At 38.9% G+C, this 57671-nt stretch carries 48 protein-coding genes, 3 pseudogenes and 1 riboswitch (1 of these 52 running past the window's edge); of the genes and pseudogenes, 24 read left to right on the top strand and 27 right to left on the bottom strand.

Annotated features, from left to right (window positions below):
- Nucleotides 1-469, bottom strand: a pseudogene (locus tag C9J51_RS11620) (alpha-amylase family glycosyl hydrolase); the annotation flags it as partial.
- A gap of 310 nt (nt 470-779) precedes the next feature.
- Here C9J51_RS11620 and gss point away from each other — a divergent pair.
- Nucleotides 780-2660, top strand: a complete 1881-nt coding sequence (gene gss, locus C9J51_RS11625; protein WP_107275118.1) for a bifunctional glutathionylspermidine amidase/synthase — start codon at nt 780-782, stop codon at nt 2658-2660.
- Between the two features lie 99 nt (nt 2661-2759).
- On the opposite strand, the gene C9J51_RS11630 is transcribed toward gss, so the two are convergent.
- The gene (locus C9J51_RS11630; RefSeq protein ID WP_045036976.1) at nt 2760-4895 is read right to left on the bottom strand and encodes a TonB-dependent hemoglobin/transferrin/lactoferrin family receptor; all 2136 of its coding nucleotides are present in this window, start codon (nt 4893-4895) and stop codon (nt 2760-2762) included.
- Nucleotides 4896-5218: 323 nt separating this feature from the next.
- On the opposite strand from C9J51_RS11630, the gene rplY reads away from it, so the two are divergent.
- Nucleotides 5219-5497: a 50S ribosomal protein L25 gene (rplY, locus tag C9J51_RS11635; RefSeq protein WP_045040311.1), complete on the top strand. Its 279-nt coding sequence runs from the start codon at nt 5219-5221 to the stop codon at nt 5495-5497.
- Between the two features lie 49 nt (nt 5498-5546).
- Here the strand turns inward: rplY and C9J51_RS11640 are convergent, their stop codons facing one another.
- Nucleotides 5547-5822: a DUF1289 domain-containing protein gene (locus C9J51_RS11640; RefSeq protein ID WP_045036977.1), complete on the bottom strand. Its 276-nt coding sequence runs from the start codon at nt 5820-5822 to the stop codon at nt 5547-5549.
- Nucleotides 5823-6088: 266 nt separating this feature from the next.
- On the opposite strand from C9J51_RS11640, the gene C9J51_RS11645 reads away from it, so the two are divergent.
- Complete coding sequence (locus C9J51_RS11645; protein WP_045036978.1) at nt 6089-6406, top strand: hypothetical protein; 318 nt, start codon at nt 6089-6091, stop codon at nt 6404-6406.
- Between the two features lie 61 nt (nt 6407-6467).
- On the opposite strand, the gene C9J51_RS11650 is transcribed toward C9J51_RS11645, so the two are convergent.
- The 3 genes from C9J51_RS11650 to C9J51_RS11660 form a co-directional block, all read right to left on the bottom strand.
- Nucleotides 6468-8357: an acyltransferase family protein gene (locus tag C9J51_RS11650; RefSeq protein WP_107275120.1), complete on the bottom strand. Its 1890-nt coding sequence runs from the start codon at nt 8355-8357 to the stop codon at nt 6468-6470.
- A 141-nt stretch (nt 8358-8498) separates the two neighbouring features.
- Nucleotides 8499-10883, bottom strand: a complete 2385-nt coding sequence (locus tag C9J51_RS11655; RefSeq protein ID WP_107275122.1) for a DNA polymerase II — start codon at nt 10881-10883, stop codon at nt 8499-8501.
- Nucleotides 10884-10921: 38 nt separating this feature from the next.
- Nucleotides 10922-11692 carry a hypothetical protein gene (locus tag C9J51_RS11660; protein ID WP_045036980.1) on the bottom strand — a complete coding sequence of 257 codons (771 nt, stop codon included), beginning with the start codon at nt 11690-11692 and terminating at the stop codon, nt 10922-10924.
- A gap of 214 nt (nt 11693-11906) precedes the next feature.
- Between C9J51_RS11660 and C9J51_RS11665 the strand changes: the two genes are divergently transcribed.
- Complete coding sequence (locus C9J51_RS11665; protein WP_045036981.1) at nt 11907-12233, top strand: HI1450 family dsDNA-mimic protein; 327 nt, start codon at nt 11907-11909, stop codon at nt 12231-12233.
- Between the two features lie 146 nt (nt 12234-12379).
- Here C9J51_RS11665 and emrD read toward each other — a convergent pair whose 3' ends face one another.
- From emrD to C9J51_RS11680, 3 genes and pseudogenes are all read right to left on the bottom strand, one after another.
- Nucleotides 12380-13561, bottom strand: a complete 1182-nt coding sequence (gene emrD, locus C9J51_RS11670) for a multidrug efflux MFS transporter EmrD (RefSeq protein WP_211306502.1) — start codon at nt 13559-13561, stop codon at nt 12380-12382.
- A gap of 368 nt (nt 13562-13929) precedes the next feature.
- Nucleotides 13930-14541, bottom strand: coding sequence for a GTP cyclohydrolase II (locus C9J51_RS11675; protein ID WP_407675585.1), 612 nt, complete (start codon nt 14539-14541; stop codon nt 13930-13932).
- A gap of 231 nt (nt 14542-14772) precedes the next feature.
- A pseudogene (locus C9J51_RS11680) lies at nt 14773-16050 on the bottom strand (alpha/beta fold hydrolase).
- A 330-nt stretch (nt 16051-16380) separates the two neighbouring features.
- A riboswitch (Fluoride riboswitch) is annotated at nt 16381-16455 on the top strand.
- 214 nt (nt 16456-16669) lie between these two features.
- Between C9J51_RS11680 and C9J51_RS11685 the strand changes: the two are divergent.
- The 5 genes from C9J51_RS11685 (at nt 16670) to C9J51_RS11705 (ending at nt 23690) form a co-directional block, all read left to right on the top strand.
- Nucleotides 16670-17362 carry an iron-sulfur cluster assembly scaffold protein gene (locus C9J51_RS11685; protein ID WP_045036985.1) on the top strand — a complete coding sequence of 231 codons (693 nt, stop codon included), beginning with the start codon at nt 16670-16672 and terminating at the stop codon, nt 17360-17362.
- Nucleotides 17363-17464: 102 nt separating this feature from the next.
- Nucleotides 17465-18469 (top strand): GGGtGRT protein, encoded by a 1005-nt coding sequence (locus tag C9J51_RS11690; RefSeq protein ID WP_045036986.1) that lies wholly within the window; start codon nt 17465-17467, stop codon nt 18467-18469.
- Between the two features lie 248 nt (nt 18470-18717).
- Nucleotides 18718-19626, top strand: coding sequence for a manganese-dependent inorganic pyrophosphatase (locus C9J51_RS11695; RefSeq protein ID WP_045036987.1), 909 nt, complete (start codon nt 18718-18720; stop codon nt 19624-19626).
- A 349-nt stretch (nt 19627-19975) separates the two neighbouring features.
- A complete protein-coding gene (locus tag C9J51_RS11700) occupies nt 19976-21205 on the top strand; it encodes an outer membrane protein transport protein (RefSeq protein WP_045040309.1) in 1230 nt (409 codons plus the stop codon).
- A gap of 34 nt (nt 21206-21239) precedes the next feature.
- Nucleotides 21240-23690, top strand: coding sequence for a VolA/Pla-1 family phospholipase (locus C9J51_RS11705; protein WP_045040308.1), 2451 nt, complete (start codon nt 21240-21242; stop codon nt 23688-23690).
- 88 nt (nt 23691-23778) lie between these two features.
- On the opposite strand, the gene C9J51_RS11710 is transcribed toward C9J51_RS11705, so the two are convergent.
- Nucleotides 23779-24993, bottom strand: a complete 1215-nt coding sequence (locus C9J51_RS11710) for a patatin-like phospholipase family protein (RefSeq protein ID WP_045036990.1) — start codon at nt 24991-24993, stop codon at nt 23779-23781.
- A 539-nt stretch (nt 24994-25532) separates the two neighbouring features.
- Here C9J51_RS11710 and C9J51_RS11715 point away from each other — a divergent pair.
- Nucleotides 25533-26525, top strand: a complete 993-nt coding sequence (locus tag C9J51_RS11715) for a DUF2860 family protein (RefSeq protein ID WP_045040307.1) — start codon at nt 25533-25535, stop codon at nt 26523-26525.
- A gap of 151 nt (nt 26526-26676) precedes the next feature.
- Nucleotides 26677-28329, top strand: coding sequence for a pyridoxal-dependent aspartate 1-decarboxylase PanP (gene panP / locus C9J51_RS11720; RefSeq protein ID WP_045036992.1), 1653 nt, complete (start codon nt 26677-26679; stop codon nt 28327-28329).
- Between the two features lie 598 nt (nt 28330-28927).
- Here panP and torR read toward each other — a convergent pair.
- Nucleotides 28928-29641: a two-component system response regulator TorR gene (gene torR, locus C9J51_RS11725; protein WP_045040305.1), complete on the bottom strand. Its 714-nt coding sequence runs from the start codon at nt 29639-29641 to the stop codon at nt 28928-28930.
- Between the two features lie 198 nt (nt 29642-29839).
- Here torR and torC point away from each other — a divergent pair, with 198 nt between their 5' ends.
- From torC to C9J51_RS11765, 8 genes are all read left to right on the top strand, one after another.
- A complete protein-coding gene (torC, locus tag C9J51_RS11730; protein WP_082064193.1) occupies nt 29840-31006 on the top strand; it encodes a pentaheme c-type cytochrome TorC in 1167 nt (388 codons plus the stop codon).
- A 93-nt stretch (nt 31007-31099) separates the two neighbouring features.
- Complete coding sequence (torA, locus tag C9J51_RS11735; protein ID WP_045040304.1) at nt 31100-33628, top strand: trimethylamine-N-oxide reductase TorA; 2529 nt, start codon at nt 31100-31102, stop codon at nt 33626-33628.
- A 152-nt stretch (nt 33629-33780) separates the two neighbouring features.
- Entirely contained in the window at nt 33781-34428 is a 648-nt protein-coding gene (gene torD, locus C9J51_RS11740) for a molecular chaperone TorD (protein WP_045040303.1), read from the top strand.
- 428 nt (nt 34429-34856) lie between these two features.
- Complete coding sequence (locus tag C9J51_RS11745; protein WP_045036997.1) at nt 34857-35993, top strand: hydrogenase small subunit; 1137 nt, start codon at nt 34857-34859, stop codon at nt 35991-35993.
- 3 nt (nt 35994-35996) lie between these two features.
- Entirely contained in the window at nt 35997-37700 is a 1704-nt protein-coding gene (locus C9J51_RS11750; protein ID WP_107275128.1) for a nickel-dependent hydrogenase large subunit, read from the top strand.
- A 13-nt stretch (nt 37701-37713) separates the two neighbouring features.
- The gene (gene cybH, locus C9J51_RS11755) at nt 37714-38460 is read left to right on the top strand and encodes a Ni/Fe-hydrogenase, b-type cytochrome subunit (protein WP_045036999.1); all 747 of its coding nucleotides are present in this window, start codon (nt 37714-37716) and stop codon (nt 38458-38460) included.
- Between the two features lie 5 nt (nt 38461-38465).
- A complete protein-coding gene (locus tag C9J51_RS11760; RefSeq protein WP_045037000.1) occupies nt 38466-39011 on the top strand; it encodes a HyaD/HybD family hydrogenase maturation endopeptidase in 546 nt (181 codons plus the stop codon).
- Entirely contained in the window at nt 39008-40750 is a 1743-nt protein-coding gene (locus C9J51_RS11765) for a Kae1-like domain-containing protein (RefSeq protein WP_045040302.1), read from the top strand. Before C9J51_RS11760 ends, C9J51_RS11765 begins: the two co-directional genes overlap by 4 nt.
- A gap of 139 nt (nt 40751-40889) precedes the next feature.
- On the opposite strand, the gene C9J51_RS11770 is transcribed toward C9J51_RS11765, so the two are convergent.
- The 12 genes and pseudogenes from C9J51_RS11770 to hypB all read right to left on the bottom strand — a co-directional run bounded on the left by C9J51_RS11770 (nt 40890) and on the right by hypB (nt 50669).
- Nucleotides 40890-42098: an IS256 family transposase gene (locus tag C9J51_RS11770; protein WP_045040301.1), complete on the bottom strand. Its 1209-nt coding sequence runs from the start codon at nt 42096-42098 to the stop codon at nt 40890-40892.
- A gap of 136 nt (nt 42099-42234) precedes the next feature.
- Nucleotides 42235-42858, bottom strand: coding sequence for a hypothetical protein (locus C9J51_RS11775; RefSeq protein WP_045040300.1), 624 nt, complete (start codon nt 42856-42858; stop codon nt 42235-42237).
- Nucleotides 42845-43366 (bottom strand): GreA/GreB family elongation factor, encoded by a 522-nt coding sequence (locus C9J51_RS11780; RefSeq protein ID WP_045040299.1) that lies wholly within the window; start codon nt 43364-43366, stop codon nt 42845-42847. Before C9J51_RS11780 ends, C9J51_RS11775 begins: the two co-directional genes overlap by 14 nt.
- A gap of 4 nt (nt 43367-43370) precedes the next feature.
- Nucleotides 43371-44024 (bottom strand): deoxynucleoside kinase, encoded by a 654-nt coding sequence (locus C9J51_RS11785; protein ID WP_107275131.1) that lies wholly within the window; start codon nt 44022-44024, stop codon nt 43371-43373.
- Between the two features lies 1 nt (nt 44025).
- Nucleotides 44026-44958 (bottom strand): radical SAM protein, encoded by a 933-nt coding sequence (locus C9J51_RS11790; protein ID WP_052668113.1) that lies wholly within the window; start codon nt 44956-44958, stop codon nt 44026-44028.
- Between the two features lie 7 nt (nt 44959-44965).
- On the bottom strand, nt 44966-46324 hold the full coding sequence (locus C9J51_RS11795; RefSeq protein WP_045040296.1) for a B12-binding domain-containing radical SAM protein: 1359 nt from the start codon (nt 46322-46324) through the stop codon (nt 44966-44968).
- Nucleotides 46325-46557: 233 nt separating this feature from the next.
- Nucleotides 46558-46797 (bottom strand): annotated as a pseudogene (locus C9J51_RS11800) (IS6 family transposase); the annotation flags it as partial.
- A gap of 393 nt (nt 46798-47190) precedes the next feature.
- Nucleotides 47191-47547 carry a hydrogenase maturation nickel metallochaperone HypA/HybF gene (locus tag C9J51_RS11805; protein WP_045040295.1) on the bottom strand — a complete coding sequence of 119 codons (357 nt, stop codon included), beginning with the start codon at nt 47545-47547 and terminating at the stop codon, nt 47191-47193.
- Nucleotides 47547-48578 (bottom strand): hydrogenase expression/formation protein HypE, encoded by a 1032-nt coding sequence (gene hypE, locus C9J51_RS11810; protein ID WP_045040294.1) that lies wholly within the window; start codon nt 48576-48578, stop codon nt 47547-47549. Before hypE ends, C9J51_RS11805 begins: the two co-directional genes overlap by 1 nt.
- Entirely contained in the window at nt 48575-49696 is a 1122-nt protein-coding gene (hypD, locus tag C9J51_RS11815) for a hydrogenase formation protein HypD (protein WP_045037007.1), read from the bottom strand. Before hypD ends, hypE begins: the two co-directional genes overlap by 4 nt.
- Nucleotides 49693-49932 (bottom strand): HypC/HybG/HupF family hydrogenase formation chaperone, encoded by a 240-nt coding sequence (locus tag C9J51_RS11820; RefSeq protein ID WP_045037008.1) that lies wholly within the window; start codon nt 49930-49932, stop codon nt 49693-49695. Before C9J51_RS11820 ends, hypD begins: the two co-directional genes overlap by 4 nt.
- A gap of 2 nt (nt 49933-49934) precedes the next feature.
- On the bottom strand, nt 49935-50669 hold the full coding sequence (gene hypB, locus C9J51_RS11825) for a hydrogenase nickel incorporation protein HypB (RefSeq protein ID WP_045037009.1): 735 nt from the start codon (nt 50667-50669) through the stop codon (nt 49935-49937).
- A 410-nt stretch (nt 50670-51079) separates the two neighbouring features.
- Between hypB and C9J51_RS11830 the strand changes: the two genes are divergently transcribed.
- The gene (locus C9J51_RS11830) at nt 51080-51655 is read left to right on the top strand and encodes a hypothetical protein (RefSeq protein WP_045037010.1); all 576 of its coding nucleotides are present in this window, start codon (nt 51080-51082) and stop codon (nt 51653-51655) included.
- Nucleotides 51656-51766: 111 nt separating this feature from the next.
- On the opposite strand, the gene C9J51_RS11835 is transcribed toward C9J51_RS11830, so the two are convergent.
- The 4 genes from C9J51_RS11835 to hutW all read right to left on the bottom strand — a co-directional run bounded on the left by C9J51_RS11835 (nt 51767) and on the right by hutW (nt 55039).
- Nucleotides 51767-52162, bottom strand: coding sequence for a hypothetical protein (locus tag C9J51_RS11835; protein WP_045037011.1), 396 nt, complete (start codon nt 52160-52162; stop codon nt 51767-51769).
- A gap of 217 nt (nt 52163-52379) precedes the next feature.
- Nucleotides 52380-52937 (bottom strand): heme utilization protein HutZ, encoded by a 558-nt coding sequence (gene hutZ / locus C9J51_RS11840; RefSeq protein WP_045040292.1) that lies wholly within the window; start codon nt 52935-52937, stop codon nt 52380-52382.
- Nucleotides 52938-53056: 119 nt separating this feature from the next.
- Nucleotides 53057-53584, bottom strand: coding sequence for a heme utilization cystosolic carrier protein HutX (gene hutX, locus C9J51_RS11845; protein ID WP_181314808.1), 528 nt, complete (start codon nt 53582-53584; stop codon nt 53057-53059).
- 42 nt (nt 53585-53626) lie between these two features.
- On the bottom strand, nt 53627-55039 hold the full coding sequence (gene hutW, locus C9J51_RS11850) for a heme anaerobic degradation radical SAM methyltransferase ChuW/HutW (RefSeq protein WP_045040314.1): 1413 nt from the start codon (nt 55037-55039) through the stop codon (nt 53627-53629).
- Nucleotides 55040-55449: 410 nt separating this feature from the next.
- Here hutW and C9J51_RS11855 point away from each other — a divergent pair, with 410 nt between their 5' ends.
- The 4 genes in view from C9J51_RS11855 to C9J51_RS11870 are tightly spaced (at most 3 nt apart) and all read left to right on the top strand, a layout consistent with a single transcriptional unit that may run on beyond the window.
- Nucleotides 55450-56268, top strand: coding sequence for an energy transducer TonB (locus C9J51_RS11855; RefSeq protein ID WP_045040290.1), 819 nt, complete (start codon nt 55450-55452; stop codon nt 56266-56268).
- A gap of 3 nt (nt 56269-56271) precedes the next feature.
- Complete coding sequence (locus C9J51_RS11860; RefSeq protein ID WP_045037015.1) at nt 56272-56973, top strand: MotA/TolQ/ExbB proton channel family protein; 702 nt, start codon at nt 56272-56274, stop codon at nt 56971-56973.
- On the top strand, nt 56970-57389 hold the full coding sequence (locus tag C9J51_RS11865; RefSeq protein WP_045037016.1) for an ExbD/TolR family protein: 420 nt from the start codon (nt 56970-56972) through the stop codon (nt 57387-57389). The genes C9J51_RS11860 and C9J51_RS11865 overlap by 4 nt, the downstream gene beginning before the upstream one ends.
- Nucleotides 57389-57671, top strand: partial view of a heme/hemin ABC transporter substrate-binding protein gene (locus C9J51_RS11870; protein ID WP_107275133.1) — the 5' portion only. It continues 650 nt past the right edge of the window; only the first 283 of its 933 coding nucleotides appear in the window; it begins with the start codon at nt 57389-57391; its stop codon lies off the right edge, out of view. The genes C9J51_RS11865 and C9J51_RS11870 overlap by 1 nt, the downstream gene beginning before the upstream one ends.

The raw sequence follows: 57671 nt of genomic DNA on the forward strand, positions 1-57671 counted from the left end.
ATTGATCTTCTTTATTGGCTTTACGGGCTATTTCTTCATTAAGACAACGCATAAACCAGCTAATACTGCCTAATCGTTGCTGCCATTCAGCCACTAAGTCTGATAATGCTTGTTGTTTATCCGAGCTAATTTGCCCCTCTTTTAAAAAATCGACCGCGATAGGATGACCACTAAATAACTGTAACCAACGTGATATTACTTCTTCTGGGGTTAATTTTTGTTGCTGCTCAATATCTATTTTTAGCACTAAATGATAATGGTTACTCATAACAGCATAAGCACACACGTCAATACAAAACACAGCGGCTAATTGTTTGATTTTATTTACTATCCAACCGCGACGATGTTGATAGTTTTTGCCATTATACGGATCATCCCCACACAGGTACGCACGGCGTACACAGCGATTAATCACATGATAAAAAGGGGTAATTTGAGGCTCTATCAATTTTCGTCTTGAGATTGTCATTCGTTTCACCATAAGCAACTTGAAGCTTAACTATAGTAGCTCATAGTTGATGTGCAATGTTATGGCTGTCCATTGTTTTCTATGCAAGGTTATGGCTGTCCATTGTTTTTTTGCGTTGCGTAAAACGCCCATATCATTGAAATATATTCACAAGCCTATGTTCTGTATTGAAAACGCTCCATAAAAGTTTTAGCTTATAGAAAAGCCTTTATTTTCAACACTCCCCTGATGCGTATGCATTCAATAACGCTCACTATTCTGAGCCACATCATCGGTCGAAAAAGGTTAAACCATCAATTAGGCCAAAAACATGAATATAGATAATCCCAATAATGCTCCTTTCGGTACTTTACTTGGTTATGCCGCAGGGGGTATCGCTATTTATTCTTCTGATTACAGCACCATCGATGAAGATGAATATGCTGATGACTCTGCAATGAGAAGTTATATTCATGGTGAATACATGGGGTATAAATGGCAATGTGTTGAATTTGCGCGTCGTTTTTTATACATCAACTATGGATTAGTCTTTACTGATGTAGGAATGGCGTATGAAATTTTCTCGTTACGGTTCTTACGCCAAGTGGTTAACGATAAAATTTTACCTTTATATGCTTTTGAAAATGGTTCACGCCAAAAACCTGTTGTCGGATCATTATTAATTTGGCAAAAAGGGGGGGAATTTCAAGACACAGGCCACGTTGCAATTATTACTCATATTGAAGATGATAAAGTAATGATTGCCGAACAAAATGTGACTTTTGCCCCCTTACCATTAGGTCAACAATGGACACGTGAACTCACATTACATGTTGAAGATGGTGGTTACACCATTGAAGATACCTTTGATGATACCGAAATTTTAGGTTGGATGGCTTACAATGCAGATGCAACTTATAGCCTACCCCAACCCTCTCCTGCCCCTGAATTACTTAATATTCAAGCAGCTTGGCGATTAAATAGCAGTCAGTTTGAAACCAATTGGTTAGATAGTAATGATGAGCTAGAACAAACGTACTCACGCGTTAATGCCGACAAGTTACTCAATGATGATATCTACCGCTATTTCACTATTTCAGAAAGTGCAGAACAAGAGCTAGCTAAAGCAACCAATGAATTGCATCTGATGTACTTACATGCAACAGATAAAGTACTGCAAGATGATAATTTATTAGCACTGTTTGATATTCCAGAAATCCTATGGCCACGGTTGCGTTTATCATGGCAAAAACACCGCCATAGCATGCTAACAGGTCGTTTAGATTTCTGTATGGATGAAAAAGGCTTAAAGGTTTATGAATACAATGCTGACTCAGCTTCTTGCCATACTGAAGCCTGTTTAATCATTCAAAAGTGGGCAGAACAAGGTGGTGATATTACCGAAAATAGCCCAGCAGAAGATTTACTGAATGAACTTGCCAGTGTATGGAAATACAGCCAGAAATATTCTTTCGTTCATATCATGCAAGACGATGATGATGAAGAAGATTATCACGCTTTATTCATGCAAAAAGCCCTTACTTTAGCAGGCATTGAAAGCAAAATACTTAAAGGATTAGACGGTATTCATTGGAATCCAGCCGGCCAATTAATTGATGATAATGAACGTTTAATTGAATGCGTTTGGAAAACATGGGCATGGGAAACAGCCATAGATCAAGTGCGTGAAGTTAGCTCTACCGAATATGCGGCAGTGCCGATTCATACTGGCTATCCAGATACAAAAGTACGTTTAATTGACGTGTTATTGCGCCCTGAAATCAAAGTATTTGAGCCACTATGGACGGTGATCCCAAGCAATAAAGCGATTCTGCCTGTATTGTGGTCATTATTCCCTCATCATCATTACTTATTGGATACCGATTTTAGTATCACTGATGAACTCAGCCAAACAGGTTATGCGATTAAACCAATTGCAGGACGTTGTGGCAGTAATATCGATTTAGTCAGCCATAATGAATCTGTGTTAGATAAAACCGATGGTCAATTTAACGACCAGAAGGACATTTATCAGCAATTATGGTGTTTACCAAAAGTCGCTAATAAATATATTCAAGTCTGTACTTTTACTGTTGATGGTAATTACGGTGGTGTTTGTTTGCGTTCTGATAATTCATTGGTCATCAAAAAAGACAGTGATATTGAACCATTAATTGTTCTAGAAGATAATGCGTTTCTAAAAAATCTATAACGCTTTAATTATTTAAATCAAAAAAGCCGTGTTAATGATCTTTATATTAAAAAGATCCTAACACGGCTTTATTTTTACTGTTTTTTAGCCGATAAAAGTTTAGAAATCGTAGTTAAGATTGATACCAAAGTTACGTCCAGGTTGACTACGACGATCAATTCCATCTGTCGTTTGGTTCGTACCAGCCAAATCTTGATACTGCCAATATTCTTTATCTAATGCATTAAACAGTCCCGCACGCACTGTCATGTTTTTTACTGGGTGGTAATACGTCGTTAAATCAACCACGGTGTAGCCAGCAACATTCAGATTACTTTTATCTTGCCAATTATCTTTCGCTGCAACCATCTTAACATCTAAGGCCGTTCCCCACGCTTCATTAGGGGCATCATAACCGACACCAACCACTGAGGTTAACGGTGCGATCGTATCAAGTGTTTTACCTGTTTGTTTATCTTCACCATCAATGTATGCAACAGATACTTTTGCGTAAGTCCCCATTGGCGCATTAATAATTTCATCTAACCACACGTTCACCGATAGTTCTGCACCGTAAATACGGGCTTTATCTATATTTTCATTGGTCGTAATATCGATATTATTAGAGTTTGTTGTCACTTTCTGAATAAAATTAGAATAATCATTATAGTAAACAGATGCCGTTACATTACCGATACGATTTTCTGCACGTAATCCTAACTCATAAGAATTACTTTCTTCAGGTTTAAGATTAGGGTTTGATTTAATAATGTACCCATGCGCAATATTATTTTTATCGTAATACATTTCATACAGTGTCGGCGCTCTGAACCCTTGACTGTATTGAGCATAAGTACTGAAATTATCGTTCCAATGGTATACCGCACCTAAACGGGCAGTAAACGCTTCACTTTTATGATCTTCCAAACCAGAATTTGAATCAGGCTTAGCTTCAAATTCATCATAACGTGCGCCAGCTGTTACCACGGCTTTATCATTAAGCATGAAGATCTGATCTTGAATAAACACGCCACGTTTTTCAGATTTCGCCTTAGGCACTTCCGTCGGCCCAGGCTTAGAAGTGCCATTATCTACATTATAATCAATGTAATTTAAATCAAACTCATCATTGACGATCGTCGCACCGTAAGTCAGTTTGTGGCGTGATTGCGTCAACTCAATGGCTTTAGCAAACTGAATATCAAATTGCTTACTGGTATCTTCCCCTTCACGATAACGGTTACGATTACCAAACATATCGGTATGATCATAATTATCATGTTGGCTATGTTGTTGTTGCCAATTGACTTGCCATTTTAATGAGTCAAACACGGCATTATTCGCTAGCCATTCATGCTCAAAACCAAATCGTTTACGATTATCCTCATCGACACCGCGTGTTTTAGTATAAGTAAACCCAGGCATAACGCTATAACCATCACGAGACAAAATATCGCCATTAGCACTACGCGTATAATACTCACCCGTAAACCCAATACGGTTAGCGTTGTTTATCTGATAGAACGCTTTGGCTAACACGTTGTGCGATTCAATATTCAACGGATCAGCTGACTTACGCGTTACCCCTTTGCTGTTATCATGAGTATCATAAGCATCGGTCTCATGGCCATTACGATAGGTGTAGATGATCATTGTCTCTAAATCACCTATTTGCTTAGCCGCTTCAACACCTAGCTTATATTGATCATCAGCACTTGCGTAACCACTCTTTAAACCAACATGTGATGATTCACCGTTTAATAAGTCTTCAGGATTTTTAGTGCGCATGATCACAGTGCCACCCAAAGCATCACTACCATATAAGGTTGATGTAGGTCCTTTATTCACTTCAATTGCTTTGAGCGTATCAATCTCATAGTTATTGCTATTCTTACGCATTGCATCAGCGCCAGGATTATAAGATGCTGGCTGTTCAACCCCATCAACTAACACTTTAACGCGACTACCTTTCATGCCTCGAATGGTAATATCTTCCATACCAAATCGACCATTACCATTAACCGACACTCCGGGTTCATATTTCAATGCTTGCTTTACATCTGTGGCTAAATTTTTATTCATTTGCTCAGAGGTAACTTTAGCCACAGAGGCAGGTATATTTTTTATCGACTCTTCTGTTCGAGTTCCTGAAACAACAATTTCATCAAATTGAGAAACGCTATCTTGCGCAAAAAGTGATGGTGAAGAAAATGCCATAATGAGAGAGCTAGCGATAAGTGTCAGTTGTTTGTTCATAATTCCCTGCTTTAACAATAATCCAACAATATAGTTCGCCGATGATTATACATATACGAATGAGAATTACTATCATTATCGTGTGTATTTACGTGCTTGCGATCTCATTATTATTTTTTATAAATAAGCCGTTGTTTAAGGAGATAAAAAACACGTTAAACGCTGGTATAATAATCAATAATTACCTTAACCAATAAAAAAAAGTCCATTACGTTTAATGTGCTTGCATGTACTTGTTTTGATTGTTAGTATGCGCGCTCGTTTTACGATGCTAAGTAAGGTCGCATTACTTAGTAAATTTATTAAATCAAAGAGTATTGATTATGAAATTTAATGCAATTGTACGTACAGACCTTGGTAAAGGTGCGAGCCGCCGCCTTCGTCTTACTGAGCACTTCCCAGCAATCGTTTACGGTGGCGAAGCTGCACCAGTAGCTATCGCTCTTAAGCACAGTGATGTTATCAACCAAATGGATAAGCCTGAGTTCTACGAAGGTTTTGTTCTTGTAATCGATGGCCAGGAAGTTAAGGTTAAGCCTCAAGACATCCAACGTCACGTGTACAAGCCAAAGGTTGAGCACATGGACTTTAAACGCATCTAATTGCGGGTTCATAAAACTCTTCAAAAAAGCACTCTTCGGAGTGCTTTTTTTATGACTGCGATTTATGAATATCGTCAAAAATGAATTGTTGCTGTGGTGACGGAGCGCTACTCTCTTGATCAGCGGTATACCGCTGACGACGCATAATACGTAAATAGCGCTGTCGACATAACTTTATGACATTAATTTTTTGATCTGCCGTCATCTGCTGCCAATGAAAACGTTCGTCCCGACTTCGATAACATCCTTTACAATAACCTCGATTATTGACCTGACAACAGCCAATACAAGGGCTTGGCACATCAAAAAAATCAAGTTGCTCCATGTTACTTCACTCTTAATGATTTTAGTTTCCTTCTTTGATCATAAACCATTCTCGCCTACCCGTACTTAAATCCTACATAGAGTCAAACAATACAATTAATGTGACAATATTGTATTTAATGTCATTATTAATTGTTATATTTGTGTGTTGATTTTTAGTCACTAATTCTGCTAAGGTTATTAGCATTGTCACGGATAGATAATAATCTATCACTTAAAAATGCTTATTCATTGATTAGAAAATAAAGACATTAACTGGAGGGAACCATGGATTTTTTCGTACCATTGGCTAAAAATGTTGATCAAGCACAATCTGTTTATTCATCAATTGCAGAACATGTATCAGCACCAAAACCAACGAATGATAAACGTATTCAAAAATTAGTCTGGACTCACGAAGGCGTTGAATGTATTGGTGAAATAGGAAAATTACCTCCTGAGGTTTTCCGTGCTAATGACGAAATTTTAGCGATTTTTGAATGTGATCATGTTTATAAGATTTGTACTCAAAATCGTGGTGTTATTAATTTTGATCCTATCTTAGCAAGCAGTGATAATGTAAAACATGTCACTTACTTTGACTAACCGTTTTTGGTCAAAATAAAGCGCGCTAAATATCATTAGCGCGCTCTAAATCATGTTGTAATTACATCGGCTTTACTATTGTATTGGGAAATACATGCATTTTATTTAACTGCATCCCTATATATTTAGTTCCTGCACGAGTTGTATGACGTCGATCAGAATAGAAAATATTATTATCACTATCAATAACATCACACTTATCGTTATGACACATAATCTTAGTCATATTAATAAAATGATAATTATATTTTGCTAAAACCGATTTTGATTCAAATAATTTATTTTGGAATACCCTGTTCTCTTTATTATTACTTGCGATATTTTTCGCAGCATAAGAACCAATATCTATTTTTTTACGATAAGCATTATAAACAAGTGTTGATACCTGAGTATCAAAAGACTTTCCACCAACTACATATATTTCTGCATTAGGATTTTTCTTTCTAATATTTTCAATTGATTTAAATATCCAATCCATATTTACATTTTGCCAATACATAGCAAGAATAATCACATTTGCATCTTTTAACGCATTACCATCATCAACATGCTTTATGAATTTTTTACATTTATTCTGCCACATTGTACTGTTTTTGATTGTTGGCGACTGTAAATATGCGCTTTCTTGTTCATTTGGTGTTAAATAGAAGAATCCACAATCTGCTTCTACCACACGAGTAACTATTTCAACATTTTTAGTTAACTTCGCATCATAAAAAGCATTTAAGAAGTCACCCGCTTGCGAATCACCAATCACTAACACTTTATTTTTAATATGCGTAATAAAGTCTATTTTCTTATTCAGTTTTCGAATCCTACTCCACGTATAAGCACCATTATGATCAGTTTTCGTATTAGTCACAACAGCTTTAAATATTGATTTAGGGATATTATAAAAGATATTTACATGTGATAAAACAATATATGATAGAAGCAACACAAACAAATAAGGAATAAAAATAGCTTTTAATTCAAACCGTTTCTTTTCAATCAAGGTATAACTTAAAAAGCCCAATAAAACAGAACTTGGAATACCAATTACAGCCCAATATTGAATATCTAAATAACGACCAAGAACAACAATAGGCCAATGCCATAAGTAAATAGAATAAGACCATAAGCCAATTTTTTGTATATATTTATTACTCGTAATTATACTATCTTGATTTGCAGCTAATATAACTAATGCAGCGCCAAAAACAGGTATAAAGGCTAAATATCCCGGCCACATGTCTGTTTTTGAAATAAAGAAATAACTGACAATGATAAAAAATAGCCCGCTATATTCAACATATTTCTTTTTAGATGCCTGTATATTAATAGGATATATAAAGACTAACCCACCCATCATCATTTCCCAAGCTCTCGTCGGAAATAGATAATATGCAGGTGAAGGCCAATAATATGATGCATAAATACTAAATATAAAACCAAGCATGGTCATAATAACTAATATTTTTTTAATCACATTTAGCGAGAAGATTTTTTTTAGTAGAACTAATAAAATAGGATATAGTAAATAAAATTGCCATTCTACTGATAACGACCAAGTATGTAATAACCACTTAGTTTGAGATGATGTATCAAAATAACCAGATTCTTTCCAATATGTTATATTTGACATGAAATTAAGGCTACCCATAACATGTCGACCAAGTTGTTCAAACTTTAATGGTATTAATATAAAATAACACAGTAATAAGACCGTTACACTCATAACGAGTAATGCAGGTACAATCCTAATAGCTCTAGCTTTATAAAAAGAAAGAATTGAGAAGTTATTATTATTTATTCCTCTAATGATAATACTTGTCATTAGAAAGCCAGATATTGCAAAAAAAACATCTACTCCAGCAAAGCCACCAGAGAGTAATGGAGTATTAAAATGAAAAAGAACAACTGCTATAACAGCAATTGCTCTTAAACCATTTATATCATGTCTAAATTTCATAGTTATCACCAATTAAAAATCAAGGTGATTATATATGAACGTAATACCATATAGTTTAAAAAAAAATAAATTATTATAAATAAACAATCAAAAATAGATTTAATGAATATATATCGCTCGATACATAATTATTATTATTTATTAAAATAAACCTAGCTGTGACGCGGTTATATTATCAAACGATTTTCCTATGAAAATAAGAATGCCGTCAGCTACAGGTTTTAATTGCTTTTCTAAATAATGATTATAATCAATAGCGTTTTGACGATATTCAACGGGTTCTGCGCCTGAGGTTGTAAACACATATTCTATTGCCCCTTTTTGTTGATATTGCAAAGGACGTCCTAGTTTAGCATTCATTTCATCTGCCAACCTTGCCGCACGCACTTGAGGCGGAATATTTTTCTGATAATCCTCTAAATTACGGCGTAAACGCTTACGATAAACTAATTGATCGTCAAACTCCCCCGCTAAAGTTCGATTGGTATAATCACGTATGTAATCATCAACAGCCTGATCATGAAAGACCATTGAATATAATGTTTGCTGAAAATGTTGCGCTAATGGTGTCCAGTCTGTGCGTACGGTTTCTAAACCTTTAAATACCATTTGTTCATTATCACCACGCCAGACTAATCCTGCATAACGTTTTTTACTGCCGGTTTCTTGACCACGAATAGTTGGCATTAAAAATTTATGATAATGCGTTTCATATTCAATTTCTAATGCTGACACTAAACCATAGTGTTGTTGTAAGTGTTGTTGCCACCATTGGTTGATATGCTCAACCAGTGCATTACCAATATGATTGGCATCTTGCTGAGAGTGCGCACTTTTAAGTGATACAAAAGTTGAATCTGTATCACCATAAATGACTTCATAACCTTTTGCTTCAATCAGATCTCGGGTTAATTTCATAATTTCATGACCGCGCATAGTAATTGACGATGCTAAACGGTGATCAAAAAAACGACACCCTGATGAACCTAAAACACCATAGAACGAATTCATAATGATCTTAATCGCTTGCGAAAAGGCTTTATCTCCCTCACGTTTAGCCCGATCACGTGCAGCCCATAATGATTCAATCATTTCAGGTAAAAAGTGACGCGTTCGATGAAACTGACCACCACGAAAACCAGCAATAGCTTGGTGTTCAGCTTTTCCCTCTTCTAACAATAAACCTTCCACCAGCCCCATTGGATCAATCCTAAATGATCGAATAATAGAGGGATACAGTGACTTAAAATCGAGAACTAACACTGAATCGTATAATCCAGGTTTAGAGTCCATCACATAACCACCAGGGCTGGCGATCCAATTTTCACTTTCAAGGTTAGGGGCTATATAACCTGCGCGGTGTAATTGCGGCATATAAAGATTGGTAAATGCCGCAACTGAACCACCAATACGATCAAGCTCCACCCCCGTAAGACGACTTCGCTCTATCGCAAACTCTAACAAATGTGTTTGTTTAAAGATGCGTGTCACTAACTTACAGTCTTGTAGGTTATATGTTGCCAGAGATAATTTATCGTGCTTAAACATATGGTTAATTTCCGCCATACGATCATGCACATTATGAATCGCTTTACCTTCACCTAATAATTCTTGCGAAACGGCTTCTAACGACCACGAGCGAAAATTATAAGAAGCCGTTTTTAAGGTATCAATGCCATCCATGATCACTCGACCAGGAATACTGATAAAACCTTGATTGGCATTTTGGGTAGAATGTCGATAATGCGGGGTTTGTTTACCTCGACCGATACGAAGACTAATTTTGTTCCACTCTGCGCGATGCAACAATAATCGAAAATCAAAATCAATCACGTTCCACCCAATAATAATGTCCGGATCATGCTCAATAAACCATGCTTCTAACGCCAACAATAATGCTTTTTCGTCAGCCACCCATTTAATATTAAGTTCAGCATTGGCATGATAATCAAAGGGGCGCTCTCCAACCATAATGACGCGACTGTCCATCTGGCTATGAAAACCAATCGAGTATAAAACCCCTTTTTCTGAACACTCAATATCTAGAGAGACCAAGGTCAGATTTGGAATATAATCAGCGGCTTTGGCTTTGGTAAACAATACATCTTGATAACCATTACGCTGGTTTACATCCCCAGAAAAAACTAGCCCGCCACGAATAAAACGTTCCATCAAAAAGCGATCAGCTAATCGAATATCCGCTTCAAATGCTTGAATACCTTCAGCCTGTAAACTTTTACTAATGGCGTAATTATCACGAATAGTATCGCTATAGCAACCAACGATATTCTGATGCTGAAATGTTTTGAGCGTTAACGGTTTCCACTGTACTTGAATATTAATCGCGCGAATAATATCCATGGCTTGTTGCTGCTGATCTGCACAAATAAAGAACACAGGTTTATCGCCAACAATCGATAATCGACAAGGACCCGTGGCGGTTTTTACCCACAGAACAATTTCCGTTTGTCCTTTTATATCTCGACTTTGACGAGTTAATACAAACCCGGTTGAATTTGACTGCAAAGAAACCTCAATCTGATCTTAATAGGATAAAATAAGTGTTAGCCGATTTTTCGTTCAATATTATTAAACTCATTCACGATCCATGAGCCAAATTGCGACAACATAAAAAGAGACGCTTTCTTGGGTACTTGTGGGCCATTAATTAATACAAATAATCGTTCAATTTCTGTCGCTTTATCTGGATAACGCGTCAGGAAAAAATTCGCGCATTGTTGATCAGTATATGCCCAATCATCAACATAGATAGCCACCAACATAAAGCAACTTCTTAGCATTTTCTTACCCGCGCACCGACAATAATATTGATATTCGCTAATACTTTTAGTGCGCCTAATCTGTTGTTCTATTGTTACTAAAGCTGCTGCAATATCGTGGTTAAAGGCTTTAGCTATTTCCCAACAAGGTTCAAAATCACCAAATTGTTCACTGAGGTTAGTACCATATAAACACACACTACAATGTTTTAACCAAAAGCCCCATTTGAAGATAGCAGTAATAGACAGCACCTCATCAAGCAATACCCATGTAATATCAATTGTTGAAATCACAGGATAATCACGGCGTAACGTCTGTGACACACTGGCTATTCGATGTTGCTCTTCCATCGTCAACGGAGCCGTGAGCACCACCGTCAAATTCAAATCAGAAATACCGCTCGTTGCCTGCCGATAAGCAATACTGCCATTAAGATAAATACTGTGTAATGCCGTCACGTGAGATTGTAAATCGGTAACGGTAGCCATCAACAATGGCATAAAATCTAATTGAAAAGCGGTTTGATCATTCAAGCGAGGTAAAAACTTAGCCACAAAACATACTCATTACATCAACCAACACATATTAATGACGTTTTATTATCGATCTGGGTCATTAACTTACCGAATAAATACTAATTCCCCCTAACTATGTCGAGATTCAACAGAACAATCATCCACATAACTAACGATTATCGCTAAATATCGCATATTCCAAGGGTTTCGGTATAATAACACTACTAAACACAGATAGAGATCAATCAGTATCATGGAAACAGAAAACCTTATTTCATACGATGATGTTATTGACGTTGCATACGATATTTTTCTAGAAATGGCAGCAGATAACTTAGAGCCTGCTGACGTATTGCTTTTTACCCTACAATTTGATGAGCGTGGCGCAGCAGAAGTTGTTGAAACCCGTGATGATTGGGAAGAGCATTTAGCGTGTGAAATCGATAAAGATCTTTACGCAGAAGTCTGTGTAGGTCTAGTTAACGAAGAAAATGACGAACTTGATGACGTTTTCGCTCGTTTATTGATCAGTCGCGATCCTGAAAACAAAGGCTGTCATATTTTATGGAAGCGTGACTAAGTCAATACGCTCCCCATAAAAAAGGCGCGAAATATACTTTCAACTAGAATTCACTCGTTAGAAAGTCGTATTCCGCGCCTTTTATTTTACTCATCGCTATTATTAATTCGCGATTCGCTAACCAATATTCTTACAACCAAATATTATTAACGTGCAAGAATTGTCGTATCTTGTTTACTGTAACGGATCCACCATAAACTCATGATAACGATAATCGCCATTACGCTCATAACCGCACCTAAGCTAAATTGGCTTTGCGCACTCATAAATGATGCCGCTAATGTTGCCGCTCCTGCGCCCACATTTTGTAAACCACCCAGTACAGCCCCTGCTGTTCCTGCATGATTAGGAAATGGTTGTACGGCTGCTGTTGTTGCAACAGGACATAGCATACCGGTTCCTACAAAATACAAAAATGCACCGCCAATCAAACTTTTAATGGTAACTAAACCCGCAAAACCTGGAATAATAATCGTCACCGCACCCAGCACAAGTGCAATCATGCCAACAACTAATACGCGATCAATACCTAAACGTCGAACTAACCGTCCTGATAACCAAGCGCCACCTAAATAACCGGGTAAAGGTAAAATAAATAACCAACTCACAGTGATCGGATCTAATTTCAACACACTACCCAGTAAAACACCGGCTGATGCTTCAAATACAGCAATACCCGCAAAGGTAGCAATAAGACAAATCACATAACCTTGGAAACGACGATTACTTAATACATAACGATAACTTACCAATACTCGTTCAGCATGACGTTTTTCTGGTGGCAATGTTTCACTAAAGTATTTCATCATAGCGATAGTGACAACAGCACCAAATACTAATAGAAACGCATACACCGATTCCCAACCAAAATGCTTAGAAAGATAACCGCCTAAAACAGGTGCAATTAATGGCGATAAAATAACCCCCATACTAATTAGACTATTAGCTTGGTGTAAATCATCTCCATCATAACTATCTCGAGGTACTGTACGACACATCGCGCCACTACAACCCGTACCACAACCTTGAATAAAGGTCGCAAACAAGAACCAATGGAAATTGGATGATAATAATGTACCGAAAGTACCAATAAGGAAAATCACCATTCCAGAGATAATCACCGGACGACGACCAATACGATCAGATAATGGACCATAAATAAACTGTGATAATCCATACGGAATAAGATATACAGCCATTACCGCTTGTAAATATGCTGACTTAATAGTAAAAAATGTTGCCATTTCAGGAATAGCTGGCACATACATTGTTTGTGTCATTTGTCCTACAGCAACTAAAATAATGAGTAATAATAACAACTTACTCATATTACTAGCCGAAGATTGCTTAATCACAACCATCACCCTCAAAAAAATTAATATTGTTAGTTAATTATTAATAATCAACATATCAAATAAGAAGAAAAATATAGAATCGAGTATCTCTGCTATTGAAGACGAAGCATGTTCGTTTAAATAGTATCTATGCCTGTAAAATCAGCGCAAATAGTAGTCTTCTGATTAATAACTAACAAGTGAATCTTGTTGATAACGCACGATAGTTTATTATGAAATACATTAGAAAAACTAATAGCTAGTAAATTTGGGTATTTAGGCTTATTTTTTAGTCAAAGAAAAGCCTCATAATACTTTCAACTAAAGAAAAAATATTATGAGGCTATTTTGTTTTATAAATGCTAGTCAAATTTTAAGCGATGTTTACCGTGTGAGGCTTTCACTTTCAAATAATTTTCATTGCCATCTTTGACGTGTGCTTTTGTACCAACCACTTCAATGATATTGATACCATGCTCTTCTAGATCACAAATCTTTTTCGGATTGTTAGTCACTAAGCGTACTTCATTGATGCCTAACGCTCTCAACATTTGTGCAGCTTCAGAGAATTCACGCAAGTCATCATCAAAACCAAGATGATTATTCGCCTCATAGGTATTCATACCTTGAGTCTGTAATTCATAGGCATCAATTTTATTATATAAACCAATGCCACGCCCTTCTTGGCGTAAGTAAAGAATAATACCGCCAACTTTACCCATTTTTTCGATGGTTTCATCAAGTTGCTCGCCACAATCACAACGTGAAGAATGAAACACATCACCGGTTAAGCATTCTGAATGCATACGAACCAATGGGGCTAGCGTTTTATCTGCACCTTGAAAAATAATAGCAACATGTTCTTTGCCTGATTCAAGGCCATTAAACGAAAGCAATTCAGCTGGGAGATTGCTGTTAAGACCTACTTTAAAAGGCACTCTTGCCCTAACATTTACCATATTCTTCCTAAGCATTTCTTCATATCCCTGCCGTAGAGGGACATTTAATTATGATTAAATAATACCGACATTAGGGTACTAACAACAATTATATCCTAAATCAATCAGGATCGTTGATCCCCATCAATTTTGAATGCGATACATTACCACTTAGTACCGCAAATATAAATGTTATATTATAACATTTACTACTGATAATCCGTTTTATCGAAAAAGTAACAAAATAAATACACGTTAAGCCCATATTTAGAGACTATCGGCTAATACTATAAGTTGCTCTAAAATATGTTCACCATCAACACGTAAGCCATTATGTTCATATTGATTTGTTTGCCATGATTTAGCATTCGCTAATAAAGCTAACGTCTCACAACTATAACGATACTCAACATACATATCTTCAACATACACCGCAGCAGCAATAGGTACGGTATTTTTAGCCAATTGGTCGGCACAATACAATAGAGGCCAATCATCTTTAGCTGCTAATAAATGTGCCGCTTCACATAATGGTTGCAGACATGTCATTTGATCAAACATCCACGGATAAACCATTTCTCCCGTAAAGCTTACATCACCACCGCGTTGATATTGGTATTGAGGATATTGTTGGCGTACTCGTTCAGCCGACCATTGAGATGCTTGCTGCTGACAATAAATAGCTTCATGTAAAATCGCGTAAATGGGATTTGTTTGATAACTCTGCTGGTTAAGCATGATATTAAGAAAGTCATAACTCAACGCTTGTTGCCCTTCTATCTCAACAAATGCATTTTCTAGCGCATAATACATCGCTAAATCACCCCCTGTTCCCCCTAACGTTATGCCCCATGTTTGAAATTGCTCAACCGTAAATAGTTGTCCATTAGGTAAATAGACCTTATTGTTTACAATGTACTCAGCAATAGCATTGCACTGTTGTTGTACGCCAGCAAAACGCTTAAAGAATGCTTTGTTCTTATCAGCAACTCTTTTATACGTTGCCTGATACACCTCATCAGCTGTTGCCGTGAGCGATGGTATTCCGCCCGTCATAAAAACACGCGACAAACTGTGCGGATAAAAAGACAAATAATGTAAAGCACAGAAACCACCAAAACTTTGCCCTAGCAATGCCCATTGATCAATACCTAAATGTTGACGTAACTGCTCAGCATCGCGAACAATATTATCCGCTCGAAAATGGGTTAAATATTCAGCTTGTTGTTGCGGTGATTTTGAAGCGAGCGTTTGATGAGTAATGGCACTACTTGCACCAGTACCTCGCTAATCAAGTAAAAGCACGCGATAATGTTTTAATGCCGCTTTTAACCAACCACTGTTTGCTTCAGGTCGTGGTGCTGCAAACCCAGGTCCTCCTTGTAAATAAACCAACCATGGTAAATCTGCATTCATGTTTGATTTATGTACAACTTCTCGAGCAAAAAGAGTCAATACACCGTCGGTTATTTGTTCATAATTAACAGGTACATTAATATTTATATTTCGAAAACAAAGTTCATTACTCTTAATAAAGTCTTGCAATGGTCTTTCCCCTTCCAATAATAAAAACAATTATCATTTAACATTGTCTAAATAATAATACATTTAAATATAATATTATTTCGTGTTTTTACCTATTTAAAATAAAAAACAAAAATCAATATTTATCAATATGTTATGTATTTTTACTTTTCCCACCCCAATACATAAATATTAATAAGAATAATTATCAGTTAATGATTTCATATTTGAAATCTTTTTTCCAAAATTTAAATAACATTATTTATAAAAAAAGGCGTATATTTATTCCATTAACAAAATGGGCAATAAAATCTATTTTGTTGCTATAAATGATAAATTATTATAATAATCTTTATAGCGGGAGATGATGTTCCTCCTTTAACCGCCTTAATGACTTTCTTTAAGGATAATGACGTCTGACAACATTCGGCTTTTAATAGTTGAGGTCCGTGTTATTTTCTATTGAATATCTAACGATAGATGTTCATTTTCAAACACGTCGCGTTGTTTACGTATTCGTCCTCTTCTTATTATCTGCACGATAACGAATTATCAATTCTACACTGCTCACTGTAATAGATTAATACTTACAATATGTATTCTTTTATTACTTATAAAGCGGTGTCTATGAGGCAGAGCAATGCAATACTCAAGTGAAGTTCAAAACATGTGTCCTATCTCTCGTGGTCCACAACACGAGTCAGCACCAATTCCAGTAGAAGGTCGCTGGGTTAGTCCTAAAGATGTTATTGCTATTTCTGGTTTAAGCCACGGTGTTGGTACTTGTGCTCCTCAACAAGGTGCTGCAAAACTAACGCTTAACGTTAAAAACGGCATCATTGAAGAAGCACTAATCGAAACTATCGGTTGTTCTGGTATGACTCACTCTGCTGCTATGGCTTCAGAAATTCTTACTGGTAAAACTATTCTTGAAGCATTAAACACTGACCTTGTTTGTGATGCTATCAACGTTGCAATGCGTGAAATCTTCCTTCAATTTGTTTACGGTCGTACTCAAACTGCATTCTCTTTAGACGGTTTACCAATCGGTGCTGGTCTTGAAGATCTAGGTAAAGGTTTACGTAGCCAAGTAGGTACACACTACGGTACTCTTGCTAAAGGCCCTCGTTACATGGAGATGGCTGAAGGTTACGTAACTAAAATTGCATTAGATGACAACGAAGAAATCATTGGCTACCGTTTTGTAAACGTAGGTAAGATGATGGAATCTATCGGTAAAGGCGTTCCTGCTACAGAAGCAATGGAACAAGCTACGGGTCAATACGGTCGCTTTGATGAAGCAGCTCGTACTATCGATCCTCGTCACGAGTAATCATAGACCTATATCACACAAGTAAATGACGCATTTATTTTAACTTTTCAAGAGTTACAGCGTCACTGAAATTGTTTTTACCGAATTAGAGGAAACTCCATCATGGCTGCATTATTTGAAAGTTTTGATCGTCGTATTGCAAAAATCACTCCAGTACTAGAACAATATGGTTTTGCTTCACTAGAAGAAGCACGTGATTACTGTAACGAACATGGTGTTGATGCATACAACATCGTTAAAGAAACACAACCTATCGCGTTTGAAAACGCATCTTGGGCTTACGTTTTAGGTGCTGCTATTGCACTTAAAGAAGGCGCAAAAACAGCAGCTGAAGCAGCTGAATTCTTAGGTCTTGGTCTACAAACTTTCTGTATTCCTGGTTCTGTTGCAGACCAACGTCAAGTAGGTCTTGGTCACGGTCGTCTAGGTGCTCGTCTACTAAGCAACGAAACACAATGTTTCGCATTCCTTGCAGGTCACGAATCATTTGCAGCAGCTGAAGGCGCAATCAAAATTGCCCTAAACGCTAACAAAGTACGTACTAACCCACTACGCGTTATTCTTAACGGTCTTGGTAAAGATGCTGCTTACCTAATCGCACGTATCAATGGCTTCAACTATGTTGAAACTAAATATGATTACGTAACTGGCGATCTAAACGTTGTTTCTGAGCGTCGTTTCTCTAAAACACAACGTGGTGACATCAACTGTTACGGTTCTGATGATGTACGTGAAGGTGTTGCAATTATGCACCGCGAAAACGTTGATATCTCAATCACTGGTAACTCAACTAACCCAACACGTTTCCAACACCCAGTTGCTGGTACGTACAAAAAAGAACGTCTAGAAGCAGGTCAAGCTTACTTCTCAGTAGCATCAGGCGGCGGTACTGGTCGTACTCTTCACCCTGATAACGTTGCTGCGGGTCCAGCTTCTTACGGTCTTACTGATACTATGGGTCGTATGCACTCTGATGCTCAGTTTGCAGGTTCTTCATCTGTACCAGCTCACGTTGAAATGATGGGTCTTATTGGTATGGGTAATAACCCAATGGTTGGCGCAACTGTTGCTGTTGCCGTTGCTATTGAGCAAGCTCAAAAAGCATAAGCTATAGTTAAAAAAGAATTTATCTTCAAATAACGAACAAGGCGCAAGATTAGACACTTGCGCCTTTATTTTTTGTCTGTAATTGTTATTTCTGCAAAATACTCTACAATCTTCCCCCATTCCAAGTTCTTGATCTCGCTTATCCCTATAAAACAATTAATCTTCAAGGTATAATCAGCAAAGAACCAAGTCAGTCTTATATATGTTACACAGCACCATGCTGTTACAGATAAAGTAAAGGAAATATCATGATCCAAGTTGTAGGGCACAAAAACCCAGATAGTGACAGCATTTGTTCTGCACTAGTTTGTACAGCATTTCTTAAAGCTCGTGGTCTTGAAGCGACAGCAATTCGTCAAGGCGAAATGAACCGCGAAACACTACATATTCTTGAGCTAGCTGGCGTTACAGCTCCTGAGCTACGTACAAGCGTTGCTGGCGAAAAAGTATGGTTAGTTGACTACTCAGATCTTGCTCAAGCACCTGATGACCTAGCTGAAGCTGAAGTTGTTGGTATTGTCGACCACCACCGCCTAGGTGATGTAATGACAATCAATCCAATGGAAGCATGGATCTGGCCTGTAGGTTGTACTTGTACTGTTCTATTTAACCTATTTAAAATCGAAGATCACAAAATCACACGTGAACTAGCGGTTCTAATGATGTCAGCTATTCTGTCTGATACTGTCGGTTTCGCTTCTCCAACGTGTACTCAAAAAGATAAAGACGCAGTACATGAGCTTGCTCAAATTGCTGACGTACAAGATCTAGAAGCATTCATCAAAGCACTATTGATTGCTAAAACTGATATCGAAGGCTTAACAGCTGCACAATTAGTTGAAAAAGACCTTAAAGGTTACCCTTTCAACAACCGTGATGTTGTTGTTGGTCAAATCGAACTTGCGACTCTTGAGCAAGTAGATAGCATGATTGAAGAGCTTCAAGCTGATCTTCAGCGTCGTTGCGACGAAGACGGTTTAGGTATGGCGGCATTGATGCTAACAGATATCACAACAAGTACTACTCGCCTACTTTACACTGGTGATTGGAATCACATTCTTGATACACACGCAACAGACGGTGTATTAATGATGGAAAATACGCTAAGCCGTAAAAAGCAAGGCTGGCCTTGGCTACAAACAGTACTTGCAAAATAATTATTTCAACTAATTATTGATAATAAAAAAGGCTCTTTTTAGAGCCTTTTTTTTGCTTTAATCACTAAAAAATCCCTCCAGCAACGGTGAAATACTCCCCTATTAATGAAATATTCACTACAAAACTTCTGACATTAGAGCAAATACTTTAAATTTATTATCAATCTAAACATATCTATAAAGCAGCAATATGAACAAAGTATAAGCAAACAAACCCTTTTATTGTGATATTTATCTATCTTTGCTTATTATTCTCTTGAGGTATAACTATAATTCTCTCTCTTTAATATCCAGCCTTCGTTGAGGGTGAAATACAAGAAGCAACTATAAATTATAGAGAGACAGTATAATGTCCATAAATAAAAAACATATCGCCTTCATTATTACATCCATACTTTCAAGCCAAGCACATGCCGCTGGCTACCAAGTATCAGAGCACGCTGCCGCTGGCCTTGGTCGAGCATATGCTGGTGAGGCTGCTGTCGCTGATACTGCTGCTGTACTATCCCGTAACCCTGCCGCGATGACACGCTTTAAACATGCTGAAGTTTCAGGTGTAATGAGTGTCATTAATCCATCAATTAATATTATTGATCATACTCATGGTGAAACGGCAAAAGATGTTTCACCAATCAGTGTTGTACCTGCGGCTTATTACATTCAACCAATCAACGATAAAACAGCCGTTGGTTTAGCCATTTTTAGTAATTATGGCGTGACAACAGATTACCCTACAGCAATGCAAGCAGGTAGCCTTGCAGGTAAAACCGCATTAGAAACGGTTAACTTCAATCCAAATATTGCTTACCGTATATCACCGCAATTAAGTATTGGCGCAGGTGTTAGCCTTGTTTACGGTACAGCCACATTTAACCGTCGTTTAGGCTCTTTATCTTACGCTGCCCCTAGTCATAATCTTATTAATATGGAAGGTACAGATTGGAGCTGGGGATGGAATGTTGGTGCGTTATACGAACTCGATAACAATAACCGTTTTGGACTAAGCTATCGCTCACAAGTAGATCTCAATTTTCATGGCCATTTTACTGACTACTTGGGTCAAGCAACATCAAGACCAAATGAAACCGTTCTCGCACAACTCGCTCTTCCTCTTCCAGCCATTGCTGAATTTTCAGGTTTCCACCAGCTAAATTCACAATGGGCAATTAGCTATAGTGTGCAATGGACGCAGTACAATAAATTTAAAGAAATTAGAGCAACAAGTTCTCAGTGTGCAACAGGTACGTGTTTTGTTAAAAAAGAGAACTTCAAAGATACTTATCGTTGGGCTGTAGGTACCACTTATACGCTAAACCCAACATGGACATTACGTTACGGTTTTGCCATTGATCAACACGCAGGACAAGCAACATTAAGTATTCCTGATACTAATCGTTATTGGTATTCAGCCGGTGCAACTTATCATTACAACCCTGCTTTATCTGTCGATCTAGGCGTCGCTTATATTCACAGTAAAAAAGCTGATTTTATCGAGCAAACACCAACAGGCGAGAATGATAATTTTACTTCATCAGGTAAAGCTTACCTTGCAGCCGCTCAGGTTAATTACCGCTTCTAGTGCGTACTAAACTATAAAATCATTAGGAATAACAATGAAAATACGTTCAATAGCATTATTAGTAACATCAGCATTAAGTATAATTGGCTGTAAAAGTAACGGTACCTTAGAAAATCAATCACCGATTGATCCTAATATAGCGACCAGTTTAAATGCTGAAACAAAAATAAACTTTGACCTTTTGTCAGCCAATAAGACGCTAATATTACCAACCTATTTAGCGATGGATGTACAAGACGGTACCCTTGCAACAGAAGCAATGGCGCAAGATCAAACCAATACTTCAGATCCCTTGGTTGCCATGGGACAAACCGACGGTTGGAGCACAACTCAGCCGATCACAATTAATTTTACAGGTAAGAATTTAGACCCATCAACCGCTGCGCGTGGGTTCTATTTACTTAAATCAGGCGATCCAACTAACCCAGCAGATACCACAAAACCCACCCGCTTAACCCAACAAGCAGGTGATTTTATGGTAACGGTTTCAGGTGATAACTTAATTGTTATATTACTAAAACCGTTAGATCCTGCAAGTAACTACATGTATGCCGTTACTGACGATCTAAAAGATGTAAACGGCCAAGCTGTAGGCATGAGTAACTCATACGCATTATTAAAGTCGAATAATCTGCCACCAGCACCTGCATTGTTACCTGCACAAAAGATCACCCATGCCACTGAAGAAGCTTTCCATGGTATTGTGCAAAAACGCGATATTATCTTCTCATCATGGTTTACGACATTATCATCTGGTGATGTGTTATTTGCAGCGAAGATGGCAACTGAAGAAGCCATAAATGCTGGCGCTCACAACGTATGGCAAGGTTCTGCTATTGCCAAAACTGTGACTCCAGAGCAACTTTCAACATTATTTACGTTTTCTCAACCCGTACAAGTTGACGACCTAAATAAAGTCAGTAAAAAAAGTAATGTCACAATCTATAAAGGCACTGTTTCATTACCGTACTACCTCGATATTCGCGCTAACAAATTTATGAATACCCCTTGGCAAAGTGGCATGCCAAGCCTTGCTAAAATTAAATATGTATTAAGCAATGGTAGTGATGCGGATAAAGCGACTATTTTAGCTCAATTGGCGGATGCAAAAGTTACATTAGCAGACATGGCGCAAGTGGCGACAAACCCACAAGTACAAATTAAAGTGCTCACTCGCTTAATGGGTAAAACACTCTATTTGGCCAATGGTAATCAACTCGATCCTAAGCGTCTAATTACCCGCTACAGTGCCGTGCCTGAACTTAAATCAGTACAGACGATTGATTACACTTTAGTCTTACCAAACAGTAAAAAATGTCAGACTCTTGGTGCAAATGATGTCACTATTTTCCAACATGGTATTACCGCAGATAAGAGTGTATTAACAGCGCACAGTGATGGTCTACCCTCTTTAGCTGAAACATTAATTGGCGATCAATGTCGTGCAATCTTTGCTATAAACCAACCACTACATGGTGAAGATCGTGGTATTCATACCATCGACAGCCAAGGTAATAGCCAATATAAAAATGCCGCAATAGATCCATCAATGTATTTAAATCTTGAAAACTTAACCGTTGCACGCGATAACTTGCGTCAAAGTACGATTGATGTGATCAACCTACGTGCTGCTATTGGTAAATTATTTACTCATATTCAGCAACAACAAAAAGAAGGTCAAGCTTCCAGCACTGTTTCACCGTTAGACATGTTAAATCCTAATAATGGGGTGAGTTTTTCAGGTCATTCACTAGGTGCGATTGTCGGTACTAATGTCGGCAATATTGCCAACCGCCCAACACTTGATCCAACGTTTGATAAACAATACTTTGCGATTAATAAACTGGCGTTAGCGAACCCAGGTGCCGAGATCCCTTACCTATTATTAAACTCAGGCAGTTTTGGTGGTCTTCTAAAAGCTGGGGTTCTACAAAGTTCCGTATCTAATCCAACACAAATAACGCCAGATGTCATTGAAACAGGTAAATTTCTACAATCGTTGAATGCTTGTTATATCGCCCAAGATGATAAGCACAAAGATTTGAACAAGTGTTATGTTGATAACATTACAGCGATTAAAAATAACAACCCTAGCCTATTCGCCACATGGACGCAGACTTACGTTAAGTTTGCCTATGCAGCACAAACGGTAATGGATCCCGTTGATCCGATTAACCTTGCTGATGGTATTCCATCTTCTGTCCCTGTCTATGTGCAAATGGTTAAAGGTGATAGTACGATTCCAAATATTACTACGCCAAACAACCTGCCTTACTCACCGTTCACAGGTACTGAACCACTGATTAAGCAATTAGATTTAACATTAAACAATGCAACTAAAGGTTGGAAAGAATATACACCAGGCAGCCATACATCATTACTCGGTGTCACGATGCCAACAGCAAATGACAGCTTTACCATTGATGCGTCTAAAGCAACAACAAAGAGTATGCAAAAAGATATGGCTGATTTTTTAAATAAATAACCTAGCCTAACAAAAAGCCTTGATAATCTTGTGTATTCCACGCAAGTTATCAAGGCTTTATTTTATGTGCTTTTTTTATATACTAGGCCTAACGTAAATGCTGCATTAAGCTGGTTTTTTGATTCAATAACTGTGAAAAAGACGTCACAAACTGCTCACCAATTTGTTTACCTTGTTGATAATCTAGCTCTAAATCTTCATAGTTACTTAATAACGCACTACTATTCAATGATTTCTCAGGGGCAATTTGAATAACTTGTAACCCTTGCGGTGGATTCACTAAGAAATCATTCACATCCCGATAAGTATGATGATAGCGTGCCAGCATTTCTAATATTTCTGAATTTGTTCCTTGCCCGGTGATCTCTAATAATCGTTCAACATTTAACGGTGAGAACCAACTTTTCTTTGGTATCGTCTTCGTTTTACTGGCTGTATTTTGAGCATTGTCTTCTTTATCTTCCCAATGCTGTTGTCGCCATTGTTCAAACCGTTGACTTAGCTCTTGATGAATATTCTTAATTTTATCAACCGACTCATTTAAGCTTAATTTATCAATATAATACGGTAATTGGGTTTCAATATTTTCTCGCCAATCATCTAAAATCCCCCGATCTTCACCACGGTTCATTTCAGTGACACTGTCTTCTAATGGCTCAGTGCGAATAACAACCACAAGATCAGCACCACGTCGCCATGCTTCTTTAACAGGGATTGCCGCACTCACCCCACCATCAACCCATTGTAGCTCATCCATATTGACAGGTTGATTGTAGAGCAACGGAATTGCACACGATGCTAACAGCACCTCTTGCCAATCTTGTTGGTACATCGGTAAATAATAATCTTGCAGAGTATCTTTACGGGTAGCACATGCAAGAGCCGTTCTGTGCGCTAATGTTTTATGGGCGGTGGCAATATCAAGCGGATATAAACCAGAAGCTGACACTTGCTGTAATGCCCACTCCAAGTTCATCGGTTGTTGTTTACTAAGATATTTATATAAATTAAAAAATTGATCATCCATCGATACATTACGAATAAAATGATAACCAAATCGCGGTTGGCGGCTAATAAAAGAAGACAAATTAAGCGCACCAGCCGAAGTACCAATATACAGCTCAAACGGATCAAATTGATGTTCAAGGAAGCTATCAAGCACGCCAGCAGAAAATATACCGCGCTGGCCGCCACCTTGAACAATTAATGCTATTTTTTTATTGGATGCAGTGTGAATAACCGAAGAAAAATCAGCAATAGATTTCTCATTAACGTCACGTAAACTAAACGGAAGATAATTCATTTCTTCTCCCTGCTAAATATGCACATGGGCATACATTAATATATCTAAGAGAGTCGAATATACAATTTGTTCATACCAATAGGAAATAATGTTAGAAAATACTATTCTATTTATCTAACATTACTCTTTATAATAACTATGCATGTAAAGCAATAAGCCCGTAGCTTACTAATGTAAAGAGTATGACCGTTACGGTTATTAACGTCATTTTGAATTCGATATTCATCATAAACACACCTATTAAGTAACATGATATTAACTTCAGTGTAGGGTCAACTTATGCATAAAATCAACATCAATCATCATAATTACAACCATTATCACACTCTTCCTATCTTGATTTCATAACCCATATCATCACCACTTCACAGTATGCTTTATATGCGATTAATCACATTATTATTGTAATTTCATACGATTCATTATCATCAATAAAAGACTTATTTTATAGTGCTACACTATGTATATTAACGTCTTAATTATCTTCTATTAGTCCTTATAATCTATACGATTAAACGGATTATTTTATAGGAAAAATAATGAAACCATTACTCACTGTCGGCTTAATTGCTACTGCAATAATCTCCACCACGGCACACGCTAGACCCGTCGATTGGACCCCTGGCATTGGCGGTGATATTTCATTGGTGGTTGGTTACAACAGATCAAACTCACAGTTTAATAGTGACAATCACACTACCGCGAACTTAAACCATCATGGTGATGAACAAGATAAAATGTTCGTTGCCCCTATTGGTAGCCTCAGTTACACCTTTAATGATGGTGATAAGCAACTCTATTTTGGTACGAACCGTTCTGATATTGCTCTGGGTCGATTTCATGTTGATATAGGTTATCGACAAAAATTTGCTGATAATTCCATGCTAATCCTGAGCTATATACCCGGAGTACTGACTCAAAAAACATGGCAAGATCCTTACCTACAAAATGTAGAACGCAGCAAAACAAAAACCAGTATTAATGCATTTAGCGTCAAGCTTAACGATATTCGTGGTTCTCGTTTTTCAGGCCAACTCGCTTATGGCAAGTTTAGTGTTGATCAAGAACTCAGTGGCAACGATCCATTACTGGCACTAACGCCCAATGAAAAATCGTCACTCAATCGTAATGCCAACGTTCTTTATACTGAAGGCGCTTATTCACAACCTTTTAGTCGTAGCTTAATTTTACGTACCGCAATTAACTTCACCAATATAAATGCTGATGGTAATGCCATGAGTAATAATATTTATGGTGTAGCGGCAACGATTATTCAGGTATTACCTCAATCTAGTTTTGCCTTTACCGTAAATTATAAGCGTGCACTATTTGACTTAGCTAACCCTGTATTTAATCAAAAACAACAAGATAATAAATACAGTGCTTTCTTCGCCTATGAATATAACCAGCCCTTTAATTGGAAAAAATGGGGCTTAGTTTCACTGATTGGCTATAGCTCAACCCAATCAAATATTGATTTCTATGACAGCAACGATCTCTTTGTTAGTGCAGGTTTAAACTACAAATTCTAATAACAATGCAATAAATACCCATACACGCCAAACCCTCGATTTTATTTCGGGTAGTTATATTTTAACTACACCGAAATAATTCGAGACATCGCTCAAAATATCGATTAGATTAATTGTACTTTGCCAACGTTATGGAAACGTTAAATAAATTATGTCGGCTAATAATCGTACCGCAGATGCCTCATTAGAATCCTTGCATCGCATTTTTACAATACCAGAAGCACCTGATTCAACTTTAGGCTTAATCGAAAAAGAACTGTCAGAAAACCTTAATGAGTTTTTACGAACCCATATCGCCGTAATCGAAAAACCACTCGCTGAAATTGAAAAAGATTTCTCTAATGCGGATATTCCTGAAGTTCCTTCATTTGTCTCTGAACACACTCAATTTTTATTAAATAAACTTGTTGCTCAATCGGTTCATACCGCAGCACCAACGTTTATCGGCCACATGACCTCAGCGTTGCCTTATTTCATGATGCCTTTATCTAAAATCATGATTGCGCTAAACCAAAACCTCGTAAAAATAGAAACATCAAAAGCCTTTACGCCACTTGAGCGCCAAGTATTAGGCATGCTGCATAAATTAATATTTAATCAAAAAGAAAGTTTCTACCAACAATGGATGCACAGTGCTGACCATTCTTTAGGGGCTTTTTGTTCGGGTGGCACCATCGCCAATATCACCGCATTATGGGTTGCTCGTAATGCCGCTTTACGACCAGACGGTGATTTCACAGGTGTAGGCCAACAAGGTTTACTGCGCGCAATGAAGCACTATGGTTATGATGATCTCGCGATTCTCGTATCAGAACGTGGTCACTATTCTTTAAAGAAAGCCGCAGATGTTTTAGGTATTGGCCGCGATAGCCTGATTGCGATTAAAACCGATGATAATAACCGTATCGACCTCAATGAACTTCAAATCACGCTAGCAAATTTAGAACATAAAAACATCAAACCCTTTGCTATTATTGGCATCGCAGGTACCACAGAAACAGGTAATATTGACCCTCTCGATCAATTGGCAGACATTGCCGCAGAACACCAATGCCACTTCCATGTTGATGCAGCTTGGGGCGGTGCAACCTTAATGTCGAATAAATATCGCCATTTATTGAAAGGGATTGAACGCGCAGACTCAATTACTATCGATGCCCATAAGCAGCTCTATATTCCAATGGGTGCTGGCATGGTGATATTTAAAAACCCAGAATTAATGAGTGCAATTGAGCATCATGCTGAATATATTCTTCGAGAAGGTTCAAAAGATTTAGGCAGCCATACACTTGAAGGATCACGCAGTGGTATGGCGATGTTACTGTTTGCGAGTATGAATATTATTAGTCGCCCTGGCTATGAATTATTGATCAATAATAGCATTGAAAAAGCCGCTTACTTTGCACAATGTATTAAACAGCACCCTAATTTTGAGTTAGTTACTGAACCTGAATTGTGCCTACTGACTTACCGCTTTGTTCCCGCAAAGACACAACAAGCATTACAACAAGCCACCCCCGCACAGCGTGAAATATTGCTAGAGCTGTTAAATGATCTCACCCAATTTATTCAAAAACGCCAACGAGAATCAGGTAAATCATTTGTATCACGAACACGTATTACCCCTGAAAAGTGGCAACGAAAAGCAACAACAGTATTTCGAGTTGTACTTGCAAACCCACTTACCACCACTGACATTCTAGAAAATGTACTCATAGAACAACAACAACTGGCACAACAAAGCACAATTAGCTTACCCGAAATCATTAAATTAACGGCAGAAATAACAGAAAAAAAGAACTAAAACCGACACATAACGCGCATATGTCTATACGGTATTTTCTGTAATTTGGGCGCATACCGCATTTTGTTGTTCATTTTGTATGTTTCATAACAATAAAAATAACATTCAATATATGGCTATTTTATGAATAACTCGCGACTTAACTATGAACAGTGGATGATTGCAGTATGAATAGCATCATAAAATAGCCCGTTTTACTGTCAAAAAGACCTCATCGTCGATACCTTAAAACCACTATTTCAGCTAAAATTTGGCTAAAATTAATTTTACAAGAAAATATAGCGCAAAATGCATATTCATAAGATTTCATTTTTCAACAGTAGTGTTACCGGTAAGTTAAAAATGATAACAAGAATGAGAGATAAATATTGCAAAATCATTAAAAAATAGAGCTGTTATTAATAATGATTCTCAATACTGCTATTTGTTCCTTTTTGACTCAAAAAAATATTAACTTAATTCATGATTTAAATCAAAAAACGCCCCAAATGAAGCTCAAAAAAAATGCCCTATTCTTTTCAAATAGGGCATTTTTATGTCAATTTATGTCATAACTATTTTATTGAAACAATCTTTATTAACCTAAATCAGACCAATATTAGTCACCAGCAAACATATATCCTTCGCCATGAACGGTAACAAAAATCTGTGGATTCTTTGGATCAAGTTCCATCTTAGAGCGCATTCTACGAATTAAAACATCAATCGTACGGTCATTCGGCGCTTCAACGCGGTGGCTTAACATATTCAAAATACGTTCACGGCTAAGGACAACATTTGGGTGTGATGAGAAGGCAACTAACAGCTCATATTCAGCTTTAGTTAACTTCACAGGAAGACCATTGTGAGTCAGTGCGCGTTTATTAATATCAAACTGCCATTCACCAAAACGAATGATGTTATCTTCTTGCATTTCAACCATCGTCTCATCACGCGCTTTTTCGACTAACGTCATGCGCCATAACAAGTTTTTCACTCGAACTAATAGTTCTCGCAACTCAAAAGGTTTCGTTACATAGTCGTCAGCACCCATCTCTAAACCAACGATTCTGTCGATACTATCAGTGCGTCCAGTCACTAAAATAATACCCACTTCAGAACGGCTACGAAGCTCACGGGTTAACATTAAACCATCTTCACCAGGCAGGTTAATATCAAGCATTACAAGGTCGATTTTTTCCATTGCCATGACTTCACGCATCTGTGCGCCACTGTCTGCTTGGCTTACCTTGTATCCTTCATTCTCAAAATACCCAACCAATTTTGTGCGGGTAACAATTTCATCTTCTACAACAAGTACGTGATGGGTCATGTCGTTCTCTTTTTAGTTTTTGGCTTTCTAGCTGAACGGTAGCACAAACTAAGACCATTCACAATTTGTCATAACTCTGCCTTTGCTATTCATTCGAAGCGTTAACCTTATTCATATCGTAACAATAAGATTACCCCATAAAATTTTAACCGTCACCGTACCTACGGTGGGCATTCTTTTTAAATGGAATCTTTCAAAATGAAGAAAATTTGGCAGATGTTGACGAAGCCAAGCAGCAAGTACTCAATTCTTGCTCTGGTGCTTGTTGGTATTGGTATCGCCGTGAGTGGCATTTTTGCTGTGCACAAAGGTTTTGAACATGCATCAACCAATGAATTCTGTGTTGGTTGTCATACCATGCAGCAAAACTATGAAGAGTATACCCAATCTGTACACTTCAAAAATGCTTCAGGTGTTCGTGCTGACTGTGTTGACTGTCACCAACCGAAAGATTTAGTCGGTATGATAGAAACCAAGTTAATGGCATCAAAAGATGTGTATAACCAGTTTATTACCAAGAAAATCGATACGCCTGAAAAATTTGAAGAGCACCGTTTAGAATTAGCTCAGATGGTTTGGAAACGCATGGAAAAACAAAACTCAAGCACATGTAAGAGTTGCCATAACTATTCTGCTATGGACCATGCTAAGCAATCACCTGCCGCTGCTGCTGCAATGACAGAAGCCGCGTCAAAAGACATGAACTGTATTGAATGTCACAAGGGTATTGCACACGAATTACCTAACATGGCTGGCGGTTTCCAAAAAGATTTCCAAGGTCTACAAGCTGAAGCAACCTCTCAAGGTGCAACCGCTGAAAAGCTTTACTCTCTAGGTGAGAAAGACATTTTTGCCACTGACGATGCTAAAGGTAAGTCAGAAGGTAAATTACTACCAGCTTCTGAAGTAACGGTACTTGAACGTAAAGGCGACATGCTAAAAGTTGAAGTAAACGGCTGGCTAGAGAAAGCAGGTAAAGGTCGCGTAATGACTGAGTACATGGGCAAGCGTGTCTTTAAGGCAACTATCCGTGGCGAAGTAAAAGCGAACGAAAAAATCATTAAAGAAGAAACTGATCCTGCAACTAACATTGTGTGGCAGAACATCAGCGTTCAAGGTTGGATTACTAAATCAGACATGATTGATAGTATTAAACCAATCTGGAACTATGCAGAAGATATGTACGCGTCTACATGTAATGCTTGTCACGCGGCGCCAGATCCTGGCCATTTTACTGCAAATGGCTGGATCGCAAGTCTGAAAGCCATGAGCTCTTACTACCGTCTGACTAAGACTGAAGAACGCACACTACTTAAATATCTTCAGAACCATGGCAGTGATACAGGTGGTGCTGGCGCGCATTAATCCTGCGCTCCAATAAACGATTAAATGATAGGCGGGAGATAATTGTTATCCCCGCCCCATCGATAAAAATTAAAGTTTAAGGATTCTCCAACTATGGCGACTCAAAACAATCATAAAGGCATTACACGCCGCCGCTTCTTATCTGGTCTTGCGATTGCAAGTGCTGCATCAGTCGTCGGTACTAGCCTGCTTGCTCCTCGTAAAGCGATGGCAGCAACAGATGCTGTAACTGGTTTTAACGGTGAAGTGCTTTGTGGCTCTCACTGGGGCGCTTTCCGTGCCAAAGTTGTTAACGGCGTATGGACTGAAACAACACCGTTTGAGAAAGACCCACACCCAACAGTAATGCTCGATGCTGTACGTGAAGTGGTATACAACCCTGCACGTGTTAAATACCCAATGATTCGTATCGACTGGCTAAAACAAGGCTACAAGTCTGATACAAGCCAACGTGGTAACAACCGTTTCGTACGTGTGCCTTGGTCACAAGCGTTAGATTTCTTCCAGCACGAATTAAACCGTGTTCAAGAAACTTACGGTCCAAGTGCGTTATACGCAGGTCATACTGGCTGGCAGTCTGTAGGTAAACTACACAACGCCGGTACGATGATGAAACGTGGTATCAGCCTACACGGTACAACCCTTGGTAAAATGGGTGACTACTCAACAGGTGCTGCACAAGTTATTCTTCCTTACGTTGCGGGTGCAATGGAAGTTTACGAGCAACAAACCTCTTGGGATATCGTGCTTAAAAACACAGATACCATCGTAATGTGGGGTACGGACCCGGTTAAAAACCTTCAAGTAGGTTGGTTGGTTCCTGATCACAGCGTATACGGCTCATACCAGCAACTTGCTGAAAAAGTGAAAAACAAAGAAATTAAAGTTATTCACATTGATCCTGTCCGTAACCAAACCATGAAGTTTGTTGGTGGTGAGCAGTTACCTGTCCACCCACAATCAGATATTCCGTTGATGCTGGCGATTGCGCACACGCTATACACTGAAAATCTATACGACAAAGAATTCATCGCTAACTACACCACAGGCTTTAAGCAGTTCATGCCTTACGTGATGGGCGAAACTGACGGTATCGTTAAGACTCCTGAATGGGCAGAGAAAATCTGTGGCATCAAGGCAAGTCAGATCCGTGAACTAGCACGCACAATGGCGGGTGGTCGTACTCAGCTTGTGGGCGGTTGGTGTCTACAGCGTATGCAACACGGCGAGCAATGGGCGTGGATGCTGGTTGTTCTAGCAGCAATGCTTGGTCAGATTGGTCAACCTGGTGGTGGTTTCGGTTTCGGCTGGCACTACAACGATGCTGGTACTATCACTTCTGCTGGCCCACTAATGTCAGGCTTTAGCGGTGTAACAGGCGTAGAGCCAATCTACAACGGTTCATTTAAAGGTTACGCAAAAACGATCCCTGTGGCACGTTTTGTAGATTGTATCTCTAACCCAGGTACGAAAATTCAATGGAACGGTAGTGAAATCACCTTCCCATACATGAAGATGGCGATCTTCAGTGGTAACAACCCATTTGCTCACCACCAAGATCGTAACCGTATGATCAAAGCGTGGACGAAACTAGAAACGGTTGTTTCTATCGAGCACCAATGGACAGCAACATGTCGTTTTGCAGATATCGTCTTACCTGCAACAACCACTTACGAGCGTGATGATATCGAGCAGTTTGGTAACCACTCCAACAAAGGTATCCTTGCATTACGTAAGATTGTTGAGCCAATGTTTGAATCTAAAGATGATTTCGATATTTTCCGTGAGCTATGTTCGCGCTTCAACCGTGAAGAAGCATTTACTGGCGGCAAAACGAAGATGGAAATCATCGAAGAGATCTACAACGGCGCACGTTTACAAGGCCGTGGTATTGGCGTTCGTATGCCAAACTTCGCTAAGTTCTGGGAAGGTGATGGTTACATTGAATTCCCAGCGGGCAAAGAATGGGTACGTCACGAGTCATTCCGTAACGAACCGGATCTTGAGCCACTAGGTACAGCGTCAGGTCTGATTGAGATCTACTGTAAGACAATCGCAGATATGGGCTATAACGACTGTCAAGGTCACCCAATGTGGTTTGAAAAAGAAGAACGTAGTCACGGCGGCCCTCGCTCTGATGTCTACCCGCTTCACTTACAAAGCTGTCACCCCAATAACCGTTTGCACTCACAGTTATGTTCATCAACTGACTTCCGTGCAACTTACGCTGTTGCAGATCGTGAGCCGATTTACATCAACACTCAAGATGCTGCTGCTCGTAATATTAAATCGGGTGATTTGGTACGTGTCTTTAACGGTCGTGGTCAAGTATTAGCGGGTGCGGTTGTTACAGAAGACTACTCACCAGGTGTTTGTCGTATTCATGAAGGTGCTTGGTATAGCCCATTAGAAGGCGGCAAAGCAGGTACAATCTGTACTTACGGCGATCCAAACGTATTAACGTTAGATATCGGTACTTCTCAACTAGCACAAGCAACATCAGCGCACACCGCTGTGGTTGATATTGAGAAATACACAGGCCCAGTACCTGAAGTAACTGGTTTTAACGGCCCTACGTATGAAACTGGCATTGATCCACTATTCCCTGCAATGGATAAATAATTAATCCATTGTTAGCCGAATAAATCAATCCATAAAGGCGATGAATCTTATTTTCATCGCCTTTATTTCATTTTTTAGAACCTATTCTAATAACCGTTAGGTATACTCTACTTAACTGCTTTATTTGAATATGTTTTATGTCTGGAGTGACCATGCAAGAATTTATCGCATTCAATGAACAACGAGCTGAAATCTATTGGTGGATGTCTTCACTTTTCGCCCGTGAATTAAGTGATGCAGATCTACATGAATACCATGGCGGTGAGATGTATACATTCCTGTCAGGTCTTGGTATGACTGAGGAATTAAAAGCACCCGTTGATAACTTTCGAGCAGCCATTACAAAGTCTAATGCTCGCAGTGACGAGCAACTAGAACTTGCAGCTGATTTTTGTGGTTTATTTTTAAGCACACCAAAATCAGGAGCGTTGCCTTACGCTTCAATGTATGTCGGTAAAACAGGATTACTAAACGATAAGCCCGCACAAGAAATGCATGAGCTTATGGCATCATTTGATATTGCACAGCGCAAAGAGTTCAATGAACCAGCCGATCACCTTGCGATTGAACTAGATTTTATGGGTAATTTAATCATTTTAGGTAATCAGCAACAAACCGAAGAACAACGTGAAGCACTTATGCAATCACAATTGTCATTCATCAACACCATGCTGTTAAATTGGTTGCCGTTATTCACCAAAGAATGTCAATTACGTGACCAATTTGGCTTCTATGCTGCGGCTGCTAACCTATTACTTGCGTTCTGTGAACTGGATAAGAAATTTCTTATTGGCGAGTAAGTATTTTTAGCGATTACAGCTGTTTTTAAACGCTCTTATTTAATCCAATAAGAGCGTTTTTCATACTGCTTTACTAAAAAATTCTAATTTTAGAACTAAACAAATAACCCTTTCAAAATATTTATATTTTAATCTGCTTTTATATTGCATAACCACGCATCAGGTTGATATACCAACCCAATAATCGCGATAAATAAAACCATTAATTATCATAAGCTTAACATGCCAAAAAATATCATAACATATTGAAATAATAGCAATTATCATTACCGATCGTTATTTTATGCATAGCCTCATTTTTGATTTTTTATTTTGTCACACAAATTTTCAAAATCTGATTCAGATCAATTAATTGTATTGATTTAAGTCATAGAATTAGCGAGTAATACTTTTAAAGTATATTTAATCATAGCTAACAAGGTTGATAGATGGATTCGCATGCAGCCCTTTTTGAACTCGGCCAGAAACGTCTTGCTGAGCTTCGAAAAATGAAACCTCTTCGTGAGGGTTCTTTTCAGAAAAAACTTGAACAAAATGGCATTACCCGTCGTGACTTCATGATTTGGAGTGCAACCATCACTTCATTACTGGCACTACCCTTACCTTTTAGTACCATGGTTGCTGAAGCTGCTGAGCTTTCTGATCGTGTCCCACTTATATGGTTGAGCCTTGCCGAATGTACTGGTTGTTCTGAATCATTAGTCCGTAGTACTACACCAGATATTAGTACATTATTGTTTGAACATGTGTCGCTTGAATACCAAGAAGTACTCATGGCCGCCGCTGGCGATCAAGCAGAAGAAAACCTTGATAACGCAATGAAAGCTTATAAAGGCCAATACCTACTTGCCGCTGAAGGTGCAGTACCAACAGCGAATAACGGTACTTTCCTTACTATAGGTAGCAAAGCTGAAACAGGTGTCTCACTGATTAAACGCGTTGCCGCAGATGCAGCCGCAGTAATTTGTGTCGGTACATGTTCATCTTTCGGTGGTGTACAAGCCGCGCGCCCTAACCCAACTGGCGCGAAAAGTGTCGGTACAATCATTGATCGCCCGGTGGTTAACGTTGCAGGTTGTCCACCTAACCCAGCCAACATTACCGGTACATTAATGTACTTCATCATGTTTGGTCGCTTACCTGCATTAGATATTTTCAACCGTCCTAAATGGGCTTATGGCGCACGTGTTCATGATAACTGTGAACGTCGTGGTCACTTTGATGCGGGTGAGTTCGTAACACAGTTTGGCGATGATAATGCTAAGCAAGGTTACTGCTTATTCAAAATGGGTTGTAAAGGTCCTTACACCTACAACAACTGTCCAACAGAGCGTTTTAATGCTCACACTAGCTGGCCAGTACTTGCAGGTCATGGTTGTATCGGCTGTTCAGAACCTGATTTCTGGGATGACATGGCAGATTTCGAAAAACCATTAAGTCGTCAACCTGTTCATGGTTTAGATGCCACCGCCGATACTATTGGTGCGGTTATTTTAGGTGTCACTGCCGTTGGTATTGGTGCACACGCAGTCAGCAGTATTTTTGCTAAAAAAATCGAGGAATAATTCATGAGCAAGCGCGTCGTTATCGATCCCATTACTCGTATCGAAGGCCACTTACGCATCGAAGTTGAACTTGATGCGAATAACGTGATCAACAAGGCATGGGCATCATCTACCCTGTTCCGTGGTCTTGAAATTATAATGAAAGGCCGTACACCGTATGATGTTGGCCTATTAATGCAACGTATTTGTGGTGTATGTACATCATCACATTACTTATGTGGTACGTTGGCTGTTGAAGATGCAATCAATGCCCAAGTGCCTCTCAATGCGAAATACATTCGTAGCTTGATCTTAACGACTCTACAATTGCATGACCATATTGTGCATTTCTACATTCTGCATGGTCTAGATTGGATAGATGTTGTTTCAGCATTGAGTGCCGATCCTGCTAAAGCTGCCGCTGAAGCAATGAAGTATTCAGCAACGCCAATTGCTGCTGGTGAAGGTGATTTACGTGCTGCACAAGAAAAAGTACAGGGCTTAGTCAACACTGGTAAGTTAGGTCCATTTGCTAATGCTTATTGGGGTAATAAAACCTACAAGTTCACACCAGAGCAGAACTTGATCGGTTTAAGCCACTACCTTAAAGCACTTGAAGTTCAGCGTATTGCCGCAGAATGTATGGCAGTTTGGGGCGGTAAAAACCCACATCCACAATCGATTGTTGTTGGTGGCGTAACGTGTGTACGTGACATGTTAGACCCTGCTCGCTTACAAGAATTTAAGCAAAAATACCAACATGTTGCTAACTTTGTTGAGCGTGCATATCAAGCTGATATCTTAATGGCCGCAGCGGCTTATGGTACAGCGCCAAGTGTTCTTGGTGGTTGTAACGTTGATACCTTCATGTGTAGTGAATCTATTTTACTTAACCCAGATGAGCACTTGTTCGTAAGTGGCATTATCCGTAATAAAGATTTATCTAAAGCAGAAAAAATTGATATTAATCTAATTGCAGAAGATGTAACTCACTCATGGTATGACGCGAATAAGCCTCAACATCCATACGATGGTACGACTATTCCAGAACATACTCCGTTTATTGAGCGCGATACCATTGTTGGTAAGCGTCCAACTATCAATGAAGCGGGTAAATATTCTTGGGTTAAATCACCACGTTATAATGGCGATCCTGTAGAAGTAGGTCCACTGGCAACAATGGTCGTTAACTACGCGAAAGGCAACCCTCGCGTAACACCGATTGTTAATGAATTCCTAAAACAAACAGGACTCCCTGCGGGCGCTTTATTTACCACGCTCGGTCGTACTGCGGGTCGTATGTTACATACCTTAACGATTTCTCGTTATGGCTTAGAAACATTTGAATCTATGGTGCATAACCTAAATTCAGACCACACCACTTACATTGAACCAACCATTGATCCTGAGAAAGAATACAAAGGTGTAGGTATCATTGAAGCACCTCGTGGTTTATTAAGTCACTGGTTACGCATTAAAGACGCGAAAGTTGAAAACTATCAAGCAGTGGTTCCAACAACATGGAACGCAGGCCCTATTGATGGTAACGGTAAGGTTGGTCCTTACGAAGCATCGTTAGTGGGTTTGCACCTTGAAGATCCTAAAAAACCATTAGAAGTGTTACGTGTTATTCACTCATTTGACCCTTGTATGGCGTGTTCAGTACACGTAATGGATTATAAAGGTCAATCTCTTAGTGAATTCCGTATTCCAGCTCAGGCAATGTAACTAAGGATTTATCATGTCAACAGATACTGTGTTGTATAAACGATCCTATGTATTTTCATTCGTTATCCGTTTATGCCACTGGTTACGTGCCTTTGCAGTTTTTGGACTAGTTGTTACTGGTTTTTATATTGCTTGGCCGTTTTTAGTCGCACCCAATAGCACCAATGTGCTTGAACAAGGCTGGATCCGTTTAGCACATGAAGTATTAGGCTTTATTTTAATCGCCGTAACACTGATTCGTGTCTATCTGTTCTTTTTCAGTCGTAGCAATGTTGAACGGCGCTCGATTCAAGATATCATCAGTCCCAAAAGCTGGGTAAAACAGATCAAAGCCTATTTTTGGATGGGTAATGCACCCCACCACGGCGCTTATGGTCCATTGCAACTCATGGTTTATGCAGGGATTTCTATCGCTGCCATCTTCATGTGTGTGACTGGCTTAACGCTATATGCTAATGTGTACCACTTAGGTATTGGTGGCATGATGTGGGAACCTGCTCAATGGGTCGCATACGCGATGGGCGGGTTAGATGAAGTGCGTAAATGGCACCATTATATTACTTGGGCATTCATTATTTTTGTATTGATCCACGTGTATATGGTGATTTGGACAGGGATCCGTTTCCGTAACGGTTCAGCTGATGCCATTATGTCTGGTTACGATTACCACGCGGTAAACGTAAAAAAAGCAGATAAAGGCAATCATCCAGTCCAGCATCATGCTCACCACAATAGTCATTCAAAAAATAAAGGCCACTAGCGCAAATGAAGATATTGCTGCTTGGTATTGGCAATGTCTTGTACGCCGACGAAGGAGTCGGCGTACATTTCGTCAATTATCTCACAGAAAATTACCGCTTTACGCACCCCGAGCATCAGATAGATCTTATTGATGGCGGTACGTTAGCACATTGTCTTATTCCGACATTAACCCAATACGACCACCTTATTGTGGTTGATACAGTGAATGCCGCTGATGTAGATGCTGGTGAAGTGTATTTCTTTGACTTTGATAAAGCCCCTGCTGAAATCGATTGGCAAGGCAGTGCTCACGAAGTTGAAATGCTACAAACATTGATCATGATGGAACTGGTTGGCGATCGTCCCAAAACCTATGTTTTAGGCGTAACACCCACCGTATTAGAACCTATGTATATGGGTTTAACATCTAAAATTAATGCCGCGATACCAATTATGGAATCTGCATTAATTAACCACCTTTCCGCTCTCGATATAACGTGCGAAAAAGTAAATAACATTGATATTAATAGCCTGATTCCAACGGCTTACAAACGAGGTATTGAACAATGAAATTAATTCAGTTTTCTTTTACTTGTTCACGCCCAGTGCCATTTTACGCGCAATTATGTAACGATTATTTAGCAAACCAACCGGTAGAAATTACCATTGGTTATGAAAAAAATCGTTATATCATTGAAGCGGTTGGCACCCAAGCACAACTGGAAGCATTAGCTGATCAAATAGCCAAAGATTTCTTATTATCTATTTGGTTGATTGACTCTTCAATTAAAGAAATTCGTCACCGTGAAGGTCGTATTGTTCCCTTAATAACAACTGCGCATAATCTGCCTTTCTGTAGTTATTGCGAGCCAGCTCTTGGTGATAACCAATCTGAATTATTTGGTGAAATTGGTATTACCTGCTCACATTGCCATGGTGAAAAACTGGTTGATTCTTCAATTACTTGCCAGCAAATTCAGCAGTGGGCCGAAACGGTAATGAATACCGGTCATGTTAGTTTTAGCCTACCGCTTGCTGATAACCAACAACACGAATTTCATTTAAGCCGTGGACCAATTGCAGCCGCACAACACCAGCGTCAGCAAGTTATTATCTGTAACCCTAACAATGTACCAATGCATTTTATCGTGCCATCGCTGCATGTATTAGCGTTATCGAGCTTAGAAAAACCGCGCGTAACCGTTCGCGCTAAACGCCACCATGCTCAGCTTGATCAACCCTTGTATGATCTCTGCTTTAGCTATAATCGCGTATTAACCGTGTTAACTGAAATACTACGTGTGCGTGGCATTGATTATTTACACATTGAAACCAATCATCAGCAACCGTTAATTGCTCGTATTAACAAAGGTTGGAGTCAAATTTGTAGCGATCCGATGATTAACCCTTTAGCACCATTCAAAGCGGTTGAACCATTACATGATCAAGCTTGTATCAATGGTTTAAATGCCTATTGGAGCAAACGCCGCATTCGATTTGATTACCAGCCACATCACTCTAATGATGCGCCAGCGCAGACTCTTCCTATCTGTGCGCTACATGGTGGAATGTTAGAATCAGGTGTCGGTCGTCATAGTGCTGCTATTTATTTTGGTCGTTATGCCGCAGGTGAAATTGTCAGCCAAGATAAATTCACCCGTACAGATACCTTCTTAACCATGCCTACCCTGCCGCATTCAGGCTCTGAAATGATTGCCGTATTAGCCGCAGGTGAACAAGCTGAAGTATTAGCTAAATTTAAGCATCAAATACCGGTTAGTTATAACGCACTCAATAAGTTAATTTTAAATGAATGTAACAACCAACTGTCAGGTTTATTTGCATTAGCGGCTACCATACTTGGTTTATCAAAATCAGGTCATGACAGTGTTCAATATCTTAATGATGCGTTGATCGCCAAATCACTCCACAATGAGAGTAATCAAGGCCACCGTGTCGATTTTTCATTAGATATGGTTGATGGCAAACGCACGATTGATTGGGCACAAATGGTCGGCAGTTTAATGAGTTTCTGCTTAGTGGTTGATGAAGTCGATTATGACAAACTCGCCTTTGGTGTAATGGACTCACTAGCAGACTATATTGCTAACTGGATCGAACGTATGGACGAAACCACAGGTATTAAAGCCGTTACCCTTGCAGGTAGTGACTTTGCTAATGAAGTGCTAGCAGATCGCGTTTGCTTACGTGTAGGTAAGAACTTCCCTATCGTAACAAACCGCAAGTTAGAACTTGATGGCAGCAACCTAAGTGCTGGTGCCTTGTTCTTAAAAATGCGCCGCCGTTAAGGTTTATTCTATTGAATTAAATAGCCCCATTGCTGTTAGTGATGGGGCTTTTTTGTGGGGGTTATTTTTGTTATTGATCAACGTAATTAGCCAAAGTGCATTTCACGAGACCCTGTAAATAATTCTGTGTAATTACCTTTTACAGGTGATCTTTTAAACGGTCTTCAAATTCAATAATAAAACGGTTCATCGCTGCTTTCCAATTATGAATTGGCATCGACCATTTTTTTGATGCGGAACGAATTGCCAAATAGATGACTTTTTTAGCCGAGTCATCACTTGGAAATACTTTTCGGTTTTTAATCGCTTTACGGATAACACTATTCAGTGACTCAATAGCGTTCGTTGTATAAATCGCTTTTCTGATATCCTTTGGATATCTGAAAAACGTGTTTAAATTTTCCCAATTATTTATCCATGACCTTGATATTTGAGGATATTTTTCATCCCAACGTTCTGAAAAAGTATCTCGCTCCATAAGTGCTATTTCTTCAGTATCTGCCTGATAGATTCGTTTTAAATCTGCGGTCACTGCTTTGTAATCCTTCCAGGATACAAATCGTAGTGAGTTCCTTATCATATGGACGATACAGAGTTGGATATGTGTTTCTGGATAAACAGTATTAATTGCATCAGGAAAGCCTTTAAGGCCATCTACACAAGCAATTAAGATGTCTTCAACGCCTCGGTTCTTTAACTCAGTTAAGACATTAAGCCAAAACTTAGCGCCTTCATTTTCGGCGAACCACAAACCTAATAATTCTTTTTCTCCATCAAGATTAATTGCTAAAGCGAGAAAAACCGCTTTATTAATTACACGGTTATCTTGACGGATTTTAACCACAATACAGTCTAAATAAACAATGGGATAAAGACTGTCTAATGGTCTATTTTGCCATTCATTGACTTCGTCAATGACGGCGTTAGTAACTTTGGATATTAGTGTTGGTGAAATGTCTGCATTATACATTTCTTTAAACGAATCAACGATATCACGTATTGTCATGCCTCTAGCGTAGAGACTTAGAATTTTGTCATCCATCGATGTAAAACGTGTTTGATTTTTCTTAACCAATTGTGGTTCAAAACTACCTTCACGATCTCTTGGTGTATCGAGTTCAAATTGCCCATCTTCTGTTTTTAAAGTCTTAGTTGATGAACCATTTCGATAGTTTATTGAGGCGTCTTTCTGATTTTTTTCATAACCTAAATGCTCATCAAGTTCTGCATTAAGAGCAGCTTCAACTGTGATTTTAGTGAGCATTTGGCTGAAATCGAGGAGATCTTGATGAGATTTCAAACCTTTTGCAGCTTCCTTCGCAAAGGCTTCAAGTTCTTGCTTGGTCATAATTACCTATCCTTAATATGATTAAGTTAATGATAGGCAATTACACAGATTTTGGGACAGGGTCTTATAAATCATTAAATATACTACAAGTGGTTATTTTAAGTTTGAAATAACCACTTAGGGATAAAGAATCACCTCATACTATGGTATGTGAATCTGTATATTCATAATTGTGATTAGATAGCTTGGCTGCCTTTATCGTATCGAGAACACTTTTATATACTGTATCAGCATCATCATCAGCCGATATCTTTATTATAGAGTTTTTTAAGCCCATCATATTTACGGCATCATTAATCGAATTTTGTATAGCACAATAAAACTCTACCGCCCAATCCTTATCACCGATAAATGTTTTTGTTCGCTGATTTATGGTTTCTGCTGGGTTGGATAGAACCAGCCAAATACCAATCGCATTCTTTTTAAAAGGAGATGATTTATAATATTCTAATAAATCACCACAGCCATCCTTATTCCTTAAAAGAGCGTAAGCAATATTGCCCGGGTGCCAAGTTTCCACTACAACTATCCCCTGAAAATCATCAAAAGACTTATCGCGATCTAATTCAAGTCCTGCCACTCTATGCTCAAAATGAACATCCTGGCTAGAGGTCAGAAATTTTTCTTTATAATACAAATCTTTGCCGATCTCAGATCCTGAGAATTCAATATGCCCTTCGCTTTTTAAGCGATTAATTATTGATGTTTTACCGCAGCAATGAGTACCTATGATGTAAAAAAACAAATTATCTTTTATCATTGCATTCGTTCCATGAATTGTATAAATCAACAATTTCAAAAATGTAGTTTTTTCCAGCAATTTCTGTTTGCTCTGTCTCTGTATCAGGCTTGCACCCCATAAGAGCGCTTCCAACAGGCGTTTCGTAACTCAATACATTTTTCTTTGGGTCAGACTCTCCAAAACCACCAATTTCCCAGATTTCAGTTGCTTCGGTCGACAAAGGATCATCAATACTTATTCTTACACACTTAACTATTGAACCAACGTCAACAAATGTAGTATTTCTTTTAGTTATATCTATTTTATGCGATGTAGTTAATAAATCTTTTAACTCAACGATTTCCTTTGCTTTTCGATGCTCAGCCTGCTCTAGTGAGTTGAAGCCCGGGTTATCGTGCCAAGTATCTCCGCTTGCTGTATAGGCGATGGCTTTCTCCTCTCTTATAGCTGTAATTTCAGAGTCTAGTTTTTTGATTCTATCTATAATTAGGCTTTCACCATTACTTGTAATTTTCTTTATACTCATGGACCTATTCCTTTAAAGATAATTGCAGAACATTTTCTTCTAGTATTTTCCACGTTCTGTCTAAAACGTCGACTGGCTCATCCTCATCATATATAGGAACAGTGACCCAGAGAGCTTTACCAAGTCTACTTATCAACGCCGAATCCCTAATTTCCTTATATGCAGCCCTCATCTCCATAGATCTCTTCGGCGTTTCATCAATATCAATATCCTGATTTCTTGCCTTCAGACGTCTTATAAGTAATTCAGGTGATGCATCAAGCATTATGACAAAGTCAGGAGCCGGAATTTTTGATTCCATAATATCAACGAATAATGAGGATAATTTTGCGCTTCCTCTATATTTTCGCCACCTTGTAACATAACTTGTAACAATACTTCTATCGCCCAATACAAAATCAGAATTCCAATTGGTGTTTTTAGCAACAAAATTTGATCGCCGTGAGTAAATTAATGCTCTAAATAGGCTTGAATTTTTTAGTCTGGAATTACGGTTATACAATTTTTCTAAAAGACTATCTGGATTTGAATTATGTGTAGGACAGGCAATTTCAGCAGTTAACCCGTGCAATTTGCAGTGTTCGTCAAATTTTATCTTTAAGCCATTAAATAGTGTAGTCTTACCAGAACCATCCAAACCCTCTAGACATACATACATATCATCTCTCCATGACGCCTTTAACTAACTTAAGTAAACTTTTAGAATCCCTTGATTTAATGACTGTTCTTGCAGAAACTCTTGCAACGCCACCAGCTAAGCAAGGTATGAATTCACCTACTGAGGTCATTCTCAAAGGAAAAATCCCTTCTCGACACTCAGATTTCTCACTACAAGTTATGCAGTCTTTATATGGCAACTTAGCAGATAGTTCATCATCACGTAGGAGAACCGTCGCACCTGACTTCATCGTAATGAAACGTTTTGATATACCTTCTTTGTCCTGACATACAATTTCCTTCTCTATGCCCCATATAGATAAGATCGCCCTAAGTTCTTGAAGGGAGGTACTCTCATCACCCACTCTAATTGAAATAGGTATTAACGGCAGAATGACTAGTATCAGGTTTTTATCGCTAGCGTACGACAACATACGCTCTAGTTCATCGATATCACGACTACCGTGAAAAACATAATTCAACTTGGTGTCATGAAAACCATTTTCCAAAACATTATCTATACCTGCTTTTATTGACTCAAGCTGTCTAGAACTGCCGCCATTATCTCTACTAAACTTATCCTTATTGAGGCTGTACAGACTTATGTTTAGGCGCTTTAAGCCTGCATCCATAAGCTTCGGAAGTGATTTCTTTAGTAGCGTGCCATTAGTAATAATTGACACATCATCAATACCCTGTTTTTTAATGCCCCTAATTATTTCAGGCAAATCCTTACGTAACGTTGGCTCACCACCAGTAATTTTGAATTTTTCGAATCCAATGGATTTCATGTGGCCACATACCCAAATAAAGTCCTCAGCAGTAAGCTTTTCCGCGCTGGCGGATTGACATTGCCCTTCATTATGGCAAAAATAGCATGACAGCGTGCACTGATCGGTAATCGACATTCGGAAATACTTGGTTAACTTTTGCATAATTACCTCAAATATTAAACGTTTTATCTTGTATCGGTGAGGTAAATACAAATTCACTAGAATCTGTTGCTTCGTCTGTTGCCACGTATCCAAGACTTCTAAGTTCAGTATTAAATGTTTGTAGTACTTCAGTCATGTCACTTGGTGAAATGTAATCAAGCTTAATATCACCAGGAAGACCGTAGTAAAATAACTTTTCCAGTTGATCCATACTTGGTAAATGAATACCAAATTCGCTCGCTCTATCCCAATACTCAGTGCCAGGAAGAGGAACAAAGGTGTGTATAGCCACCTCGTTAGGCATACTATGTGTAATGGCATCAAGCGCTGCGTATTCTTCTTCTAAAGAGCTACCAGGAAGCCCCGTAATCCACCATGTTTTTATTCTCAGACCAACAGTCCTACAAATTTTGATGGCTTTTTTGATATCCTCAATCTTGGTCTTTTTACCAATGTCATTTAATACGCGATCAGAACCGGACTCGGCACCTATACATATCTTAACGCAGCCAGCTTCTACTAAAGCCTGTGCCAACTCTACGTCAATACTGTCAGCTCTAAGCTGAGCAATCCACTTTATAGGTAGATTCTTCTCCGAAAGCATTCTACAAAATTTGAGACGATCCCTGCGATTAAAGAAAAACATATCATCAGCCCAATACAAACTGATTTCCCCGTACTTCTCTGCGAGCATTTCTACTTCACAAAGAATTTTTTCAGGGCTAGCCATGCGGCCTTTCTTGCCACCCGGTCCCCAAGAGCAACAAAATTTGCACTTATAAGGACAACCACGGCTCGTGATTATTGTGTGGTGAGGATATAGATCCAAATTAAAGATATCACGATTGATTGCTGGCGTATTATTCAAATCTACAGATAACTTTGATGCTGGCGTACTTACTACTACTCCTAAAGAGTTCATGTACGAAATGCTTGGAATTTCTGCTAATTCAGCGTATAAATCTTTATTTAACCCATTTTTAGTTATGTAATTAACTAGTGGTATAAAGCTTAGTTCACCTTCACCAGATAAAGAAAAATCGACACCTCTTAATACCATATCTTGTGGGAATATTGATGTATGAATTCCACCAGAGACGATAGTTCCACAATCAACCATGTTTAGCTGCTTGATGAGATTAAAAGCGGTAGTAGCAGAAGTTGAAAGAAAGCTAATGGCAGTAACATCAGGCTTAAACTCACCGATAACGTTCACTGCATCGACATTCTCAACGGCGAGATCGAGAATTCTAACATCATGGCCGGCTTCTAGTGCGATGGTTCCTAATATACCCACACCAATCGGGTACTCAGCATAAACTCTGCCGTTCCAGTTTTTAGATACATTTATAAACAGAATTTTCAACTTTAGATCCCTAAGCAAAATGGGGTTATTATTCACTAAGGTTAATATCTTATATAAGCAACATACTGCATTCTAGTATTTTATGTTAATAAGTAGGATATCATCACACATATACAATATAATGAATACACATCAGAAGTAAGCGTATAAAGAATAGACAATTCCATCCATATATCGCAGGGCTTGTTGCAAATAAGCTGAATAGGTAAATGAGTCTTACAATTGACTAATTATTAATGGTAAACCACCTCAACATTGAAGAGACGATTCATGAAGGCGGATCTCTCCCGTACAAGGGTTTTTCGTTCATCATTACGTAACCAAAAATCAAACTGTCCTTTGTTCAACATCCGTAATGATTTGAAGTGGCATCGTTAATCAGGCACGTTTTCGTATTTTAAACCACCGGTGGCGACAATGAGTTTTTTGATAGGAGCGTAATTGGATTTGATACTATTATTAAGATAGTCTATATCGGTGAGCAAATCGCAGGTAGTATCCCATCAAACAGGTGCTGTAAGCATCATAGTCAGTAATAACAATTATGATAACTGACTATCATACGCAACAATAAACTACCCTCGTTGTTTTGTTGCACAACCAACTTCACCAATATCCACGCAATTACCCATGACATCTGTTATATCTAAACACCAACGAATACAGCAACTCTACAACGCATGGTTAGTAGATTCCCTATCTCGTTCGTAACCTCACTGTAGGGAATGACGGGGTTAAGTTGGCATTCGTTGTAGGGAATGACGGAGAGGTAAAGTAACCCGATAACTCGAACCTGATTTTCCTCCAATAAAAAAGGCCATACCAGCATTAACTGATATGGCCTTTTTTTTAGCGATAATCGCTACTTATGCGTCTTTGCTTTGCTCGACTTCTAGCTGCATGAGCATTAAGTCTTCGCCATCAAGTACCTGAGTATGATTACTACCGCAATGCTGACAAATAATGCTGCGCTCGGTGTGAATGGTTTCTTGTCCACATTCGAGGCAGGATAACACCAGCGGCTGAATATTCATTTCAAACTCAGCGTCATGGCAAATGCCTTCCAGCTTAAAAGTCTGAAAAGCCGTTTCAAGTAAGGCTGGTTCTACCCCACTTAAAATGCCGACTTTAATAGCAACGCGGGTAACTTTGTCTGCATTGTTATCACGAGCATGTTGTTCGCATTGTTCGATTAAAGCGCCAACAATGGAATACTCGTGCATTAACAGATCCTCGGTAATAATTCACCTTGAGGAAGGTCAAGATAACGACGACTACCCCAACCACTGGTTAGAATAACACGACCCGTATGTTCATTATTAACTGAACCAATCACACAGGCGTTGTCACAGGCAGCAAAAGCTTCAAGCACCTCTAATGCTTTTTGCGCTTGTGCTTGAGGCAATGCAATAATAAACGTGCCTTCGTTGGCTAAATCAAACGGTTCAAACCCGTATAATTCACATAATCCGCGCACTTCTTCACTGACAGGTACATCATCTTCAACAAGGCTGATACCCACATCAGATGCTTGCGCCCATTCGTTTAATACCGCAGATAAACCACCACGGGTTGCATCACGCATTGCATGAATATCAAGCCCTGCCGCAATTAATGCTTCAACCGCAGGCCATAGCGTATTGCAGTCACTGATAAGCTCAGATTCAAGGGTTAGGCCTTCACGCGCCATTAAAATAGCGGCACCATGACGACCCACATCACGCGAAACAATAATTGCATCACCATCAGCAAGATTACGCACTGAAATGCCTGTTTGCATGATTTTGCCAACACCCGTGGTATTGATGAAAATACCGTCAGCACAACCTTTTGGCACCACTTTAGTATCACCACAAACGATTTTAGCACCTGAAATGCTTAACTCTTTTGCCATGCTACTCACGATAGTTTTAAGCTTATCGATTTCAAAACCTTCTTCGATAATCACGCTGCAACTTAAATATTGCGGTTGTGCGCCCATCATCGCTAAATCATTCACGGTGCCTGCAATGGCTAATTTACCAATGTTACCACCAGCAAAAAACAACGGTGACACTGTAAATGAATCAGTGGTAAAGGCGGTTTTACCTTCAAGGGTTAATACCGCAGCATCTTCTTCGCTACGTAAAATAGCATTATCAAACGCTTTAAAGAATAAGCCTTTAATCAGCTTATTCATTTCCTGACCGCCACCGCCATGACTTAATTGAATGGATTTTGTAGTCGATAAAGCGGAGAAATCTTGTTCACTCATTTAACACCTCGGTAACGGAAATACGCATTACACGCACCTTCTGAACTCACCATGCAACTGCCAAGTGGCGTTTGTGGCGTACAACCACGGCCAAAGACTTTACAATCTTTTGGTTTTGCTAAACCACGCAGAATATCACCGCACTGACACGCTTTGTGGTCATCAATCGGTGTCATTGGCAAGCAAGCAGCAAATTTAATTTCAGCATCACGATGACGATATTTTGCATTAAGTTGTAATGCTGAGTTAGCAATCGGCCCTAAACCACGCCAGCGGAAACTATCACGAATATCAAAACAACGTTTAACCGCCGCTTGAGCAACCGTGTTACCTTCTTCTGTTACAGCGCGTGTGTATTGCACATCGAGTTCAGCAATGCCTGCGACTCTTTGCTTGGTTAAGCGCAGAATAGATTCCATCACATCAACGGGTTCAAACCCTGCCACAACAACGGGTGTTTGGTATTTTTCAACCACTGAGCGGTAAATTTTAGCGCCCTCAATAACACTCACGTGTGACGGACCAATAAACGCATTCACTTTCACCGCAGGATCAGCCATCACTACATCAATCGCAGGTGGCACTAATACATGGTTAATGTGGAAATAAAGGTTATTGACCTGACGTTGCTCGGCTAATTCAATCAAAATCGCCGTCATTGGGGTTGATGTTTCAAAACCAATCGCAAAGAAAACCACGTCTTTATCTGGGTTATCAAGCGCAATGGCTAAACAATCCAACGGATCATAAATTGGTCGAATATCACACCCTTTAGCGCGATATTGTGCCAAGCTGCCTTTAGATCCTGGAACACGGATCATGTCGCCCAATGTTACTAAAATCACATTTGGCTGACAGGCTAATGCCGCAGCATGGTCAATACGCTCTTTAGGCATGACACACACAGGACAACCGGGGCCGTGAATAAAATCAATATTATCGGGCAATAACTGCTTTAAACCATACTTCATAATGGTATGTGTATGACCACCACACACTTCCATTACTTGCATTGGTTCAGGTAAATCAACCGCAAGTTGCTTAATCTGTTCAGCTAAGCTCAATACTGTATCGGCATCACGAAAGCCTTCATACAGTTTTTTTAGATCGAAACTCATATTGGAAGTGGCCCTGATTCATCCATAATAAACTGATACATTTCAAGACTTTCTTGTGCATCTTTGTCATCGATTTTGCTCATTACAAAACCAATATGAACTAATACATATTCACCAAGAACAAGCGGATCCATTAATAAATGGCAACTTACTCGACGCTTCATGCCCATGGTATCAACAGTGACTGTATTATCTTCGTGAATTTCTACAACCTGCGATGGAATCGATAAACACATAATTACGCTTCCTGTTGACGTAGATTAGCCGTTAGCCATGTAACTAAAGGGGCAAACGTTGCTTCATCTTTGGTTGATAGCGTAATCACTTCAATATTAGGATTCAGTTTTTTAAGCTGCGCTTTCGCTTCTTCAATGCTGAAATCAAAATACGGTAACAAATCACACTTGGTAATTAATACCACATCAGCACGACGGAACATTACTGGATATTTTTCAATTTTGTCGTCGCCTTCTGGAACAGAAACCAACACAATATTTTTGTGTGTACCCACATCATAGCTTGCAGGACAAACCAAATTACCTACGTTCTCAACAAAGCAAATATCAAGATTTTTAAGATCAACATGGTGTAATGCACCGTGAACCATAAAGGCATCAAGGTGACAAGCAGAACCCGTTTGAATTTGGTAAGCATCAATACCGTGTGCTTTTAGACGATCAGCATCACGTGAGGTTTCTAAATCACCCTCAATCACGGCATATTTTAAATCAGTATGTTGATGTAAATGCTCCAGTAATGTGGTTTTACCGCTACCTGGGCTACTCATCAAATTAAATGCTGTCACATTCTGTGCTTCAAAATGAGCACGATTATGTGCTGCTTCCACATCATTCTTATCTAGAATTTTATGAATAACTGATAGTGTTTTTTTATCATTTAATTGTGGGTTTGCTTGTAGTTGGTGATGATGGTGATCACCTCTCGGTAATGAACAACCGCAATCTTGGCACATATGAACTCCAGCATAGAGGGACTTTTAGCTATCGTTTTAATCAAAAAATAGATAAACGGTAGGAAAATTAAACAGGACTCAGTTCAGGTTATTGAACACTCAAATTCTGATAATTATAAGTATTGATTATCTATTCTTTAAGAGGATAAAGCAATTTGTGTGATGATTTATTTAGCGGATCATTAGATTGATTATATATATATATCGTCCTTACTGACTAACTGATAAAATATGTATTCTTGATTCAGTTTAGCTTCAGACTTAATGACAATAATCTGACATAACCCTAAATTTGTGCGCGTATGTTATATCGTAAGCGCTTCAAGATTAATCACGTTGAGACTTGCTTTTACGCTCTCTCACGCCTTCTTGAATAATAATGTTATTCATCGAACAAAAGAGAAACCATAATGCAAACAAAAACATCTAGCTTAAAAACCAAGTTTCTTAAATTAGCTGTACCAGTAGCGTTAGCTTGTGCATTTGCAGCAGCGCCAACAGTAGCAATGGCTAAAGATGCTCCGAATGCCTCTATGGTGGCATCTCAAAAGATTACCGCAGAGCAACAACAAGTTGCAGGTAAAATTGGTAAAATTCAACAAGAACTTGCCGCTATTCGTGTGAAAACATTAAAAGCAAATCCTCAACTAATCACTGAGATGAAAGCTTACGAAACTGCATTTAACAATAAAGTTAAAGCAATGGGCTACCAACCAGAAAAACTAATTAAACGTGCTCAAGAAATCCAAATTGAAGCAACGAAGAAAGACATTTCAAATGATAAGCGTACCGCGCTAATTAAAGAATTTACAACTATTCGTACTACGCTTGAGAAGCAACAACGTTCAATCTTGAATGATCCTGCAATCAGCAAACAAGACAAGCAAGTACAAGATGACGTTATCAATGCAATGAAAAAGCAAGATTCAAAAACAACGGATCTACTAAAACAGCTTGATCAACTTGTAATGCAATTTAAAAAATAATAACGTCACAAAAACTGAATAATCTTTTATTCAAAAAAAAAGGATAATCAAACGATTATCCTTTTTTTATATCTGAACTTTTGTATCTAATACATAGAAAACAAATATAACTTACAACTTAACGGCTTTATTTTGGCTTAACAATTTCATGCCATTAATGATTTTTGCAAACCACACTGCTATTGCAACAATCGCAATTGCACCACCAATAAACGGTAGTACATTTAATGCTTTAGCCAGAATGTCACTGTGGACCCAATATTCAGCTCCCGCAATCATACCTGTTGTTGTTGCCGCCGATACACCCAATACCACAAAAAAAGTGAGAAACAAAAAGAAGCTACGAATAATGGTGTAATAATGGCTATAGGTTATATCATCAGCGCCTTTATCCAGTTTATAACCCGCATAAATAATAGCGATAATTCCTGATAATAGTAAAGTAAATGGGGTTAGAAAGCTGGCTATATACGCAAACCAGATACCCTTTTTATGTTCTTCTGTCATCTTATTAATCCGAATAAATAAGCAATGTATACGCTAATTATCACTGATATTTGCCTGAGTTCAAGTTTCGCTCTAAATTACGATGATCGGGATCAACTTATCCATTATTGCTGTCGCTAGAGTCTGCTATAACGCCCTAAACGAACACATGCCTGTAATAAATAGACAGGCATGGCAATACGATGATTAACGGTTAATGATTACACGTTAGACATTATTATAGTGTATCTTCAGGGGATTCAATTTCAGAACCATCTTTAATACGACGATGGCCTTGCTCTAAATGAACGAAATCCACTAAATCATCCCCACTGACTTGAAACGCTTTACCAAACCCTTTTACAAATAGCCCTTGTGTTGGTGCTAAACGGAATAAGACAAAATCTTCTAAGCCACTTAAACCATCAATAATCTCACCAAAGCGATCCCGTAACGCTACCACTGCCGATGTCCAACGATCACTATTACGCTCAACCACACTCACATCCGCTTCAAACGTTAATCGTTTACGGGCATACAATGTTTTTGCTATCGTTTCATCTTCAATCATCATTAGAGAGACTTGAGGATTTTCCAGTAAATTACGCGCATGTTTAGCAATTTGGCTAATTAACACATAATACCCATCATCAAGTAACGCAAACGGAGCATAACTGACATTGGGTTTACCATTGATATCAACGGTGGCGAGTTGCAGTGTTAAACATCCTTCACGAAATTCTTTAATCTCTGGCCCTAAGCGGCTTTGCAATCGTTGTTGTTTTACTTCACTCATGAATAATTCCCTTATTTCCTTTTAATTCCGGCTGACTAACATTCTATTTTTTATGTGTTGTTATATTTTAGCTGCCGACTAGTTTTAGGCTAATAGCAGCGTCTTACAAACTAATGGCTTTAATTGGCTAATAGTTTGAGCTGTTGAAACTTTTCAATTTGATCTGAGAATAAGTTACGCTGTTTATCTCGACCTAAATAGACTTTAAAGACACATTCGCCTTGCTCGGCAAAGAAGCCAATAAAATAGCTTTCTTGTCCCATAAATGGCTTACTAACTAATGCTATATGCTTAACGAGATCTAACCGTAAATGACCATGCAATTCGCCATCTTTACCCATTAAATTATAGTAGCCACGGGCCAATTTTCCTTTGGGAAACGGCGCTTTTACTTCAAAGATAGACCCCATTGAATGCACGATAGTGGTAACAGGCCCCCAGCTAGGTAATGCCTCGACAATAGTTTGTGCCACATTGCCAGCCAGTGGAAAAACTAACTCAGATGGCAGCGATAACGCCACTTCACCTTCTGTAACCTGTAATTGTTCAGCAATAGCGCCAGCATGAAGTTTTTCATCCTGCTGCAATATTTGAGCAACCCTCGTTTTTAATTCATCATGAGAATAGCGAGTAAACACAGTTATCATCCTTTTAATTACAATTAGCTAATATATTTAATTTTCACACGGTTAAGATTGAACTGTTACCGTTGCGGTGGTTATTACTTGAATCAATGCTTGTGCCAGCGTTACCGCCCAAAATTGCCCTGCTAGTGTCAGATTTAAATAGCGATGCCGCCCTAGTTGTTCTATTTCAACAAAGCCATGTTGTTGCCACTGTTGAAATAATGGCATGCAATAACTGAACAATGACCAGCCTGCTTGCTTATCGAGTTGTTTGGCTACAATCACTCCGCGATCAAAGCCTGCTTTAATTACCGTATTAACCGCAGCATGGGGTGATGATTTAACCATCATCGCCAGTGGGATCCGTTGGTTATTAACATCATCCATATAATGTTCAAGCTTACGATGTTGCATAAAACCATAACCGCCAACATTGCCACCAGCACCCGCCCCTAGTGGTAAGACTTCTGCGGTAGTTTTAGCAAGGCTGTTATAGCTACTTCGTTCACGATTATCACGCGCCCAATGATTAACACTTAAACGACGTAGATGATGTTTAGCCATAAAATCTACCCCCATTTCAAACATTGAGGCTTTAGTCATGGTATCAGCAGGCTCAGGTAAACGACCTTGTTCGACCATTTTCCCCATTGGCGTATTACCCATTTCAATCAATTGATATAAATCAACACCATGGGCACCAGAATCAAGAAAATCGTTCAAATCCTGTTGCCATACTTCAAGATTCTGATAAGGCAGCCCATAGAGTAAATCAATCACAATAGGCGCTTGATCGGTTACCGCTAACTCACTGACACGTTTTAACACCACGTCGCGATCATCTAAGCGTTTTGCTTTACGACGAACTTGCGTATCAAAACTTTGCACACCAAAAGAAAAACGGTTAAACCCGCCTTCAAGTGCCGATTCAAACATTTCATCGCTGAAACGATTAATTCGCCCTTCTAGGGTTAACTCACAATCAGAGGCTAACGGAAAGTGGTGGCGGATCATGGTGCCGAGTTGTTTAATTTGTGCTGCGGTTAAATCAGTCGGAGTACCACCACCAATATAGACCGCTTGAAAAGGTGCCGCCTGCGTCCATGGCTGGGCGGCTTTATATTTAAGCTCAACCATTAATGCCGCAAAATAATCATCAATCAGACGTTGGCTCGATGCATATTCAAAAAAACTGCAATAAGTACAACGTACACGACAAAATGGAATATGAACGTATAAACAACGCTTATTAAAAGGCGGGGTTGTCCGCTGTAAAATTTGCTGTACTAGCGGCTGTATTTGATTGGATTCAATAGGATTGTGACTACCACCACCAGCATGTGCCGATAATTTACGTCGAAAACCAAATCGCAACGGATCCGGCGTATTTTCTCCAAGAATATCACCACCAAAACTAGATATATCCAAGCTAGCTGGCGTACTTATAGGCAATATAGGTTGTTCGGCATTTATCATATTAATGGCTATATCCACTAGCCCCTCTTTAGTAACTTGTCACGTGTAACTTCGATAAGGTTGGCGACAAATCGACCCACATCACATCATTTATGATTATTTGCTATCACTTTTTAAGCTGCTTATTTCAAGATTTCAATGCAGAAACGGTACATTGCCATTCCCATCAATGATTCTTAATCTCATTTGCGGCCATGATATTTGTCATTGAATAATATTGCAAATGATAATTGATATTATTCGCATTTCGTGGATAATAGCTAAAAATAAAGTGCTAATATTAATTATAATATTACTAACCTCATGAAAAATATAACAAAACGGACAATATATACAGGGAGTGATATTTTGCATCAATATTCAATCACTATTGACGACGTTCTTTTTAGTGTTATTTTTAGGTAATAATAGTGAATACAAAACGTTACGTTGCCGCTGGGGCGGTATCATTGTTGGTTCATAGTATGTTTCTTGCTGCGATGCCTACCAAGGATCCAATCACACTGACGATAGGAACCGATACGCCACGTGTCAGTTTAACCTTTGTTGCTGTTCCACCTGCTGTAGTGAAAACACCACCGCCAACGGTAACGCCAGTATCCACCCCGACCGAATCGGTACCAACAAAGTCTGTGCCAGTAAAGCCCCCTGTTGCATCAACCATGAAGCGCTTAACAAAGACCACAACAGTAGATAAAGCGATATCTAAAAAAGCACGAACGTCGAATAAAGCAATAGCGCAAAAGAAAGCAGCAACACAAAAGAAAACTGTCCCCCCTGTAAAGAAAAAGCAGCTTACGCATACAAAACCTTTAAAACAGACATCATCAGCTGTAACACCAACAACGACGACAGATACAAAAACAGCACTAAAATCAACAAAAGCACCGTCAAATCAAGCGAATAAAACAGCAGCCACCGCTGTCGATAACGCAGGAACACAAGCATTACAGTTGGTATCAAAGCCGACCTTTGTAACACGACCTGGCGCTGTCAATTACCCCAAATTAGCCAAACGTCGTGGCATTGAAGGTCAAGTACTGATTGAAGTCTGGATTGATATAAAAGGACAACAACTCAAGCAAAAACTGATCAAGTCATCCGGTGCACAGATCTTAGATAACGCGGCAATCGCGGCGATCAAAAAATGGCATTTTTCTTCTCATATTGTAAACGGTAAGGCAATTGCCCACCGAGTACAGATCCCTGTACGTTTTAAACTGGACTAAACCATGACTGTTATTGACAACCTCACCCAACAATTTGGCCTTATGACATGGCCGCTGCTTACGTGTTCAGCATTAACGGTCATGATTTTAGTTGAACGGTTTATACAAGTATTACTCTGTACTGGCGTTGGAAAAACCAAAGTCACCGCCCTTTTGGATAAACAAAATCGCCATGATGATCGCGCGCTTGATCAGTTAGCAGAACAACTGAAACACCAACGGCCATTATTATGTAAAGGCATTTCGATGCTGATTTCCCATCGTCATTTTACGAAACCATTACGTGAAGATGCCGCAAGCATTTGGCTACTTCAAAAACGTCAACAATTACGTTCAGGGTTACGATTACTGAGTTTAATTGGTGTGATTAGTCCGCTATTAGGTTTACTTGGTACGGTGTTGGGCTTAATTGAAATGTTTAAAGGCATTGCCTTATCAACAGGCTCTGTGACTCCCAGTGATCTTGCTGATGGTCTAGGTTTAGCAATGCGCACTACCGCAGCTGGCTTGATTATTGCCCTGCCTGCCATTACAGGCTCACAATTATTAGGCTTATGGGCCGATAGCATCATGGCGACATTAGAGCACAGTCTAAATCGTTGTAATTTATGGTTAGAAGGCATGAACATTGATGTTGGTAATAGCCCAGTAAAACCATGTGATACTTGTGAAGAAAACCCGGCTTACAATGGCAAATCAGCATGATTAGTATCAATAATCATCAGCAAAATGCAGATGAACTTACCCCTGATTTAACGCCTTTATTGGATATTATTTTTATTGTGATGGTGTTTTTATTACTTACCGCAACAGTAAAAATTAAAGCATTAGATGTGGAATTACCGCAAACCGCGACTCAAATATTACAAACAACCAAAGCCGATCCGATCACGATAAATCTCGTTGCCGCTGAACCTTATTGGGCATTAGATGGTCAATCGGTCGACAACTGGGATAACTTTTCACAACAACTATTAGCCGCTGTAAAAGCACATGCAAATAAACCCGTCGTTATTGGCGCTGATAAAAAAGCCTCCGTCGAACAGATGCTCAAGTTATTAGCTTTTCTACAAAAAAACGACATTAAAGCCACGCAACTATTAATGGAAGATCAACAATAATGGACCGTCATACCTCTTTTATAACTGCACCTTTTATAACTACACCTTTTTTACGACATATTTCTCAAAAAATACTGTTATCAACCACACTGTTTATCTCCGCATCAAGCTTATTTAGTCCCTTAGCCCATGCACAAACAAATTCAAATACAGCAAGAGTTATTAGCGCTGGTGCGGCTATTACTGAAATCATTAATGCATTAGGGGCCGAGCAACAATTAATTGCCGTCGATGTAACCAGTAAAACACTGGTGGCGGATGATATGCCTAAAGTCGGTTATC

Source organism: Photobacterium iliopiscarium (genome assembly GCF_003026395.1).
Taxonomy (GTDB): Bacteria; Pseudomonadota; Gammaproteobacteria; order Enterobacterales; family Vibrionaceae; genus Photobacterium; species Photobacterium iliopiscarium.

Coding starts and splice junctions, on each gene's coding strand:
- gss (WP_107275118.1), top strand. CDS start 780: ATGAATATAGATAATCCCAATAATGCTCCTTTCGGTACTTTACTTGGT.
- C9J51_RS11630 (WP_045036976.1), bottom strand. CDS start 4,895: ATGAACAAACAACTGACACTTATCGCTAGCTCTCTCATTATGGCATTT.
- rplY (WP_045040311.1), top strand. CDS start 5,219: ATGAAATTTAATGCAATTGTACGTACAGACCTTGGTAAAGGTGCGAGC.
- C9J51_RS11640 (WP_045036977.1), bottom strand. CDS start 5,822: ATGGAGCAACTTGATTTTTTTGATGTGCCAAGCCCTTGTATTGGCTGT.
- C9J51_RS11645 (WP_045036978.1), top strand. CDS start 6,089: ATGGATTTTTTCGTACCATTGGCTAAAAATGTTGATCAAGCACAATCT.
- C9J51_RS11650 (WP_107275120.1), bottom strand. CDS start 8,357: ATGAAATTTAGACATGATATAAATGGTTTAAGAGCAATTGCTGTTATA.
- C9J51_RS11665 (WP_045036981.1), top strand. CDS start 11,907: ATGGAAACAGAAAACCTTATTTCATACGATGATGTTATTGACGTTGCA.
- emrD (WP_211306502.1), bottom strand. CDS start 13,561: ATGAGTAAGTTGTTATTATTACTCATTATTTTAGTTGCTGTAGGACAA.
- C9J51_RS11675 (WP_407675585.1), bottom strand. CDS start 14,541: ATGCTTAGGAAGAATATGGTAAATGTTAGGGCAAGAGTGCCTTTTAAA.
- C9J51_RS11685 (WP_045036985.1), top strand. CDS start 16,670: ATGCAATACTCAAGTGAAGTTCAAAACATGTGTCCTATCTCTCGTGGT.
- C9J51_RS11690 (WP_045036986.1), top strand. CDS start 17,465: ATGGCTGCATTATTTGAAAGTTTTGATCGTCGTATTGCAAAAATCACT.
- C9J51_RS11695 (WP_045036987.1), top strand. CDS start 18,718: ATGATCCAAGTTGTAGGGCACAAAAACCCAGATAGTGACAGCATTTGT.
- C9J51_RS11700 (WP_045040309.1), top strand. CDS start 19,976: ATGTCCATAAATAAAAAACATATCGCCTTCATTATTACATCCATACTT.
- C9J51_RS11705 (WP_045040308.1), top strand. CDS start 21,240: ATGAAAATACGTTCAATAGCATTATTAGTAACATCAGCATTAAGTATA.
- C9J51_RS11710 (WP_045036990.1), bottom strand. CDS start 24,993: ATGAATTATCTTCCGTTTAGTTTACGTGACGTTAATGAGAAATCTATT.
- C9J51_RS11715 (WP_045040307.1), top strand. CDS start 25,533: ATGAAACCATTACTCACTGTCGGCTTAATTGCTACTGCAATAATCTCC.
- panP (WP_045036992.1), top strand. CDS start 26,677: ATGTCGGCTAATAATCGTACCGCAGATGCCTCATTAGAATCCTTGCAT.
- torR (WP_045040305.1), bottom strand. CDS start 29,641: ATGACCCATCACGTACTTGTTGTAGAAGATGAAATTGTTACCCGCACA.
- torC (WP_082064193.1), top strand. CDS start 29,840: ATGAAGAAAATTTGGCAGATGTTGACGAAGCCAAGCAGCAAGTACTCA.
- torA (WP_045040304.1), top strand. CDS start 31,100: ATGGCGACTCAAAACAATCATAAAGGCATTACACGCCGCCGCTTCTTA.
- torD (WP_045040303.1), top strand. CDS start 33,781: ATGCAAGAATTTATCGCATTCAATGAACAACGAGCTGAAATCTATTGG.
- C9J51_RS11745 (WP_045036997.1), top strand. CDS start 34,857: ATGGATTCGCATGCAGCCCTTTTTGAACTCGGCCAGAAACGTCTTGCT.
- C9J51_RS11750 (WP_107275128.1), top strand. CDS start 35,997: ATGAGCAAGCGCGTCGTTATCGATCCCATTACTCGTATCGAAGGCCAC.
- cybH (WP_045036999.1), top strand. CDS start 37,714: ATGTCAACAGATACTGTGTTGTATAAACGATCCTATGTATTTTCATTC.
- C9J51_RS11760 (WP_045037000.1), top strand. CDS start 38,466: ATGAAGATATTGCTGCTTGGTATTGGCAATGTCTTGTACGCCGACGAA.
- C9J51_RS11765 (WP_045040302.1), top strand. CDS start 39,008: ATGAAATTAATTCAGTTTTCTTTTACTTGTTCACGCCCAGTGCCATTT.
- C9J51_RS11770 (WP_045040301.1), bottom strand. CDS start 42,098: ATGACCAAGCAAGAACTTGAAGCCTTTGCGAAGGAAGCTGCAAAAGGT.
- C9J51_RS11775 (WP_045040300.1), bottom strand. CDS start 42,858: ATGATAAAAGATAATTTGTTTTTTTACATCATAGGTACTCATTGCTGC.
- C9J51_RS11780 (WP_045040299.1), bottom strand. CDS start 43,366: ATGAGTATAAAGAAAATTACAAGTAATGGTGAAAGCCTAATTATAGAT.
- C9J51_RS11785 (WP_107275131.1), bottom strand. CDS start 44,024: ATGTATGTATGTCTAGAGGGTTTGGATGGTTCTGGTAAGACTACACTA.
- C9J51_RS11790 (WP_052668113.1), bottom strand. CDS start 44,958: ATGCAAAAGTTAACCAAGTATTTCCGAATGTCGATTACCGATCAGTGC.
- C9J51_RS11805 (WP_045040295.1), bottom strand. CDS start 47,547: ATGCACGAGTATTCCATTGTTGGCGCTTTAATCGAACAATGCGAACAA.
- hypE (WP_045040294.1), bottom strand. CDS start 48,578: ATGAGTGAACAAGATTTCTCCGCTTTATCGACTACAAAATCCATTCAA.
- hypD (WP_045037007.1), bottom strand. CDS start 49,696: ATGAGTTTCGATCTAAAAAAACTGTATGAAGGCTTTCGTGATGCCGAT.
- C9J51_RS11820 (WP_045037008.1), bottom strand. CDS start 49,932: ATGTGTTTATCGATTCCATCGCAGGTTGTAGAAATTCACGAAGATAAT.
- hypB (WP_045037009.1), bottom strand. CDS start 50,669: ATGTGCCAAGATTGCGGTTGTTCATTACCGAGAGGTGATCACCATCAT.
- C9J51_RS11830 (WP_045037010.1), top strand. CDS start 51,080: ATGCAAACAAAAACATCTAGCTTAAAAACCAAGTTTCTTAAATTAGCT.
- C9J51_RS11835 (WP_045037011.1), bottom strand. CDS start 52,162: ATGACAGAAGAACATAAAAAGGGTATCTGGTTTGCGTATATAGCCAGC.
- hutZ (WP_045040292.1), bottom strand. CDS start 52,937: ATGAGTGAAGTAAAACAACAACGATTGCAAAGCCGCTTAGGGCCAGAG.
- hutX (WP_181314808.1), bottom strand. CDS start 53,584: ATGATAACTGTGTTTACTCGCTATTCTCATGATGAATTAAAAACGAGG.
- hutW (WP_045040314.1), bottom strand. CDS start 55,039: ATGATAAATGCCGAACAACCTATATTGCCTATAAGTACGCCAGCTAGC.
- C9J51_RS11860 (WP_045037015.1), top strand. CDS start 56,272: ATGACTGTTATTGACAACCTCACCCAACAATTTGGCCTTATGACATGG.
- C9J51_RS11865 (WP_045037016.1), top strand. CDS start 56,970: ATGATTAGTATCAATAATCATCAGCAAAATGCAGATGAACTTACCCCT.